The following is a 56,988-nucleotide window of genomic DNA, read 5'->3' as shown; positions in this document are numbered from 1 at the left end:
TCCCCAAGGCGCATGCCGCAGTTCCATAAACCCATCGGCTATCACCCAGGCCTTGGCCACCGCTGCCAACACCACCAGCCACCACCAGCCCGCCGCACCGGACATGACGGTGCCCACGCTGAGCAGCACCAGCCCGGCCCAGCACGCCAGCAACTTCACAACACGTACACCAACGGAAACAGCACCACCCACACCAGATCCACCATATGCCAGTACAACACCCCGGACTCGAACCCCGACTGACGCCCCGGACCATAGGCCCGGCGCCAGCAGCGCAACGCCAACCACGCCAGGATCAGCATGCCCAACAGCACATGCAGAAAATGAAACCCGGTCAAAACCCAGTACAGGGTAAAGAACGTGCTGCGTTCCAGGCCCAGACCGGCCGCAGCCAGGTGCCCGTACTCGCCAAGTTTGATCCACACATAAACCGCCGCCACCGCCAGTCCCAACGCCAATAACCCACCTGCCCGCCGTGGGCGACCTGCAATGACCTGTTGCTGTGCCAACGCGGCGAGTAGGCCGGCCGTCAGCAGGCTGAGGGTCATCGCCAGGCCGGTGGAGGTATCCAACTGTGCGCGGCCCTCGGCAAAGACCTCGGGCCGCAGCGTCTGGGTCACGGCAAAGGCGAGGATCAGAATCGCAAACACCGAGAGTTCGGCGAGGATAAAGAACCACATCGCCAAATCACCCGGCAGCCGCCGCTCAACTGAAATGAACATCAACCACGTCCATCAGGGCCGCGACGGTTTGCGGGTCGTCGCTCAGCGCTTCCGCCAGGCAGGCCATGCAGGCTTCGCGCGGGTGCATGCCAGCGGCAATCAGGCGGGCGGTGAAGATCAGCAAGCGGGTGGACGCCACTTCTTCCAGGTCATGCTGGTCCAGCCGGCGCAAGGCCTGCCCCAGGCGCACCACCTGGGCTGCCAAGGCGCCGTCCACCTGAGCTTCGCGGGCGACGATGCGCTCTTCTTCGGCTGTCGCGGGATAACCAAAGCGCATCGCCACAAACCGCTGGCGGGTGCTGGGTTTCATTCCTTTGAGCAGGTTCTGGTAACCGGGGTTGTAGGACACCACCAACATGAACGACGGCGGCGCCTTGAGGACTTCGCCCGTGCGTTCCAGGAACAGCTCGCGACGGTCATCGGCCACCGGGTGCAGGACCACGGCGGTGTCTTGCCGTGCCTCGACCACTTCGTCCAGGTAGCAAATGCCCCCTTCACGCACTGCGCGGGTCAACGGGCCGTCCTGCCACCAGGTGCCCTGGGCGCCGATCAGGTGGCGGCCGATCAGGTCGGCGGCGCTGAGGTCGTCGTGACAGGCCACGGTATACAGCGGCAATTGCAGACGGTGGGCCATGTGCTGGACGAAGCGGGTCTTGCCGCAGCCGGTGGGGCCCTTGATCAGCACCGGCATGCGGTGACGCCAGGCGTGCTCGAACAACTCATGTTCGTTGTTGAGGGCTTGGTAGAAGGGTTCGGTCATAGCGCACCTTGCATGGACAGCGGGTTTGGCAGCCACGCTACGGGGGCCTGCGACAACCTGGCAAGCCGTACTCAGGGCAAACTTGATCGCCGTCAAGCGGTCATTCACCCGCCGCGACATAGTCTCTGCTGGCACTAAGAACCTGCGCTCTACCCAGATCGCAAAGGTCTTGCCTGAGGAGATATGGAATGCTGACTCGCAACAAAACACCCTTCGTACTGACGCTGGCCAGGCTCAGCTGCGCGCTGGCCCTGGCCCTCTCAACACAGGCCTTCGCCACGGCTCCCGCGCCGGCTGCAGCCATGGTCAAGAGCCCCGGCGCACCGGACTTGAGCCAAGCCGAGTTCGATGCCTCGAAGCAGATTTACTTCGAGCGCTGCGCCGGTTGCCATGGTGTGTTGCGCAAAGGCGCCACCGGCAAGCCGCTGACCCCGGACATCACCCAGGCCCGGGGCCAGGCGTATCTGGAAGCCCTGATCACCTACGGTTCCCCCGCCGGCATGCCGAACTGGGGTACCTCCAATGCGCTGACCAAGGCGCAGATCACCAGCATGGCGACCTTCATCCAGCACACCGCGCCCACCCCACCGGAATGGGGCATGGCCGAGACGCTCAAGACCTGGAAGCTGCTGGTCAAACCCGAAGACCGTCCGAAGAAGCAGCTCAACCAGCTGAACCTGGAAAACCTGTTCTCCGTGACCCTGCGTGACGACGGCAAAATCGCCCTGATCGACGGCGACAGCAAGAAAATCGTCAAGCTCATCGACACCGGCTACGCCGTGCACATCTCGCGGATTTCCGCTTCGGGCCGCTACCTGCTGGTGATCGGCCGTGACGCCAAGATCGACATGATCGACCTGTGGCCTGCCGAGCCGACCAAAGTCGCCGAGATCAAGGTGGGCATCGAGGCCCGTTCGGTGGAGACCTCCAAGTTCAAAGGCTATGAAGACAAGTACGCGATTGCCGGTTCCTACTGGCCGCCGCAGTTCACCATCATGGACGGCGAGACCCTGGAGCCCAAGCAGATCGTTTCGACCCGCGGCATGACCGTGGACAAGCAGGAATACCACCCGGAACCACGGGTGGCGGCGATCATCGCGTCCCACGAATGGCCCGAGTTCATCGTCAACGTCAAAGAAACCGGCAAGGTCATGCTGGTCAATTACCAAGACATCAAAAACCTCACCATCACCACCATCGACGCCGCGCCCTTCCTGCACGACGGCGGCTGGGACAGCACCCATCGCTACTTCATGACGGCGGCGAACAACTCCAACAAGGTTGCAGTGATTGACTCCAAGGAGCGCAAGCTCACCGCTCTGGTGGATGTCGGCAAGACCCCGCACCCCGGCCGTGGCGCCAACTTTGTACACCCGCAATACGGTCCGGTGTGGGCCACCAGTCACTTGGGTGACGGTGGGGTTTCGGTGATCGGCACCGACCCGGTCAAGCACCCGCAGTACGCCTGGAAGCAAGTGACCTCGCTCAACGGCCAGGGCGGTGGCTCGCTGTTTATCAAGACCCACCCCAACTCGCGGCACCTGTATGTCGACACCACGCTCAACCCCGACACCAAGCTCAGCCAGTCGGTCGCGGTGTTCAACATCGACAAGCTCGACGCTGGCTACACCGTACTGCCGATTGCCGAATGGTCGGGCATCAAGCAAGGCGCCCTGCGCGTGGTGCAGCCGGAATACAACAAGGCAGGCGATGAAGTGTGGTTCTCGGTGTGGAACGGCCAGGAAGAGGAGTCGGCGCTGGTGGTGGTCGATGACAAGACCCTCAAGCTCAAGAACGTGATCCGGGACAAGCGCCTGATTACCCCGACCGGCAAGTTCAACGTCTACAACACCCAATTCGACATTTATTGAGCTTCATCAACAAGAGGCAAACCAATGAAAAATATCCTGCTTGCACTGGCGACCCTGGGCGCGGCCCTGAGCCTGTCCACCGCAATGGCCGATGACGGCGCGGCGCTGTTCAAGAGCAAACCCTGTGCCGCCTGCCACACCATCGACAGCAAGATGGTGGGCCCGGCGCTCAAGGAAGTGGCGGCAAAAAATGCCGGCGTCAAGGACGCTGACAAAACCTTGGCCAGCCACATCAAGAACGGCACCCAGGGTAACTGGGGACCGATTCCGATGCCGGCCAACCCCGTCACGGATGCCGAAGCCCTGACCCTCGCCCAATGGGTGTTGAGTCTGAAATAAGCACAAGGAGCGCGCCATGCAAATCTCGATGATCGGTTCGGCCATGGCGCTGCTCTTTCTCATTCCTGCGCCGGTGCACGGAGCACCGGCGCCTGCGCGCCAGGTCCAACTGGAACACCTGTTGACCCAGGACTGTGGCGCCTGCCACGGCCTGCACCTGACCGGTGGCCTGGGCCCGGCCCTGACCCCGCAAGCCCTGTCCGGGCAAACCCGCGACAGCCTGATTGCCACCGTGACCTATGGCCGCCCTGCCCTGGCGATGCCCGGCTGGGCGCCGTTGCTCAATGCCGGCGATATTGCCTGGCTGGTGGATCGCCTCCTGCAAGGAACCCCCGCGCCATGATCCGTCCCCTGCTTGCCTGCATTGCCGGCCTGTTGCTCACCGCCTGCTCCCATCCACCGTTGCGCGGCAGCGGCGACCTGGGCCTGGTGGTGGAGCGCGCCAGCGGCAGCCTGCTGATTATCGACAGCAGCCACCAGGCCCGCCTGGCACGGGTCGCGGGGCTGGGCGACCTGTCCCACGCCTCGGCAGTGTTTTCCCGGGACCAGCGCTACGCCTACCTGTTTGGCCGTGACGGCGGGCTGACCAAGGTCGACCTGCTGACCCAGCGCATCGACAAACGCCTGATCCAGGGGGGCAACAGCATCGGTGGCGCGATCAGCCAGGACGGGCGTTTGATTGCCGTCTCCAACTACCAGCCCGGTGGCGTCAAGGTGTTCGACGCCGTGACCCTGCAACAGGTGGCCGATATCCCGGCCACGCCCCTGGCCGACGGCAAACGCTCGCGGGTGGTGGGCCTGGTGGATGCGCCGGGACAACGCTTTGTGTTCAGCCTGTTCGATACCGACGAGATCTGGAGCGCCGATTTCAGCCAGGGCAACACCCCGGCCATCACCCGCTTCACTGGCATTGGTCGCCAGCCCTATGACGCGCTGATCACCGCCGATGGCCGTTACTACATGGCCGGGTTGTTTGGCGAGGACGGCATGGCCCAGCTCGACCTGTGGCACCCCGAACATGGGGTCAAGCGTGTGCTCGCCGACTACGGTCGCGGCCAGCAAAAACTGCCGGTGTACAAGATGCCGCATCTGGAAGGCTGGGCCGTGGCCGATAACCAGGCCTTCGTGCCCGCCGTAGGCCGCCATCAGGTGCTGGTGATGGATGCGCGCACCTGGCAACAGACCGCCACCATTGCCGTGGCCGGCCAACCGATTTTTGTCACCGCACGGCCCGACGGGCGCCAGTTGTGGGTCAACTTCGCCTACCCGGACAACGACCGGGTACAGGTGCTCGACACTGAAACCCACCAGGTGGTCGCGGACCTGCGTCCCGGCCCTGGTGTGCTGCATATGGAATTCACCGGGCGCGGTGAGCAGCTGTGGCTGTCGGTTCGCGACGGCCAACAGGTGCAGGTCTGGGATCCTTATCGCTTGACCTTGCTCAAGACCCTGCCGGCCGAAAGCCCCAGCGGAATCTTCTTCAGCAGCCGCGCGCAAAAAATGGGGTATTGAGATGGAACTTGACGAGCTCACCACGCGCCTGATCGACCGCTATCAACATGGCATGCCGCTGTGCGCCGAGCCTTACATGGAAATGGCCAACACCCTCGGCTGCAGCGAGAAACAGTTGATGGCCTGCCTGCAACGCCTGGAACTGGCAGGCGCACTGTCACGGGTCGGGCCGGTGTTCGATCACAGCCGCGCCGGGGCCAGTACCCTGGCCGCCCTGGCGGTGCCCGCCGAACGCCTGGAGCAGGTGGCCGCGCGCATCAGTCGCTATCCCGAGGTCAATCACAACTACGCCCGCGAGCATCACTACAACCTATGGTTTGTGCTGACCGGGCCCAATCGCCGGCACCTGGAACAGATTCTCGACGAACTGGAAAAAGACACCGGCCTGATCCCTCTGGACCTGCCGATGCTCACCTCCTACCGCATCGACCTGGGCTTTGCCCTGGGAGGCCACCTGTGATCGCGCCGCTGAACCACGAGCAACTGCTCGACCTGCGCCAATGCCTGGAGCGCGGCCTGCCGAGGGTGTCGCGGCCCTATGAAGACCTGGCCGAGCAGATCGGCGCCCATCACCAGCAAGTGTTGCGGCAGATGCAGCAATGGCAGGAGCAGGGCCTGTTCCGCCGCGTCGGCCTGGTGCTCAACCACCGCGCCCTGGGCTTTGTGGCCAACGCGATGCTGGTGCTGGATGTGCCCGATGCGCTGATCGACGAAGTCGGCCAGCGCCTGGGTTGCGCGCCGGGCATCACCCTGTGCTATCAGCGGCCACGGCGCTTGCCGCACTGGCGCTACAACCTGTTCTGCATGGTCCACGGGCGTGAGCGCGCAGCGGTGCAGGCGCAGATCGAGGCACTGTTGCAACAGCACCTGCTCAGCGACCTGCCCCACCACCTGTTATTCAGCACACGCATGTTCAAGCAGTGCGGCGGGCGTTTTGCGCCACCGCCATCCCAGGTATGGGCCCATGGATGAACTTGACCGTCAGTTGATCAACCGCCTGCAACGGGGCCTGCCCCTGGTTCGTCACCCGTGGCAGTTACTGGCTGCAGAGCTGCACAGCACGCCCGACGAACTGCTCGACCGCCTGCACCTGCTGCTCGAAGACGGCGTGCTGACGCGCTTCGGGCCGATGTTTGATATTGAGCGCCTGGGCGGCGCCTTCACCCTGGCCGCCCTGGCGGTACCTGAAGCACGCTTTGAACAGGTCGCGGCGCAGCTCAACGAACTCCCGCAAGTGGCCCATAACTACCGGCGCGAGCATCACTGGAACATGTGGTTTGTGCTGGCCTGCGGCACCGCCGAAGACCTCGAGCAGACCCTCTCGCACATCCACACCATCACCGGGCTTGAGGTGCTTAACCTGCCCAAGGAGCAAACCTACCATGTCGGTCTGTACTTCCCGGTTTGACGAGAGCCTGGCCCAGCGCTTGATCCATTTGACCGACGCCGGCCTACCCCTGTTGGAAGACCCCTGGACCTGGCTCGCCGAGCAATTGGGGATCAGCGTCGAATCCACCCTGGATCTGCTCAAGCGCTTGCAGGGTGAAGGCGCGATCCGCCGGATCGCCGCCGTGCCCAATCACTATCGCTTGGGCTATCGCCACAACGGCATGACCGTGTGGGATGTGTGCGATGAACAAATGCCGCGCCTGGGCGAACTGATCGGCGCCCAAACCTTTGTCAGCCACTGCTATCGCCGGCCCCGGCGCGCGGACTGGCCCTACAACCTGTTCGCCATGGTCCATGGCCGCAGCCGCGAAGAGATCGACAGTTATCGTGAACACCTGCGCTTCTTGCTGGGCGATGCCAGCCGGGCGGGCGAGATGTTGGTGAGCAGTCGCATCCTGAAAAAAACCGGCCTGCGCCTGACCCAACGATCCACGGTGGAAGCTGCCCACACAGATGCTGGATGACCCACCGCCAACGCAGCCCCGCAGGGCGAGACAGCTCCCCCACACAAGGACCACTCCATGCTTAGGATCAGTCATTACCTGCGCACCCTGGCCGGCCAATGCCCACCACCGCGCAGCGCCAAACCGGGCAGCGACCGCGCGCCGGTGGTGATCTGGAACCTGCTGCGCCGCTGCAACCTGACCTGCAAGCACTGCTACGCCACCAGCGCCGACAGTGTGTTCCGCGATGAGCTGGATACCGAGGCCGCGCTGAAGGTGATCGACGACCTGCACGACGCAGGGGTCAAGGTGTTGATCCTCTCGGGCGGCGAGCCCTTGCTGCGCGATGACCTGTTCCAGCTCAGCGCCTATGCCCGCGCCAAGGGCTTTTTCGTGGCGCTGTCGAGCAATGGCACGTTGATTGACGAAGGCAATATCCAGCAGATCGCCGATGCGCGCTTTGACTATGTGGGCATCAGCATTGATGGATTGAAGGCCACCCACGATGCATTCCGCCAGTGCGAGGGCAGTTTCGAGCGCTCGATGCATGCCATCAGCCTGTGCCGCCAGGCTGGCATTCGTGTAGGCCTGCGCACCACCCTGACCCAGGAAAACCACGCGCAGTTGCCGCAACTGCTGGGGCTGATGCGCGAATACGATGTGCAGAAGTTCTACCTCTCGCACCTCAACTACAGCGGGCGCGGCAAGCGCAGCCGGCAACTGGACGCCCATCAGCAGATGAGCCGCGACGCCATGCTGATGATCTTCCAGCAGGCCTGGAACGACGTCCAGAACGGCGTGGCCAGCGATTTTGTGAGCGGCAACAACGACGCCGACGCCGTGCTGTTGCTGCAATGGGTGCATCAGCATTTGCCGGAACACTACCCGCAACTCGAACACCTGCTGCATGCCTGGGGCGGCAATGCCTCGGGCAGCGGTATCGCCAATATCGACAACACCGGCGAAGTGCACCCGGACACTTACTGGTGGCAACACTCGGTGGGCAATGTGCGCCGCACCTCGTTTCGCGAAATCTGGCTGGAACGCCCCGACCCGTTACTGCTGCGCCTGCGCCAATACCCGCGGGAGGTCGGTGGCCGTTGCACCGACTGCCGCTGGCTGAACATCTGCAACGGCAACACGCGCACCCGCGCCTGGGCCGACGGCGATCTCTGGGGCCCGGACCCCGGTTGCTACCTCAGCAACGCAGAAATCGCCCGCACCCCGCCCACCTTGATTCCTTGCTCGGCACGCTGAACCACCGGCCGCTCACCTGGTGAAACAACCGGGGAGCGCCAACCTGATGATGAACCAAGGAAGTCTCATGCACTCAACCTACGCCTTACCCTACGCGCTGCACAGCCCCTTCCACCCCGGCGAAGTCGCCCTGGTCGGCGCCGGTCCCGGCGACCCGCGCCTGTTGACCCTGCGCGCCTGGAGCCTGCTGATGCAGGCGGATGCAGTGGTGTTCGATCGCCTGATCAGTGCCGAGTTGCTGACCCTGATCCCGCTGACCTGCGCCCGCCATTACGTGGGCAAGGCCAGCGGTTATCACAGCCTGCCCCAGGAGCAGATCAATGAACTGCTGGCCGAACTGGCTCAGCAAGGACAGCGCGTGGTGCGGCTCAAGGGCGGCGATCCCTTCGTGTTTGGCCGCGGTGCCGAAGAGCTGGAATACCTGTTGGCGCAAGGGGTGTCGTGCCAGGTAGTGCCAGGCATCACCGCGGCATCCGGCTGCAGCGCCTATGCGGGCATCCCGTTGACGCACCGTGATCTGGTCAACTCGTGTCGCTTCGTCACCGGGCATTTGCAGCGCGACGGTGAGTTGAAATTGCCCTGGGACAGCCTTGCCGACGGCAGCCAGACCCTGGTGTTCTACATGGGCCTGTCGAACCTGGCGATGATCGCCGAACGCCTGATCGGCGCCGGGCTGTCCGCCGAGACGCCGGCGGCGCTGATCTGCAACGGGGCCCGCGTCGACCAGCAAGTGCATCGCGGCACCCTGCGCCAACTGCCGGCCCTGGCCCTGATGTGCGAGCCCGGCGTGCCGACCTTGACGGTGATCGGGCATGTGGTGGATCTGTTTGCCGATGCGCCCCTGCACTACCCCGCCAGCCTCGCGCCCGCTCACCTCGCGCGGCCCAGGGTGGCAGTATGAAGCGCCTGTGGCTGGTGCCGCTGCTCTGGGCCAGCGCCGCCCACGGTGCGCCGGATGCCGCCGCCGATTACCAGCAGCATTGCCAGAGCTGCCATGGCCTCAACCGGGTCGGCAGCACCGGCCCGGCGTTGTTGCCGGAGAGCCTGGGGCGGATCAAGCCGGCCGAGATTCGCCAGGTCATCGAACACGGTCGCCCGGCCAGCCAGATGGCGGCATTCGCCGGTCAACTCAGCGCGCAACAGATCGACGGCCTGGTGACGTTCCTGCAACAGCCGCCCGCCACGCCCGCGACCTGGAACGAGCAGGATATCCGCAGCAGCCACCGCCAACTGGCCGACCTCAGCCAACTGCCGAGCACCCCGCAGCATCACGCCGACCCGCTGAACCTGTTTGTGGTGGTGGAATCCGGTGACCATCACATCGACATTCTCGACGGTGACCGTTTTGAGGTGCTCGACCGTTTTGCCTCGCACTTTGCCGTGCACGGCGGGCCGAAGTTTTCCCCGGACGGGCGCTTTGTGTACTTTGCTTCGCGCGACGGCTGGATCAGCCTGTATGACCTGCATAACCTCAAGCTGATCGCCGAGGTTCGCGCCGGCCTCAATACCCGCAACCTGGCGGTGAGCAAGGACGGGCGCTGGGTGCTGGTGGGCAATTACCTGCCGGGCAATCTGGTGGTGCTGGATGCGCGCGACCTGTCGCTGGTCAAGACCCTGCCGACGAATTCGCGGGTCAGCGCGGTGTACACCGCGCCGCCGCGCAACAGTTTTATCGTCGCCCTCAAGGATGTGAATGAGGTCTGGGAGTTGTCCTACGCGGCCGCGACCCCGAGCTTCGAGCCCCGGCGTATCCAGGCCCAGGACGTGCTCGATGACTTTTCCTTTTCCCCTGACTACCGGCAACTGCTCGCCACTTCGCGCAAGGCCGGTGGCGGGCAAGTGATCGACCTCGACTCCGGGAAGGTGGTCACCGACATCGCGCTGTCGGGTATGCCGCACCTGGGCTCGGGGACCTACTGGCAACGCAATGGGCAGTGGGTGTTTGCCACGCCGAATATCAGCAAGGGGCAGATCTCGGTGCTGGACCTCAAGACCTGGAAACTGATCAAGGAAATTCCCACCCTCGGGCCGGGGTTCTTTATGCGCAGCCACAGCAACTCGCGCTATGTGTGGAGTGATGTGTTTTTCGCACCCGGCAACGATGCGATCCACTTGATCGACAAGCAGACCCTGGAAATCGCCCATACCCTGCGGCCCATGCCGGGCAAGACCGCAGCACATGTGGAGTTCACCAAGGATGGGCGCTACTTGCTGTTGAGCATCTGGGATCGCGAGGGCGCGTTGATCGTGTATGACAGCCAGACGTTGCAGGAGGTCAAGCGGATCCCCATGAACAAGCCTTCGGGCAAGTACAACGTGGGGAACAAGATTGAGTTTGCGGAGGGGACTTCGCATTGATGGGGGGGCTGGATGGCTGGCGACAGTGCCGTGCCAGCCAATAACGGCGGTGACTGAAGGGCCGCCATCGCGGGCAGGCCCGCTGCCACACGGGATCTGGATCAGAAGGCGTAGGTAGCCCCCAGGCTGAGCACTTCGCCCTTGAGCTGGGCCTTGCCGTCCAGCGACGCCGCGCCAAGGCGATCAACGTTCTTGGTCTTGAGCTTGACGGTTTCTACAAACTGCCGTGAATAGGCACCGTCGATACTCAAGCCCGGAACCGCCCGGATGTTGTAGCCAAACCCCAGGGACGCAAATATCCGATCGCCATCAGGAATCCGCGGGTCACGGGTGGAGTTGGGGGTCGGGGTCTGGTCAAAGGCCACGCCGCTGCGCAGGGTGACGTCATCGGTGAGTTGGTAGTCGCCGCCTAGGGCGTACATCCAGGTGTTCTTGTAGTTGTAGGGAATCGACACCAGGGTGCTGCCCTCCGACTTCAAGGTCAGGGCCTTGAACGATGACCATTGGGTCCAGGTGGCACTCACGCCCAGGGTCAGGCGGTCGGAGAACTGGTGTACCCAATCCAGGGAGGCATTGGCCGGGATGTCCAGTTGGGCCGAGGCATTGGCGCCACCGGGATACAGATGCAGGCCTGGATAGGCCAGTTCGACCAGGGTCTTGCCATCCAGCACAGGGGTGGTCATGACATCTCTGGAGAGTGCATCGGCGTAGATATTGTACTTGCCCTCCAGCTTGTTCTTGATCTTGGCGTGGTAGTTCAAGCCCAAGGTATCCCGGGAGGTCGGCTTCCAAGCCATACCGGCAAACCAGCCCAGGGAAGTGTTGTCGACTTTGACCCGCATCAATGCCAGGCCCTGGCCGGCGGGAAACGGCGTGTAGCCCAGGTCCGGCGACTGCGCGGCGGCGGCGTAGAGGTCAACGTTCTGGCTTACAAAGCCTGTGGTGTGCTGCAAAATCCCCCCGCCACCGATGGAGAACTGATCATTTACCTTGAACGACAGTGAACCGGTCAGGCCCACGGTTTCGATTTTGGTGTCTACCGCAAAGTCCCGGCCCTTCCAGTCCTCGTCCCACGTCGTGCGGGCCCCCATGGGCACCACCTGGCTCAGGCCAAAGGCAAAACGCTCGTTGATCGGGATAACCGTAAAGCCCGTCGGTGCCCAGGCTTCAAACCCACCCTGGCCACCGTCACCGGTGCGCGGCGTCGAGGTCGGCAGGCCGGTATCAGGATCAAGGACCGTAATGGATGCGGGATTGCCCGCGTAGTCATACGCCGAGCCTTTGTACTTGATGTCGATATTGGCGTAGTTGAGGGTGAACTGCGAAACGGGCCGGTCGATAAAGGCCATCGCCGCCGGGTTGTTGAAGGCCGCTGATGGGTCGTTCCTGAACAGCGAACCGCCACCGAACGCCCGGCCCCAGCCTGCGGTGTTGGCAGTCGGCGTCATGAACCCGCCGGCCTGGACCGGGCACGCCGCAACCGTCAGCCCACCCAACACTGCCAGGGCAAAGAATACCAGGACCTGCTGTTTGTTGTGTTTCATGCACCACTCCGTCGTATCGTTACCCACCCCAGCAGGTGCCTCGAATAAGGCACCTGCCTTTCACGGGTGATCAGCCCTTTGCACTAGCAAGCGCGATGGCTCAAGGCGCCACGCTAAGGCTCGGGACCTTGACGGTCAGGGACTGGACGGCGCAGTTGCCGGAAAGCGGCTGGTTTTTACCGGTCAACGTGCGAGTCGCCTGGTTCCACTCGCCATTGAGGGTACCCGGGCCGCAGTTGGAGGAAGGGAACGCCACGGTCCAACCCACGTTTGAGACGGTGCCGCTACCGATGCCGGTGCTCGCGTTATAGCTGGTCGCGGTCAATACCCAACCCGGAGACGGAACGTTTTTCATCTTCGGCAGATTGCACAGGCCACCGCCAGTGAGCGTTGCCGAAGTGATGGTGGCTACGCCTGCGGATACATTGCCGCCGAAAGTGACGCCGCAGGTAATGGGAGCCCCGAAGGAAGATGGCGACGTTACAACAATCGTGCCTGCCTCAGTGGTAAATGGACCTTCCGGAATAATCGACACGGCGCTGGCCATGGAAGCCGCCCCGAACAACAGAGCAAACGAACTTACACGAACGAGGGCTTTCAAACTTTTCATTATTTTTCCTCACATGGATGGCGAACTATTTCGCCGGGGTAATGGTCATGATCAAGAGCTCACACTAAAACTGCGACACCCCCTCTCCGACCAAATCTCAATTCAAATAACGGTATTAAATCGCTTATCAACCCGGGAGCCTTTTGAACTTACAAAACCCCGAACAGCTCCGCTTTATTACCACTTGATAGTTTCTGACTTGCCGGGCACTTACATAGGGCGCGCTGCATCTTTATTTAACGCCACACACACCCAATAACGTCCCTAACCCCAGGGCAGACAAATTTCTGGCAATAAGTGTTTGTGAGCCCCATCGACTCCGAAAAACCCACGGCATTCAGATCAAGCCAGACGATGCTGGTATTGCCACGCCCATTCCAGGAGCCCTGCCGGGTGGGCATTGGCGACAGGTCGATACTGCAAGACCTGATTAGCCCTTTGCCAACACCTTCCATAAAGAACATAGATACAGAGCAGTGCCGACATCAAACAAGGCCCCAAGCAAGTACGGAAACTTAAACTAGAAAATTGCGCCTAAAAACATTGCAGACAAGTCAATCGCCTCCACAAGAGCCTATATTTAGAAATTTCTTTTTAAAACTCGTATCAAATAATCTACCTGAAAAAATTACTTACGCCAGAGGGGCACCCTCCATTTACGAGAAGTCCTACGCAACAGCTTTATACTCGTAGGAAAGTCGAATAACTCGAACCACCGGCCAACTTCGGCGCAAGCGCCAGCGCACGGGAAGTCAAGGCTCAATATAGAGTGGAATTATTTGCAGGACTTATTTGTAGGATCAATGCAAGACGTGGCTATGCACCGGCCTCATCATTCATCTTGACTGCCCGCTCGCGAACAAATCGTTGCACCGCGTCGCCGGGCAACGCTTTGCTGAAATACCAGCCCTGGATAATCAACTCCGCCCCGGCGTGCCCCCTGCCCGACTGGAGGAAGGCCAACTGCTCAGCGGTTTCCACCCCTTCCACCACCACCCCCAGGTTCAGCGCCTCACAAAAGCGCAGCATGCCGGTCAAGACCTGCGCGCCCTTGGGGTCCTGCTGGGCCACCACAAAACTGCGGTCGATCTTGATGAAGTCCACCGGGAACTGGTGCAGGTAACTCAGCGCCGAAAACCCCGTGCCAAAGTCGTCGATATAGACCTTGGCACCAATGGCCTGCAGCTTCTGGATCATCTGCCGGGTCGCCTGGATATCGCCCACCAGCGCATCCTCGGTGATCTCCACCGACACATGGCCGTGGGCCAGGGAGAGGATGTCCACCAGTTGCCTGCCATAGGCGGGGTTCGTCAGGGTGGCGCTGGAGACATTAATGGTGATCGGTAGGGCAAAGCCGATTTTCTGCCACTTCTGGTACTGACGCACGGCCTGGGAGGCGACCCAGACGTCCACGTCCGGCATCAACCGGGCCTGGGCCAGCCACTGGAGGAACTCCCACGGCGAATGCACCTTGCCCTGGCCGTCCCGCGCGCGCATCAGCGCTTCACAGCCGGTGCACAAGCCCGTCAGGGAGGACACCTGGGGCTGGTACTCCAGGTAAAACTCGTAGTCGCTGATCTGCTGGATCCTGCTCAATGCACTGGCCTGGCGTGCCAGCGCCCGGTGCGCGGTCAGCACTGGGTCCAGTTCCAGCAGACGCCCTTTTTCTTCGAGCCCGCGAAAGGTCATGTCGAAAGACTTGAGGTAAACCGTACCGCCCTCCACCGCCTGCCGATGAATCGCGCGGACATAGGGCGCATAGACCAGTATCCCGACTCCCAGCAGCACCAGTTGCAGCGCCACCGCAGCCAGATCGCCCTGGGTACTCAGGTAGGCGTTGAGCAGCACCGGCGCGGTGAACGGCACGCTGGCCACCGCTGGCGATACCCAGCCGGCCTGCACCACCAGCAATGCCAGCACCGTATTGATCACCGGCACGGCTAAAAAAGGGATAAACAGGCGCGGGTTGAGAATGATCGGCAAGCCAAACAGCAGCACTTCGCTGACGTTGAACAGCGACAGCGGCAGGCTGGCCACCGCCAGCAACCGCATGGACTGGCTCTTGGAAAACAGCAGAATCGCCAGCAACAGGCACAGGGAACCGCCAGCCCCGCCAATAAAGGCAAAGCACCCCAGCAGACCGCCATTCAACGCATACAGGACGGGCTCCCCCGCCGCCAATGCCGCACCATTGAGTATCACGGCCTGGTCCAGGGCATCAAACAGCGGCTGGATCGCGTACACGCCATGGATGCCAAAAAACCACAGCAGCGAATTGATCGCCGTGACAAACATACCGGTGCCATAAGGCGACTGCAGCGTATCGAGCATCACCGGGCCCTGTAACTGCGCCACATGAGCAACCTGCAACAGCAACGACAATGTCACCACCAGTAGCAACGCGGTGATTGCTCCCGGTACCACCATGTTGATCGTACCCCTGAGGTTGTGTCCCACCAGGTCTGCGTTGACCAAGCGGGTCCAGCGGTAGCGATGCAACCAGGCAATCACCGGGACATTGATCAACGGCGAGGCGATGGCAATAAACAGGACAAAGGTTGCCGACGCACGTGGATAGTCCCGCAGGACAAAGGAGGCAATGACCACGTGTGCCAGGCACAAAAACGCTACTGGCAACTGCGCTAAGCGGTGCTGGATTGCCAGCATATAGCCGATGGAAGCGGCCACCAGCAGCGGGATCACGGAACTGATCTTGGCATGCAGGCCGGCCAGGAATGCCACGACCGGCGATGGGAAGTCGAGAATGCGGGCGCATTCGGACAACAGCAGAAAACCCGCCGAGACCAGCAAGCATGGCAAGATCCATAACAGGCCTTCCCGGATGGCTCGCAGCGACTCCGTGCTTGCCAGGGCTGCCAGGCGTTGGGTGAAGAACAGCTTGAACAGCGTCTGCGCCATGACTATCTCCCTGCCCTCGGGCCATCACACCGGTCTTCAACGAGGGCTTAACGCTACACGGCCGGGCCCCGAAAATGAAAGGATTTTGCCGCGTTTGGCATCGATGCGTCGTCCTGGGATACCAGCAGACGTGCAGACAAGGGTGTAATTTCCTACGCTTTTTGAAACAATACCGTGCGTGAGGGCCTTGCTGCCCACGCGGGTACCGCAGGTTTTCGGAACCAACTGCCACCCGCTCATGTCATGAGCTGTACGGGTCTGTCGACCCGCAGGCCGGCATCGAATGACTCGATCCGCAGGCCACGTTTACACCCGCAGGCATCGGTACGCCGACTGACCCAGCGTTCTCAGGGAGATGTATTGAACATGCAACGCAGGCTTACAAATCGTGCGCGACCTCTGGTTTTCACCGTAGGGCTTTGGTTGTGTGGGGTCGCTGTACTGTTTTTGATCAAGGCCGCCGTTGAAGCCGTCGAAGGGCCTATCAGCAAAACCTGGATCGACTTGACCCTGGTGCTGACCGCCTACCTGTTTTTTTTCTTGTTGGATCCACTGCAACAGTGGACAGCCAATCGGCTGCGTAAACGTGCCCGACGCAAAAGCCGTTACGAACAAGCCTCGTCCTGAGGTCGCGCAACCTGTATTTGCGGAGTCCCCCCTTGTCTGAACCTGGCGAAAACCTTCAGCTTGCCCTGGATATATTCCTGAGCCAGCACCCCGATCTGCGCACCGAACTGGACACGCTGAACCCCTTGGCGGCCCAGGCCAAGCGGGAAACCATGGCGCAATACCGGGCCGAGCGCCTGCATGAGGCCTTTGAGGCCGAGGCAGAAGCCCGCAACCTGTTTGCCTGGGAACTGACACTGCAACTGATCAGCCAGTCGCCACAGGAGTTCGAGGCCAAGCGCCTTGAGGTTCACAAGGAAGTGGCCCAGATGGCGGGACTGGAGTGGGCTGAGTATTGTCAGCTGCATGGTCTGGCAGACAGTTCACCTTAACGGGCAGCGAACCAGCGGCCCACCACCGAATGTTCACACTGCATGGCCACTTGCAACTCGTCGAGGGTGATGGTTCGCCGCTGCGGGTCGCCATTGAGCGCTATTTTCAGTGCCGGCCAGCAACGCCGGGGCAGTTGTCGCGGAGGCGCCAGTCGCGCGCCTTGTGTACTACGCCTGCCCAGCGCCAGGTCATACACCAGACACGCTGCACCATAGACCTCGCTACTGGCTGACAGGGGTGCGCCGTCCAGCAGTTCCGGGGCGGCATAGGCCGGTGTCCAGGCAGTGAAGCGCTGTGGGTTCAAGGCCGGCAGCCCGGACAGCGGCGGCGCAAGCGCCTGGGCAAGGCCAAAGTCAAACAGGCGCACCCCGTCATCGCCCAACATGACATTGCTGGGCTTCACATCGCCGTGCAACACACCTTGTCGATGGATGTAACCCAGCGCGTCCAGCAGCCCCGTTGCAATACGCCGCAGTTCTTGCCAAGGCACCCCGCGCGGGCAGTCGAGCAACAACTGGTCCAGGGTCGCGCCACTCATCAGCTCCATGGTGAAGAACGCCACTTCGCTCGCCGTATCCACATCAAACGAAAACACCCGTACCACGCGCGCGTGCCCCAGGCTGCGGGTCAGGGAAAACTCCCTGTAGAGCAGCAGGTGCGCATCCTGTGACTGGGCAAGGCTTTCACCGAGAACCTTGAGTGCCACCAGGGGCCTTGGCTCACCGAATTGCTCGTGGAGCAAATCACGGGCGCGATAGACAATCCCCATGCCCCCTTCCCCGAGCACCCGTTCAAGGCGATAGCGGCCGCCCAGTAACATCGGCAGCGGGCTCGATATGAGCGGGGCACAGGCGCCAGGCTGGGGCTGGTTTTCCATCATGCTTGCATCACCAGGGCCGTCAGATTACCCCTGGCCTGACCACGCAATGCCCCGTCGAACCCGCGATCCAGCATCAATTCGGGGGTTCCGGGTTCAACGCCTCGCCCATTGCGTTGCGGCAGGTGTCTTGCCATGGGCTCATAGTTGCTCCGGTATGCGGAAGGTCCGCCACGTCGCCATCTCGAACGGGTTCGGCGTGCGCTGGCTGGTCAACAGATAATGGGCTCGCAGGCCGCCGATGTCCGCCTTGAGCAGGCGCGCATCGCGGCCATTCGAGGGTTCGCCTTGCAGCAAGTCAAACAGGCGGAACAGCGACCATGGTCCGCTGTTTTTCTCGATGCCCATTGGCCGTTGCGCCATACCTTCCAGCACCAGGCTGCTGCGCCCGTCCTCGGTATCGGTGGGCCACTGGAACAGCATCGGGACAATCGGCCCGTGGCGGTATTCCATCTGTTGGTCGCCGAACCGCAGAATCGCTCGACTGACCGTGGGATCCAGGCTGTATGGCGCCAGGGTAAAGCGCACCCCCGGCTCACTCGGGTCATCGGCGAAGAACGCCTGGCGTATGGTGCGCGCCTTTGCCAGTTGGTCCAGCAACGCCCGCGACATCGGCAGGCTGCGGCCATCCAGGCTGCGCAACCGATAGCGGTCGCCGTCCCCCATCACAAAAGGCCGCAGGTCGTCGTCAAGAAACCGCGCCATCACCCCTTGGGGCTTGAAGAACTCGCGAAAATCATTCAGGGCCACGTCGCTGCTGGCATGGGCGCTGAACGGGTAGCGTTGCTTGATCGCCGAAGCATAGAACCCATACACCTCACTCTGATAGCGTCGGTTCAGGTGGCGGTAGGCCTCGTCAAGCACCAGGCGCCAGGTGTCATCAGCGACACCCGCGAGCCAGCCGTTGAGGGGAGCCGGCAGGCGCGCCGTAGCATTGCGCAGGTTGCCCAGGGCGTCCTGTTGTCCCTGCATGCGCCGCTTGACCAGCTCAAAGGCGGCTCGTTCAGGCCGGTTCTCCCGCCCAAGGGCGGCCAACTGCAGATGCACCTGGTTGAGGGTTTGCAACACTTGGGACAATTCTGGCCCAGGGTTGTCCTGCTCATCGAGCAACTGATGCAGTGATTCAAAGCGCCGCTGCACTGCGCGCTGCGGGGTGTCGGGCAGCCGTTGCGCGACACTGTCCACGGCCGCCTGGGCCACCGGCGAACCCGACTGAAGCGCCTCAAGGCGTTCGACAGGGCTTGAAAAGCGGGTGTTTTCCCGGACCTGCTGCAGCAACTGCAACAACGGTGAACGGGCTGATGTCAGGCCCGCCAGCTGCTCGGCAATTTCGCGGGGGCTATCGTTTTCCTGCAAGCGCACCTGGGCCAGCGCCGCCCCCCAGGCCTGGGCATAGTCGCTGAAATACTGTTGCTCCAGCTCGACCATCAGTTGGCGCAGGCCCATGGCACTCAGTTCTGTACCCTCCCCCAGTACCCAGTTATCACGCACGATGGCCGCGACCATCCGAGTGCCCTGCACGGCAAAGAACTGACGGTAGCCCTGCTGGGTGAAGAAGCCAGGAATGGGTTGGTCAATGCCGGCGAACACTTGCTCCTGGGGGTCCAGGTGTTGGGCGAAACGATAGGGTTCAAGCTCGCTGCCCTGTTCACGCAGCAGACGGTAGATCACGCCAGCCAAAGGTTGCGCTTTCAAGACCTGGCGAGCCTGGGCCACCAGGGTTTCGTTGAGGGGTGCCACAAAAGGTTGCGCAAGCAATTGTGCAAAATGTGCATTCAAACGCTTCTGCAGGGCAGTGTCGCCAGGGTAGCGCAGCGACCATAGCTCGGCGACGCGATCCATCAACCATTGTGTGTCCCGCCGCTCAGGCAGATTGAGCATCAGATAGGCCCGCAGGCTGAGAAGCAACTGCTGACGGTCGTGCAAGTTGCTGCGCACCTGCTCCTCCAGCATGTCGCTGACCCGTGCCATCAGGTGCTGGAGCAATGCCTGGCGGTAGGCGGTGTCCAGCACCGGGCGGCTCCTGTCACCTTGGTACAAACCTGAAAACTGCAACCATCCCGCACCTTGCGGTGCCGGAAAAACCTGCGTGGCCGCCCATCGACGGTCCAATAGTGGAACTATCGCCACGCTCGGGTCTTCTGCCGCCTGCCGAGGAGCCGGAGACCGCGCCAACTCCCGCAGTTGTTCCAGGCGTTGATGATTCTGCGAATAGCTGTACATCCACAGCGAACCTGCGCCGCCGAGCACCAGCAAGGCAGCCAGGGCGAGGCCTCGCTGGCGCCGGCGGATCTGCGCGCGCTCCCGGTGGTCCAGGCCGGCCAGGTCGACCTCGCCGAACACCACCCGGCTGAACAGGCCCTGGATAAACCGTGGACGCTCACCGGCGCTGGTCAAGTAGAAACCGCGCAATGCGTTGACGCGCTGGTAACGATGGGCAGAAAACGCCAGTTCGGTAAACAGACACAGGCGCTCGCCGATCTGCGCCACCTGCCGAGGAAAATCCACCATACGCCCGCGGCGCTCGCCGCTGCGCTCCAGATGCAGGCGCTGTATCAGTTCCCCGCTCAAACGCTGCAGCACGGCTTCAAATGCCTGGCGCACCTGGGCGTTATCGGTTCCCGCCGTGCCGGGTACGATGGGCTCGCCCAACAGACCGTCGCTGCCCTGCCCCTCCGTTCGCTCGAAGAACTCGACAAAACCGGGCAAATGGTCCGCCTGAGTCAGCACCAGATAGACCGGTAACTCCACATGCAAGGTCTGCTGCAGATCGTGAAGACGGCTGTTGAACTGGCGCGCGGCAACGCTCAGGTCCTGCTCGCTGCCATTGAGTAGGGTATCCACCGACAGTGTCAGTAGCACGCCGCTGAGCGGGCGCGCACGGCGCCGGGCTTTCAACAGCGTCAACAAAGTCGCCCAGCCGCCACCATCGACCTCACTGTCGGCATGGGCCAGGTAGCGCGCCGGGGTGTCGATCAGGACCCCCTCATCGGCAAAATACCACTCGCAATGGGGTATTGCGCCGGCAGTGTGGGGGGCGCCGCAATCAGTCCGGTCCAATGGCAGCTGCATGCCACCCGCCTGCAACAGGCAGGTCTTGCCACTGGCGCTGGCGCCCATCACCAGGTGCCAGGGTAATTCGTTGCGCCAACGTTCGCTGCGTTTGCCATAACGCCGCGCTGCCTTGAGGGTGTGCAGCGCTTCCTTGAAGCGGCCACGCACGTTGTGCTGTTCGTGCTCCACAAGACCCTTGCGGGACTTAGGCAGCGCCTGGTCCGGGCCGCAAGCCTGTGCGGGGGATTGTGCGGGGGTGTGCCGCTGGGCAAAGACCATTGCCAACCCCCAGGCCAGGAACAAGCCGCTGATGGTCAATAAGCGAGATGTCGCACCGAGCCAGAAACGCTTGTCATCGACCGCCAGGAGCGGCCCGAACCGCCACACGGTCCACGCCAGCAACAGTACCAGCAGCAAGCTCCAGACCCAGGTCAGACCCAAGGCAGAGGCCAGCATTTTGAATAGATTTTTCATGGATCGCTCCCTGCGCTACTGCGGTGTCCGGATGATGTCGGTGGTGGTCGGCAGATAGGCTTTGAGCACGCTCTCGCGCTGTTCTCCAAGCACCCAGGCGAACCCTGAATACATGAGGGCCAGGCCCATTACGACGAAGACCCAGACCCAGGTTGCAGAAACAATGCGCATCGCCTGCCGGGGTTTGCGGCTGGACGGTGGCCGGGGCTCACTGGCCAGCGGCGCGTGGCCGCGCACATGGATGATCTGCCGGTATAAAGCGTCGCGAATGCCGTCCAATTGCAGCAGGCCACGCTCCATCACCCGATATTTGCCTTCAAAGCCCAGCGCCAGGCAGACGTACATCAACTCCAGCAGCGCCAGATGCTTGATCGGATCCCTGGACAATCGCTCAAGCAGCTCGAAGAATTTTTCGCCGCCAAAGGTTTCGTTATGAAAGCGGCTCAACAGGCTCATCTGCGACCAGTCGCTCTGACTGCCCCAGGCCGTGATCACCACCGCTTCGTCTATTACGCTACACAGCACGTAACGCGCCGCCGTGATCTGGCTGTCGAGGATTGCGGCGTGGCGGGCGCGGGTTTCAAACAACGTAATGCCCGATGACAACCGATCATTGAGCGCGTGCAGGCCTTCACGGGCCGTGCCGCCCTTGAGCCGGACCACCTCCGACAACAGGTCCCAGGCCGCTGTCACCAGCGGGTTGAGCCCCAGCCTGAAGTGTTCTGCGCCCTGCAAATGGGCGGCGTACATCATCCGGTCCTCAAGCTGTTCAAAGCGCGGTGGTGCCTCGAAATCCGTGATGGCGCCCTGCGCCGGGCCAAATCCATGACGATCCAGCAGGACCGTCTTGTCATCCTGCGGGTATGTCCTTTCCATCGTCATCGGTTCAGTTCCTGATAGCCCAGAATTTCAATTCAAGATCGGCAAACTCGCCGCTGACATGGAAGGCGAATCCACCTGAATGTGCCAACTGCTCCAGGTCGCGGGGGCTGAGCTCGAGCATGAAATAGGTTTTTTCGGCATGGAAAGGAATCTGCCGGGGCGCCACAGGCAACGGCTTGACGCTAATGCCAGCCAGGTGCAGGTTGACCAGCTCGCGGATCCGCTCCACCGGCCCGATTTTCAGGTGCGCCGGCAACCGCTGGCGCAACACCTCCGAATCACTGCGGGCACTGGCGACCACAATGAAGGTCGCAGCGCCCAGCAGGTTCAAGTCGTTGACCGGACACACCAACACCCCGTATTGACGGGGCTGCAGCACCAGCTCAATGGCGTGCTGCTCGAGTACCATCGACAACACCGCACGAATTGCCGTCATCAGTTCACGGAAGCTCGGTCCCTGCTCGCTATGTTGGTAGCGCCCATCAAAACCGGCGCGTTTGGTAGCGCTGGAAAACGTCGAAAGCTCCCCCAGCAACGCCAGTAGAGCCTGGTACAACACGTCGGGGCCCAAGCGGGTCTGGTCCAGATAGTGGCGCAGGATCAACTCCGTACGGTTGATCAACTGCAACATCAGGAAGTCCCCCATCTCGGCCCCGGCCGCCTGGCCAGCGTCCTGCAAACGCTCGGCAATCGCGTCCCCGCGGAACGCCAACAGGCTGACCACCTCCTTGAGGCAGGACAGTAAAAAGGGCGACCCATGAAGGTGCATGAACGTCGGCGAGAACAGGCTGTCGAGGGCTACAACGCCCTGGCCGTTACAGTCCAGGACCTGTGCGACTTTGAGCCTGACGTAGGTCTGGACGTCATGGTCGTCGCCAAGCAGCAGGCGAAAATCCGGGCGGGCGCAGGTTATGGCGCAGCGTGTGTCTTCGCCGGCATTGGCGTCTCCCACTTCCACTTCGTACGCGGTGTAGCGCGCCACTACATCAGCTTGCGCCGGGCGGCGAACCTCGACGGCATTGCCGGCAACCATCGGCAACGCCAGGTACACCGCCTGACTGCCGCTGTTTGGAGGAATTTCCAGCACCAGCGGCGCGCTCAGGTCACGCATATCGAACAGCGTCCCATCAGGCAGCACGCCACTGGCCTGGCTGACCACCACCTTGCCCATCTCGAGGTACTGCGGGTCGATTTCCAGGGTCAGGAAGCCCCAGGCATAGCCCTGTGACAACTGGCTGCGGCGGGCCAGTTGCTGGTGGTAGTAACGGTCGTTGTGCTGCAGATGCTGAGGGCGCAACAACATGCCCTCCTGCCAGGTGACTTTATCGAGCAGCATGTGAGTCACCTGCCTGGGTCGGCTGCCAATCGGCTGCGCGCACGCCCGCTTCATCGAACAACAGCTCTACACGGGTCCGCGAGCCAACGGCCAACGGCACGACATAGCGCCACCGTGCCTGGGGCAAATCCCGGTAGGCCGCCAACACCCCGATGTAGCGGCCGCCCGACGTTGCACTGAGCTTCAGCGGGACCTGCTCACCAGGGCGCAACTCCCATTCTTCGCTGCTTATCAGGTCCTTGGGCAAGGTGCTTTCGGCACGTCCATACAGGCTGAAAAAATCCGCGTTCTCGAAGGCCACCGGATTGCTGAGCTCCAGCAAACGCACCACGATAGGCGACGGCCGACCATTCAGATCCGGGTTGACCTGATCGCTGGCATTCAGCGTCAGGTCCAGCTTGGTCAGCTTCGAATAGGGGGACAGGTTGCTGCAGCCGGGCAACAGGCCCATCACAGCGAGTAACAGAACAAAGGTGAAGCGTGACATGGGGATCATCCAGAACAAGTACTGTGAAGGGTGGAAACCAGGCGCACCTGCTCCCGGTAGGCGTTGGCAAAGTCCTCGCTCAGTAAGCGCTCACTCCAGCCTTCGTCCTCGACCAGGCGCTGATAGTGGCGCAGGTAGGCGCGCCAATAGGCGCCGCTGGTGGGGAGCCGCGGCGTGTTGCCCTGCTGTTCGAAACGCACCAGCAACTGGCCCGGGGCAAACGCCGCCAGTGCGCCGCGCACGGCGGCACGACAACCCGCGAGCACCGCGACCTGATGCACCTGCAAATCGCGGTAAGCCTGGATAACCGCCAGTTCGGCTGGCAGCCCCTGCCGCTCACCGCCCAACATGGCCTCCAGGGAATCGGCACCGCCCATCAAGGGAGGCTGGTCGCTCGGACGCCCTAGCGAAGCGCTCAACTCACTTTTCAACTCTTCGTGGGTGTGCAGGTTCTGCTGCAACCCTTCGACGGCCTGCCTGAGCAAGCCCGCGACCTTGATTGCCAGCGCTTGCCGCCCTGGTTCGTCGAGCGGGTCCAGGCACACGCCCAGCGCCTTGGAAAACGCCCCCCAGAACAGCGCGTGGTCGTTACCTGCCGGGGGGCTTTCTGCCGCTGGTGCAATCTGCGGGGCAGGCTCTACCAGGGTCGGCACAGTCACATGCTGGCGCTCGACCGTGCTGGTGTCCGTCCAGCGCGTTTCCTCTGACTGATGGGCCTGGCCGGGCATGGCATACAGCGGATCCAGCTGCAGGAACGCGTCATCCGGAATCAGGTTGTCGCTGTGACTCACGGCGCCAGCCACCGCCACCAACTGCGTGCGAATATCAAACGGGCCCATCCGAAACACCATGCCTTGACCAATAGGCCGGGCCTGGCCCTTGCGCAAGCGCACGGCGCTGTCCCCCAGGCAAATGCCATTGCTGCTGATGTCCGTCAGAAAGTACTGATCGTCACGAAAGCTGATCAAGGCATGATGATTGGACAACTGACGGCTGGGATCGGGAATGACCCAATCACAATCGGCACCACGGCCAATCACCCCGCCGGCGCCGTCAAACACTTTGTTGCGGGTCGAGCCGGGCATGCCTTGCCAATTGCCACAGATCTCAAATATCAACTGCATACGGGGCCTCCGGGCTTATTGCGGGTACTGGTCGGGCCGCGGATCTCCCAGCGGCCGATATTCATCGTCGTCAAACACGTAATTTGCCGTACAACCACTCAGCACCAACATCAGCAGAACAAGGACTAATACCTGCCACCGAGAAACAATCATCACGCCTCTCCCATTGAAATAAATCCGTCCGAGCGCAACAGCCGGCGCCTGTCAGTCAGGGCTGGTGTCATTCAGCGCTCCCCCTTGATGCTTCACCGAAAGGGATATTCAGCCGCGCGAGGCGGTACAACAGGGTGCGCCTGGCGACTCCCAGCTCGCGGGCGGTGCGGGTGCGATTGCCGCGATTCTTGTGCAGGCAATCAATCAGCAAGCCACGTTCGACGCGCTCCAGGCGTTGGCGCAGCGTTGCGTCGCTGGCCTGTGTGGAGGACGCCAATGGCAACGACAAATGTTGCGGCAGGATCACCCCGTCGTCGCACAACAACACCGCGCGCTCCACCAGGCACTTGAGTTCGCGCACGTTGCCGGGGAAGCTGTGGCTGGACAGTTGATCCAGGGCCTGGTCCGACCAGGACACCGGTGCTCGCCCCTGGGTCGCGCAGGCCTGGCCCGCAAAATGGCGAGCCAATTGCCGTGCATCGCCTTCGCGATGGCGTAGGGCCGGCAGCTCGATTGGAAACTGCGCCAGCCGGTAGTAGAGGTCCTCGCGAAAGCTGCCCTGGGCCACCATTGCAGGCAGGTCGCGGTGGGTGGCGGCAATGATCCGTACATTCACTTTATGGGCGACGCGGGCGCCCAGCGGGCGTACTTCGCCCTCCTGCAATACCCGTAACAACTTGGCTTGCAGTGACATCGGCATGTCGCCGATTTCATCGAGCAGCAACGTGCCGCCGTCGGCGGTATCGAACAGCCCCGGTCGGTCCCGGTCGGCGCCTGTAAACGCGCCTTTGCGATAGCCAAACAGTTCGCTTTCCAGCAACCCTTCCGGGAATGCCGCGCAGTTCTGTACGACAAAGGCCCTGGACCGGCGCGGGCCCATGGCATGGATCGCCCGCGCGACCACCTCCTTGCCCGTGCCGGTCTCGCCGCGCAAAAGCACGGTATAGGTACTGTCCAGCACCTTGCCGATCAGGCGGCAGGTCTCATCCATCGCCGTACTGTTGCCGATCAGGCCGAGACTTACGGGATGCAGCACGTTTTCGAGTACCGAATGGGTCGGCGGCGGGCAAGGCTCCGGTAACAGCGACCGCTGGCGCAGCGCAAACACCGCCAACTGCCCCAGTGTCATGGCATACCCCTGCAGGTCGATGCTGCGCTCGGTTACGCATATCAACACGCCCTTCACAGCAAGGTGGCGATGGGTGATGGGGACGCACAGCAACGATTGCCAGGGCGCCGGGCCCGACGGAATAAAAGTCGTGTCATAAATGCTGTCTTGCAGGCCGCGGATGCTCAGGGGGCGCTTGTGCTCCAGGGCGAACTGCAGCAATTGCTGGTGCTGCTGATCAGCTGCTGCACGTGCGCCGATATCCCCAGGCCCTGCATCTCGCCGGTATTCGGCAGCCAGCACCAGACCACGGTCGCCCTCATCTGCCAGGTACACCTGGCTGAGCGAGCACTGGCTCAACTGCACGGCGGCATGGGCAAGTTGGCCAGGCATACTTGCCCGATCGCTGTCGATGCCCATGTGCAAGAGCCACTGCACCAGCTGTTCGGCAGGATCAAGCGCCTGTGACAACGGGTTCTCCCTCATCACGCAAACTCACAGATTACGTGACCGTCGCCATCCAGCGTCCCGTGGGCACGCTGCAGATGCTCGTCTCTGGCCATTGCCTCAAGCAGGCGATCGACGACCAGGGGCAATAGATTGGCGTCGATCCATTGATCGACATACCGCGCCCCGCTGTCGCTGTGGGTACAGCGCTCTGCCAGGTAATCGACCAGCCGCGGGCAATAGCTGAACGCCAACTGGCGCTGCAACAAACGCTGAGCCAGGCGCTGTAATTTGCTTTCTACCAATTCCCGCAGCACCGCTCCGTCGATCGGGTAGTACGGCACTACGCGCATACGGGCCAGCAGCGCCGGCTTGAAGTGCTGCTTGAGCAGCGGCGCAAGTGCTTCCTGCAACGCTTGTGGGGTGGGACGCGATGTAGCCCGGCACAGGTCGATGGTGCATTCGCTGCCCAGGTTGGAGGTCATCAGGATCAGGGTGTTGCGAAAATCGATCTCACGTCCCTCACCGTCATTGGCCCGCCCTTTGTCGAAGACCTGATAGAACAGGTTCATCACACCGGGGTGCGCCTTCTCGACTTCATCGAGCAGCAGCACCGAATAGGGCTTTTGCCTGACCGCTTCGGTGAGGACGCCGCCTTCGCCATAGCCGACATACCCGGGCGGAGCACCTATCAGGCGCGACAGTGAGTGTGGCTCCTGGTACTCGGACATGTTGATAGTGGTCAGGAACCGCTCACCGCCATACAACAGCTCGGCCAGGGCCAGTGCCGTTTCTGTCTTGCCGACGCCACTGGGGCCGACCAGCAGAAACACGCCCACGGGCGCATCGGGGGGGTTCAGGCCTGCCGCAACCGCACGCATCGAGCGATCCAGCGCCTGTACGGCGTGCGCCTGGCCAAGAATGCGCGCCCGCAGATCGGTGGCGAAATCGCGGACCTGGGTGCTGTGCTCGCAGGCCACCTGGCTCAGCGGAATTCCCGTCCACGCGCTGACTACTTCCGCCACCAGCCGTGGGCACACTTCGAAGCTGACCAGGCGCTGGTGAGATTGCTCGGCCAGCAGACTGCCGTGGGCCTCGCACAATTGCTGCTCAAGCACCTCGATTGCCTGCCCCGACTGACGGGCCTGGCTCACCTGTATGCGCAGGGCCAGTATCGCTTCGGCCCTCTCGCGCTGGCGCGTCCAGCACTGCTTGAGGTGCTCGTGTTCGCAACTGATGGTTTGCAGGCGTGCAGCCAGAACCTGCAGCGCGCCCGGATCTATAGGTAACCCAGCGTCCCTATCGCGGCAAAGCGCCTGGTGCTGGCCGGTGCTTTCAGCCAGTTGCGCCGCCACGGCCTGCAACGCCGGCGGGGCTGTCACCAGGCTGATGCGCACACGGGCGCAGGCCGTATCGAGCAGATCCACGGCCTTGTCGGGTAACTGTCGCCCCGCCAGGTAACGGGCAGACAACTGCGCGGCGGCAACCACGGCGTCATCGCGCACGTACACGCCATGGCTGGCTTCATACACCGCAGTCAGACCACGCAGGATGATCACTGCGTCATCGACACTGGGCTCCTGGACATGCACCGGCTGAAAGCGCCGGGCCAATGCGGGATCCTTTTCGAAGTATTTCTTGTACTCCGACCAGGTGGTGGCGGCGATGGTACGCAGCTCGCCACGGGCCAGCGCCGGCTTGAGCAGGTTCGCCGCATCGCCGCTGCCGGGCGCGCTGCCGGCACCGATCAAGGTGTGTGCCTCGTCAATAAACAGGATCACCGGCACCGGTGAGGCATTCACTTCGTCGATAACGCCCTTGAGCCGCCGCTCGAACTCGCCCTTGATGCTGGCACCGGCCTGCAGCAGCCCCATGTCGAGGACCAGCAGGCGCGTATCCTTGAGCACCGGCGGTACCTGCCCACAGGCGATCTGCCGGGCCAGCCCCTCGACCAGCGCAGTCTTGCCGACACCGGCCTCACCGACAATGATCGGATTGTTCTTGCGCCGACGCGCCAGGATATCGGTCAACTGACGGATTTCTGCGTCGCGGCACAATACCGGGTCAACCCGCCCCTCTAAGGCTTGCTGAGTCAGATCATGGGTGAAGCGCTGCAACAACGACTCATTGTTGGCGCCGGCTGTTCCACGGGAACCCTCAATCTCGGCGTTCAAGGCGAATTCAAGCAGGCGCTGCGCATCGAGGCGCGCCAGCAGCACCTGATAACGACTGCCTGCGTGAGACTGTGGGTTACGCAGCAAGGCGAGGATCAAGGCTGCGTCTCCGACCTGGGATTGCGCCAATTCCAGCTGGGCAACCACCAGCGCTTGCTGCAACCATTGCACCAGCAACGGCGCAAACACCGGATTGCGTGAAGTGCCCTGGCCCACCCTGGGCTGCAGGGTGGCTTGCAACTCGCCCTGTTCGACACCGGCATCTTGCAGCGCGCGCACCAGCAATCCTTGCGGGTGCTCCAGTAGCGCCAGCAACATGTCCTCCACCAGGACTTGCGTCCCGCCCCGGGTCACACAGCGTTCGGCGGCACGCTCCAGGTCTCGGCGAGTGTGTGTCGTCAACACGCGAATCAGTTGTTGCAAGTCCACATTCATCATCGTCATCCGTTTCTAGCGAGTTTATTGGCCAGGGTGAGCACGCCATCCGCGCGCGCCTGCCCCATCCAACTGGTCCATCCCAGCCGGCACACATTGCGCTGGCCTATATGCAGCGCCCGCACCTCCTCAGTACGCAGCACCAGACGCAGGTCATAGTCCAGCGGATCGCGCACGGCGAAACGCACCAGCGCGCCAAGCGGAGAATGGCTTGCGCCGGTGGGCAGAAAATCATGAAACCGCTGCCAGTCGAGGTTCTGGATATGCACCCTGAACTTGCCGGCACGGTCGACGACCTGCCGCCCCAGGACCAGGTTCTGGCCCAGAAGGCTGCTGGCCTGACCCAATTGGTTGCGTTGCCTGCGGGCAATCACCACCTTGCGCTTGACGCACTGTTCGATCAGCAACTGCGGGTGCTTGAAGTAGTAACGCAGCACCGTTTCGATAAGCGCCGCCGAATGGGCGCGCATACCCAGCAAGCCCAGGTAGGGCAGCAGGCGCTTCCAGTCCAGTTGCGTCGCGCCCCGAACGGCACGGCCGCCCAGGCCTATCAGGGCGAACATCTGCTCGGAAAACGGGTCGCTGGCTCCCGCCCGAAAGCACGCCCGGTAGCGGTACTTGCGCCACAAAGGCAGCATCAACCGATGCAGGCGGTGGTGAAACAGGTCGAGAAAGTCGCCGACAGGATTACCGCCCGCCCGTTCGGTCAATGCGTGTTCACCATAAAACGCCGGCAGTGGCGAATTCGCCCCCACCAGTCCCAATACGTTGAGGCGCAAACGTGCGCGCAGTTGCCCGCCCTCGACAAAGAACGTCACCCGGTCAATATCGTTGCCGGGAAACCCCAACCCCGGGTTGGCCTGGAACTCCAGGCGTTCATACAGCGCCTCATCGCCCAGGGACGGATGGGCGTCACGCAAACGCTCGATCACCTGCGAGATCGCCTGGAACAGCGAGTACTCGCGAATGGTCCGCGACAGTTCGGTTAAAGCAGAGCCTGCAGGCCCATCCGGGATGGCCATAGGTACACCTCTCCTTGTGTGCTGGTAACACGCAGTTCGTGATACGAGTTGAGGCTCGCATACAGGGCAAAAAACTCGTTGAGGACCGAGGCAAACACAAACAGGTCGCCCTCTCCGAGGAAGTGCTGGAGGTCGACGGTCAGGTCGATTGCCACACCTCGAATCGGCAAACCGCCGTGTAATCTGTCAATCGGCCGCTGGCTGATCGAGCGCAACCCGCCCAGCCTGCGGATGCTGACTTTTTCCGCCTGGCGATCGTGGTAGCGCGGCAGGTCATAGGTCTCGAGCACCACTTTCAGCGCATTGATATCGCTCAGGGACAGGTAGTTAAGCGACATGTTGCTGATCAGCTTCCAGAGAAAGTCGCTGTCCAGCGGGGGCGCAATGCCAGGGGTGGCTGCCGTGATATTGCTGAAGGACAGGAATTCGGGTGTTTGCTCGCACGCTTGATTGATGTCACCGATACGCAATGTGCGTGGCAAATCATGGTTGGTGCAGGTCATCTCGACAGACAGGGTTTCCTGATCACCGGACTGGCGACTGCCAAAGCTCAGGTAGGTATCCAGCCCGCTGTGTTGCACGGAGGGCCGCTGGCGGATGCTGTAGCACGCGGTCTGCTCATCGTGCTCGAACGACTCGAATGGCACGTACGTCTGGTAGCCCAGGCCACCCGGACGCCACCCCGTGACCTGGTCGACGGAGAACACCGCGCAATGGCCTGGCGCATAGTCAGCCCCCAGCAGCAGATACTCGTCCTGCCGGCCATCCAGTCGGATCGGCACTCCATCGTGCTTGAACAGGTTGACCACCGGCGTGCAAAACAGCTTCACGTTGTCCAGTGTGGGCTGCACCTGCTCGGGATTGCGCTGGCCAAGCTTGAAGCGCAACTCAACGCCCCGCACCTGTTTGAGCACGTCAACCGGCAAGGTTTGCAGAACATCCAGAGCACCGACGTCGACAAACAGATACTTCTCTGGAAACGCAAAATACTCCTGCAGATGCCGATACCCAGTGAACGCATTCGGCGGATAAGGCAGCAATGCCTCTGCTTCTGAAAAACCTGCTGGCTGAACCCCGCAGGCCGGCAGTTGCAGTGACCGCACCTGCCCGTCATGGGCCAGCAGCGGTTCGCCCTGGCCATCGAGTAGCAGCAGTTCGATACCGTGCAGGTGGCGCAGCAGACTCACGTACAGCATCTGGCTGACGTAGCGTTCCCCGGCAAAATGCAAGCGCAGGTGCTCAAGCACCAGTTCGCCCATATGCCCTTCGGCGGTCATCTCCAGGCGCAGGCTCAACAAGGCCCCCTCCCCCTGGGCCGAGTAATCCAGCGCGCTGATTTGCAGGGGCAGCACATCCGTTGCGTAACAGGTGCGAAAACGGCAACGCTCACCGTCAATCGCCAGACTTTCCACCGGCGTGTCCCGCTCGACCGTGACCGCCGGCCCGGCACGCAGCAGCGGTGCGAACTGCAACATGCTGAACGCGGGTAATGGGCGCATGTAGTTGGGCCACAACAGGTGCATCAGCGAATGGCTGAGCTCGGGCAACTGGTCGTCGAGCTTCTGTCGCAAGCGGCCCGTCAGGAACGCAAAGCCCTCAAGCAACCGCTCGACATCCGGATCCCGGCCACTGTCCCCGAGGAACGGGGCAAGCGCCGGATTGCGTTCGCAGAAGCGTCGCCCCAACTGCCGCAAGGCATTGAGTTCGCTCTGGTAATAGCGGTTAAAGGACACCTGGGGCGACCTCGACACGTCCGTTGCCCGTCAGGCTTGCGCAAAACACCACGGTTTGCACGACGCCGTCGATGGTCAACGCGCCCTGGATATCAAAGGCCAGGGCTAGCGGGTCGCGATCCCGTGGCAACGCAACGACCCGTACGTTGCTCAAGCGCGGTTCGTAGGCCGCGATAAACCGCTCGATCAGAAAGCGTGCCTGGCTGAGGGATTCGTGCAGGCTCAGACGCATGTCATTGAGGTCCGGCAGGCCATAGTCGGGCAGCGTCTGCACACTGCCCGCTCGGGTGCTGAGCATGTTGCCCAGGTGGGTGGCCACCGACGCGGCGACACAGGCGAGTGGCGTGCGCCCCGTCGACTGAGGCGCGGTGCCTGCAAGGCGCTCAAGGAAGCCGCTGTAGTGACTCATCTCAGGCCCCCGGCTCATTCTTTATCGAGCTTGCCAACCAGGAACAGGGTGAAATCCGCCCCCATGTATTTGAAATGCGGGCGTACGCTGAGGTTGATGCGATACCAGCCCGGCTCGCCATCGACGTCACTGACGACGACCCGTGCCGCCCGCAGCGGTCGTCGCCCCCGCACCTCGGCGCTGGGGTTCTCCTGGTCGGCCACGTACTGGCGGATCCACTTGTTGAGCTCCAACTCCAGGTCGGTGCGCTCCTTCCATGAACCCAACTGCTCGCGCTGCAGCACTTTCAAATAGTGCGCCAGGCGGTTGACGATCATCATGTACGGCAGTTGGGTGCCCAGCCTGTAGTTCAACTCGGCGGCCTTGCCCTCGGCGCTGATGCCGAAGCGCTTGGGTTTCTGCACGGAACTGGCGGAAAAGAACGCCGCGTTGTCGCTGCCCTTGCGCATCGTCAGGGCAATGAAGCCCTCCTCCGCCAGCTCGTACTCACGACGGTCGGAGACCAGCACCTCGGTGGGGATCTTGGTTTCGATTTCGCCCATGCTCTGGAAGTGATGCAGCGGCAGATCTTCCACCGTGCCCCCGCTTTGCGGGCCAATGATGTTGGGGCACCAACGGAAGCGGGCGAAGCTGTCAGTCAGGCGCGTGGCAAAGGCGTAGGCCGTATTGCCCCACAGATAATGCTCATGACTGCTGACCACATGCTCGTTATAGGCGAAGGTCTTGACCGGGCAGTCCACCGGGTCGTAGGGCGTTCGCAGGAGAAAGCGTGGCACCGTCAAGGCCACGTAACGGGCATCCTCGCTCTGGCGGAAGCTCTGCCATTTGGCAAACTGCGGCCCTTCGAAATGGTCTTTCAGATCCTTCAGGTCCGGCAGGCCGGTAAAGCTCTCCAGACCGAAGAAACCCGGCCCGGCGGCGGCAATGAACGGTGCATGAGCCATGCAGGCGACGCTGGATACGTATTGCATCAGCTTGACGTCAGGCGCGCTGGGCGACAGGAAATAGTTGGCGATGATGGCGCCGACAGGCTGACCACCAAACTGACCGTATTCGGCGCTGTAGGTATGTTTGTAGAGGCCCGACTGCACAACCTCCGGCGAGTCCTCGAAATCGTCCAGCAGGTCCTGCCGCGAGACGTTGAGCAGCTCGATCTTGATGTTTTCCCGGAAGTCGGTGCGATCCACCAGCAGTTGCAAACCCCGCCAGGCCGCTTCCAGTGCCTGGAAGTCGGGATGGTGGAGGATTTCGTCCATTTGCCGGCTGAGCTTGGCGTCGATCTCGGCAATCATGCGGTCCACCAGTTGTTTCTTGACCGGCTCGCCTCGGTTTTGTGGCTTGATCAATTCCTCGATAAAGGCCGCCACACCGCGCCTGGCGATGTCGTAGGTTCCATCATCGGCCGTCAGGCGGGTCTGGGCGATGATGTCGTCGATAATGCTGTATACGCTATCCAGGGGGGTGGCCTGGGCGCTAGGGCTAGTGGTCATAAGGTCAGTGTCCTTTTACTGAGAAAGTCATGGGTCGGGGCTGTTCAGCCCCAGTTCGGCCAATACCCGTGCACGGGCCTGGTCATCGGCCAAGGCGCTTTCTATGGCCTTGCGAAAGCTCGGTGTATTGCCCAGGGGGCCTTTGAGCGCGACCAGCGCCTCACGTAACTCCATCAGCTTTTTCAATTGCGGAACCTGCTCGACCAGTTGGGCCGGGTTGAAGTCCCGCATGGCGTTGATGCGGACCTGGATGGGCAACTCATCGGCTTCATCGGTTTCCTGCAGTCGATTGGGAACACCCAGCTGCAGACTCAAGGCTTGCTTGGCCAGCACCTCGTCGAACGTGTTTTTGTCGATACCGATGGGCTTGCGGTCTTCGACCTTGCGTGTGTCTTCGCGCTGGGTGAAGTCACCCAGGACCAGCAGCTTCAGGGGTAGCTCAACCTCTTCCTGGGCACCGCCTATGGCCGGCTTGAACGTGATGTTGATGCGTTCCTTGGGGGCGACCGAACCTTCTTTGGCCATGATGTTTCTCCTTTGCGTAATGACGGAAAACCTATTGGAGTACCGCTTCCAGATCGACCTGGCACAGCTTGCGATAGACATCGTCCTTGCGCTCGCGCAGACCATGGCCCTGGGGCAATACGTCGTAACAGGCGTACAACAGTTGCAACACCTCCAGGGTCAGGTCCGGCTCCCAGCGATGCAGGCTGCCGTGCTGCAACTCCTGCTCAAGCTGTTCAAGCTGGATCCTGGCCAAGTCATGCTTGGCGCCCTGGATACACAACCGAGCCAGGCCCAGGCGCCAATAAAACCGGGCACGGTCACCCCGCGCAGCCTGCATGGCGTTTTTGTAGGCCTGGACAGCGGCCTTCAGCCCCTCCTTGCGCAGCAACGGAGCGACCGTCTGCAAGGCCTCCTCCCATGGCGCCGGACCAACACTGGCAATATTCCTGGGTGGCACCCTTGCCTGCAGGTGGTGGCTGACCTGGCTGTCGATCCACCCGCGAGTGGTAGCGTCGGCAAAGGGTGTTCCATCGTGGAAGCGCAATTGAGCGACCCCCGGTAATCGTTGCAGCAACAGGGCGAACTGAATCTCTGTCTCGACCATCGCCAGTTCGGCCTGCAGCGCCTGGAGGCACTCCCAGAGCATGCGCACGCCGTCAAACCAGAAAGGCGCGCCCGCCAGGCTGGCCTCAAGCTCCAGCAACAGGTCGGCGTAATGCCCTTGGGCAAAGCGCTCCTGGTAGCGCTTGAGTTTGTCGGGCAGCAACCCACGCAACGGCGTTATCTGTTCGCTGTTGCTATCGGGAAGACCAGTGATACCCAGCCAGCCCAGCGTCCGGCTCAGGCGCAAGGCCCGCAGGTCAGTGGCGTTCTGGCGCAGCCACCAGGTACACAGCGGTCGAGCGCCGTCCTGCAGCGTACGCAGGAGCCTGTGAACGTCTTTTTCGTTGTTCACCACCGGCTCAGGCGCCAGCAGTTGGGTCGCGACCTGCTTGACCTGGGCAACCACCCCGCTCACCCCGGATGGCGGCGGATCGTTCTCCCGGGCCTGTTGCAGCTTGTCCGCCAGTTGCCTGCGCGCAGCCAGTAGCAACGGCGCATCGTCCCCCAGGTGCCTGACCCACAACTGGTCAAGGTCGGACAATTGCACGGCCAGGCACTGGAACAGGGAACGCTGGTGCTTGAGCGAAAAACTCTGCGCCAACACCGGTTCAATGCGCTGTACCAACCAGCCAAAGGCCGCAATGCGGGTACGCTGCTTGAGGGGGTGAACCGTCGCCCAATGGTGCTCACACAGGTCGCGCAACAGGCCGAGCCCGGCGAGCAGGCCGGAAAAGGACTCGCGTTGATACAGAGCCCATGTCAACCAGGCAACCACCCGCAAATCCTTGGATTCGTGACGCAACAAGGCTTCACTTTGGTCCACCACGGACTGCCAGTCCGGCTGGCTGTTGCCATGGATCGAGCGGGCTTTTTCCAGCTCACTTTCCAGCGCTTCGTATCCCGCCGAAAAACGCATATCCTCCCCTGCAAAACAGTCAACCGAAATCGGCGACCGGGCAAGTTTCAAGTAATAAGCAGAAAGTTTGTCTGAATAAACCATGATGGCCGCAGTGTGCTGATCAATGCTCAATTAAAGTAGGGCAAGCATCTATATAAACGCCAACACCTCACTTACTGAATTCCGTTTCCGTGTAGCGACAAGTACGAACCATAGCCAGCTGTATTTTATTGGGCAAGTCAGCCAGGCGCACTTAAGGAGATTCCTACAAAATCAAAGCAGCCCGCAATTTTGTAACTAAGCGTGCTCAACGACCCTCTTCCCACCCAATAAAACAGCCCATTTTATTGGGCGACATACCTGCCAGCACCCTTGCGCAAAAAGCTGCGCACACTTTCCAGGCAAGCTGCATTAAAACTATATATCCACCTATCAACACTGCGACGTACGCTGACCAGGCAATTAACTGCGCACTACTGCGCAAACAAACTCAACTTCAAAGACTAAAGCCCTTCTAACTCGGCGCCTATTAAGTCTCCACCACGAACAAGCGCCCTTATTTTATTAGGCCGACTGAAATCCGGCACACTTCTTGTTAGTAAGCAGCGCCCATCCGGCAACGGCGCCCCTCGGCGCAAACTTATCTGTCAGGCAAGGAAACCCGTCATGCCAACACCCGCATACCTCTCGATCACCGGCACCAAGCAAGGTTTGATCACGGCAGGCACGTTCACCCAGGATTCGGTAGGCAACATCTATCAGGAAGGCCACGAGGATCAGATCCTGGTCGAGGCATTCCAGCATCAGGTCATCATTCCCCGCGATCCGCAATCGGGCCAGCCAACCGGCCAGCGTGTCCATAAGCCGCTGATGATCAGCAAGGTATTCGATAAATCTTCGCCGCTGCTGTTCAGCGCGCTGACGTCCGGGGAAATGGTCAAGTGCCGCCTTGAGTGGTATCGCACATCATCCGCCGGTACCCAGGAGCACTACTTCACCATCGAGCTGGAGGACGCGATCATCGTCGACATCCAGTCACGGATGCCCAACTGCCAGGATCCGGGAAATGCGCATTTCACCCACCTGGAAGATGTGCACTTTACCTACCGCAAAATCGTCTGGACCCATGAGGTTTCGGGCACTTCAGGCTCTGACGACTGGCGCAGCCCGGTGGCCGGCTGAAGCCCGACCCGGCGGCAACGGCGTCGCAAGCTGCGATGCCGTAGCAGTCGGGTGTGTCACACCATCGCCAACGGATGCTTGCGGATTGGTGCGCCGAATACCCGGTCGATGGCATCCAGGTCATGCTCGTCAAGAACCAGCCTGGCCGCCGCCGCGTTGAGGCGCACGTGTTCAGGGCTCACGGCTTTGGGGATGGCGATAACGCGGTCCTGCCGCAGTACCCATGCCAGGGCCACTTGAGCCGGTGTGGCCTCGTGTCGACGGGCAATCTGCTTGAGGGTGGGGCTGCTCAGCAGGTCTCCTCCCTGGGCGATCGGGCAGTACGCCATCAACGGCAGGTTGTGTTGTTGCCACCAGGGCAGCAGGTCGAACTCAATGCCGCGCTGCTCGATGTTGTAGAGCACCTGATTGGTGGCGCAGGCGGGTGATGCCAGCTCCTGAAGATCCGATACGTCGAAGTTGGACACGCCCCAGCGCCCGATCTTGCCGGCATCGCGCAGCCGCTCAAAGGCGTCAACCGTTTCTGCAAGAGGGTATTGCCCGCGCCAGTGCAGCAGATACAAGTCGATGTGATCGGTGCCCAGGCGCTTGAGGCTGGCTTCGCAGGCCCGTGGGACCCCGGTTTTACTGGCGTTGTGCGGGTAGACCTTGCTGACCAGGAACACCTGGTCCCGGCGCCCCTGGATCGCCTCCCCGACCACTTCTTCCGCACCGCCTTCGCCGTACATCTCGGCGGTGTCGATCAGGGTCATGCCCTCGTCGATACCCAATTGCAGGGCAGCGACTTCCGCTGTTCGCCGTGCAGAATCTTCCCCCATACGCCAAGTGCCTTGGCCGATGACCGGAACCGGGGTACCCGCCAGATCAATGGTGCGCATGCCAACCTCCAGATAAGTGTGCGTTGCCATCATGTGGCACTGCCCGCGCCACAGGGTTCAATGCAAATCCACGGCCACGCGCCGGCCCTCAGCCCACGCTGCGAAACGCACTGGGACTGAGCCCCGTCCAGCGCTTGAACGCCCGGCGAAAGCTGCGTACGTCACTGTAGCCGACCTCTTGGGTAATACGCTCGATGGACAACCCGGGGTTGCCCAGCAAACCCATGGTCCGGGCACGACGCACCTGTTCCAGCAAGGCTTCGAACGTCAGCCCGTGGTCGGTCAGGCGCCGACGCAGGGTGCGCCCGCTCATGTTCAGGTCACTGGCGACCTTCTCCAATTGACTGCCCTGCAAGTCGCGGGAAATAGCGCGCTCCACCGCCTGGATCAGGTCCATTTTGCGGTGCAGCTGGGCACTTTCCAGTTCCAGCAGGCCAAGGGCCTGGCGCAATGCCAGGGCATGGTGATTGGGCAATTGCACGTCGAGCCAGCGGGCCTCAAGCACCATGCGGTTGTGCAGGCAGCCAAAACGCACATCATCACCGAACAAGCGCTGGTACTCGGCGGCATACACCGGCGGCGCATGCATGAACTCCATGCGCAACGGCTTGAATTCGCTGCCCACCAGGGTCCGACCGTAGACCATGAGGCTGGTAAAGAACTCTTCGGCGGCAAAAACCTGGACGTCGGCATAGGGCAGCAGGCATTCGACCTCGACCATGACCTCCAGCGCGCCTTCAAGGGTGCGCGAGGTGGCGATGCCGCCGGAGGTGTGCTGGTGCCGTTCGCCCACGGCAAAGGCATCGCGCAGGGTCTTGCACAACGAAATGACATGCCCCAGCAAACCCAGGGTGCCCAGCACATTCTGATTGCCGACACACAGGCCCAGACCCTGCTCAGGCATGACCTTGAGGGCCCGCTGGATCATCGCCACGGCCTGGCGGTAGGAAATGCGCAGCGCCGGGTCGTCCAGGTCCGCCAGGGTAAACCCCAGGCCACGGCAAAGATGCTCGGCATTGGCGCCCTTTTGCGCCACAACCTGCCCCAGGGTTTGCAGGAGAAAGGGCGAGACCAGGGCCAATTCGTAATGTGGATCAACGGTTTTGCTGTGCATGGATCTGCGATTCCCGACTGTATGCCCGGTTATTGTTTTAGAAACATCCTGACAATCATAGGTGCTTGCAAGGCTCGCCGCACTCTGAATGAACGCTGTCCGGCAAAGCCCCCTTATGTGGCCGCCAATACCCTGCCCACTAGGGCGCCAAGGGCTTATTTGTATGGGCCAGGCCCCGGTGAGGGCCGACCTTCCAACAATAATAATGAGCCCTGACATGAATCCGACCCGTGCGCTTGCCCCCCTGCCCTTTGCCCTGGCGCTTATCAGCATCAGCCTGCCGACCCTGGCCACCGAGGGCGGCGTAGACAATATCGGCCCTGGTACCGACGGCTTTTACATCCTGCCCCTGGATGTCGATCACCTGCCGGACCACATGTTCGCTTTCAACCTTTACTACAACCACTATGAAGCGACGAAACTGGACATCAGTTCCCTGGGGGGCAAAGTGCCGCAGGTGAAGATCCGCTCGGACGCGATCATCCCGCGCCTGGACTACCTGAGCCCGTTGCGGGTGTTTGGCGGGCGGTTGGGCGGCTACATCGCGCAGCCTTACCTCAAGCAACAAGTGGCGCTGTTCGGCATGTCTGACCAGCGCGAAAGCATGGGTGACACCACCATCGCACCGATAATCCTGTGGGACCTGGGCAAAAACCTGACCCTGGGTGCCGCCGTGGAAATCACCGTGCCTACCGGTGAGTACGATGCTTTCCGCCTGGCCAATACCAGCAACAATTTCTACACCTATAAGCCCCTGGTGTCGGTGACATGGCTGCCTGACGAGCGCACTGAGCTGTCGATCAAGACCACCTACAGTTTCAACAAGGAAAACCACGCCACGGACTACCGTTCCGGGCAGATTTTCCACTTCGACTACTCGGCCAGCTACAAGGTGACCGATAACCTGAGCCTGGGTATCAATGGCTACTATCTCAAGCAGACGACTGACGATAAGCAGTACGGGCGCACTGTCACCAATATCTACGGCGAAGATGTCGACGATGGGGTGCGGGGCCAGGTGTTTGCGGTGGGGCCGGCGGTGTACTTCACCTTTCTCAAGTACGCCAGTGCGGAGATTCGTTGGGCCAAGGAGTTTGATGTAGAGAACCGGCCGGAAGGCGATATGTTGTGGGCCAAGCTGACGATTCCGTTTGCGTTGTAGGATCCGCCTGAAGCGAGGGGGCTTGCCACAACAAGCCCCCCTTGCCACAGGCCAGTTCCTGCGCAGGAGTGCGTCATTTCAACCGCTGTAAACCGGCCAATTGTCGACAATTTTACCGCCGCGCACCGCCAGCAGATCGCCAAACTGCAAGAGCACCGATTCAGTCTGGGTCGGGCGCATGAACACCTGATCGTCGATGTTCAAGCCAACCCCCGGCGAGCCATTGACCATCTCCTGGTTGGAGCTGCGGCCATACAAGCCATTACTTTGCAGCCCCGAAGGCGACTCGAACTCGGCCATCCAGTTGCCACCATAGATAAAAAACGTCGCGCGCTGGTTGCGATCCCACCAGGACAACAATCGGGATTTATCATCCAGCGCCGGGATGTTGACCGCGCCGGTGCTTTTGAGCACTGGCGTGGCGATGTAGGCCGCCGGGACGTGCTCGCTGAGGGATGGCAAATCATAGTGCGTGGGCTTGAGCATGGCGGTGCCCACGGAAACTTCGCTGCTCAGTTGCTCCTGCTCATGCATCCCATAGCTGGGGCTGCCAGCGGTATTGAGTGTCAGGCCGGCATGCCACAGCCCTGCAAACTGCTGGCGGGTGAAGTCGACAAAGCCGTTGTAGCGCTGCATGACCTTGTCGAACAACGTCTGGGGCGAGCCAAGGATGCCCGGCACGCCCATGCCGACAAACGGGTCATAGCCCATGAAGCCGGCAAATTCCAGGTGCCTGGGGTGTGCACTGATCAACCCCAGCATCTGCCCCAGCACCGTGTTATCGCTGATACCGCCGCGGTGCAGGCCCACATCCAGTTCGATATTGATCCGTAGCCGTGTGCCCAGGCCCTGGGCCAGCGCCAGGTATTGTTGCAGGCGCTGTGGCGTATCCAGCAGCCACTGCAATTGCCGGGCGGGGTCGAAGGGCCCCTGATGGCCTTGATAGAACAGCTCGGCAGAACGCACCGGCAACGGCTTGCCCAGCAGGATATCGGCGTCGGGAAACACCTGGGCGTCATGGTTGAGAAAGGGTTGGTGAAACGACATCAGGCGCTGGGTGCCGGCGCGCTTGGCAATGTAGGCCAACAGGCCCGGCGCAGGCAGGGATTTTTCCACCAGCCGTAGGTGTTTACCTCCGCGCTGCACCGACTGCATGACGATGTCGATATTGTGATCCAGGCGATCCAGGTCAATCAGCAGCACCGGACGCATCGGCCCATGGGCTTTGAGCTGCTGGTTCAACTGGCGAAAGTATTCGCTGTAGGGCGAGCCCCGGTCAGCCGGACGCAGCAGCGCCGCGCCCGCCACCAGCAACGCACCGGCGCCGAGGGTGCCGACCATGAAGTGTCTGCGGTTCATCAGGCTACTCCCAGGATTGATGACAGGTGTGCATTAAGGAATTTGCCGCCGGGGTCCAGGGCCTGGCGCACCCGCGCGAACTCGTTCCAACGCGGATACAGGGCCTGCAGGGCGCGGGCATTGAGGGTGTGCAATTTGCCCCAGTGCGGCCGGCCGGCGTATTTCCAGAAGATGGGCTCGATCGCGGCAAAAAAGTTGTGATGGTCCATGGTGTAGTGCTGGTGCACCGAGATCGAACAGCTGTCGCGGCCTTCAAACATGCTCAAGGGAATATCGTCAGCCTTGACGTAGCGGTACTCGATGGGAAACCAGGTGCGCAGGTCTTTGTCGCGGATCAGCTTGAGGATTTCCCGCAGGCAGGCCGGACCGTGTTCGGCGGGCACCGAATACTCCATCTCGTTGAACCGCACATTGCGCACGTTGGCGTAGACCTCGAACGATTCAGCCACACGGTCCTGGAAACTGGCGAAATAGCGCAGGCTGTTCAGCAGCGTGCGGCGGGTTGCGGGGAAGTCGCTGGCATATTTGTCGAGGTTCTCGATAATCGACACAAACTCATTGCCGCCCGCCTCTGCCGGGTCGATTGGCGGGGTTGGCGCGTCGGTGGTTTCGTTGAGGGCGATGGACAGCGCGTAGTCGGAATGTGTCACCACCAGCATCTCCCAATGCTGGTTCTCGCGGGTGTTGTTCGCCACATCCTCCAACAGCTCTTCGGTCGGCGCTATCCATTGGCGCTCCCGCAGACGGTAAGGGGCGCGGTTTTGCATGCGCACGCGGGTGGTCACGCCGAGCGCGCCCAACGACACCCGGGCGGCGTTGAACAACTCGCGCTCACGCCCGGCGTCGCAGTCCAGCACCTCGCCCTCCGCCGTCACCAGTTGCAGGCCGGTGACACCGGCTGAGTACGAGGTAAACCCAACCCCGGTGCCATGGGTCGAGGTGGAAATGGCGCCGGCCAGGGTCTGGTAGTCGATGTCCGCCATGTTCGGCAGGGCCTGGCCGATAGCCTTGAGCGCCGGCCCCATGCGTGACATGGGCGTACCGGCGGCGAAGGTGGCTTGCAGGCTGCTGGCATCGTGCTCGAGCAAGCCATTGAAAAAACTCAGCGACAGTAACGTGCCATCTGTCGGTACCAGGGCACTGAATGAATGGCCCGAGCCCACCGGGCGGATCTTGCCCGGTGCCTGGCGAATGATCTGCACCAACTCCCCCAGGTCCTTGGGCGCCAGCCGCTCAAGGGGCAGGCAGCTTTGGGCGCCCGACCAATTGCGCCAGGGGATCAAGCGCGGCGCCCGGGCCAATTGGGCCAGCGCCGGGTTACTGCTGATTGCCAGAAATGCGCCGGCCACCGCCGAGCGCTGCAACAGTTGCCTGCGTGAAAGCACCATTACCTACCCCATTGTTGTTATTGGATATGAACACCGGCCATAAAACTGATCAGGCCCAGGAACTGGTCCTCGGAACACTGCATGCACAGGCCCATCGGCGGCATGCCGTTGTAGCCGTTGAGGGTGTGGTCCAGCAGGGTGTCCGCGCCCAGGGCAACACGCGGGCTCCAGGCCTGGCTGTCGCCGGTCAACGGCGCGCCGGAGGCAGGGTTGGCGTGACACAGTTTGCAACTGGTGTCGTAGAGCTGGGCCAGCGCCGGGTCGGCAGGCATGGCGTTGCTTGCCGTGGCAAGCTGCGGGGGATGTTGCGGTTTGTCGTCACAGGCGGCCAGCAGGCCAAGCAAGGCCAGCAGCAAACCCATGCGGCGGGAGGTCGTAGACCACATAGCCAGCCTCTCTTTTTTAGTATGAACAGCTGGGTTCACACTAAGTCAGGGACGGCGCGGCGTTGAGGGTATTGGGGGACACAAAGGGGGACTTGGGCGGACAGGGTCGGGCGACCGGCGCTCCATTACAGAACGCCGGCGCCCGCAACAGCCGACTTAGAAAGCCAGACCGACCTTGAAGCCGTACTCATCGCGCTTGAGCTTGGTGTTATCGGCCACTTCGGAGTCCGCGTCGAGCTTGTACTCGGTACGGGTGTAATACAGGCCCGCCATCACCGGCAGGTCGCCGTTCTGGTTCATCAGCAAGCTGACTTCGGCGTAGGGATTGGTGCGGTCCTTGAGGTCCACGGTGTCGCTGCCAATGCCGTCAACCTTGAGCTTGGCGCGGCCGTCAATGGTATGGCGGGCGCCCACTTCGACACGCATGGTCATGCTGTCGAACTGATGGTTGTAACCCACCGCCGCCTTGGCAAACGGCGACTTGTTGGTGAGTTTCATGTCGTAGTCGCCAGAGTCCGGCTCATAACGGGTCCAGCTGTAGCCACCGCCGACCAGCACGTCGACAAAGTTGCGCGCATCCAGCGCGGCGCGCCAGCCCAGGTCGAGGTCGGCCTGGCCTTCCTTGAGTTTGTTGTCGCTTTTCTTGCCAAACTTGGCGTCCACGCCGGCCTGATAGATAAAGCCGGATTCGGCAGTCAGCTTGTTGCCAAAGTTATAGAACAGGCCGGCTTCCGGCATATGGTCCTTGTCGCTTTCGCTACCGCCTTCAAGCTTGAAGTCGTTGTAGCTGCCGAGGATACCGAAGGTGGAAATCGGATCGGTGGACGGCGCAGCGAATACCATCGCCGGTGCGGCAACCAGGGCCAGGACCGAGGAGTTCTTGAGGATTTTTCCGAATAGTTTGGACATCGTTTTACATCTCCTTTTTTAGGTGGGCAAATTATTCAAGAAACGGTTCGAACCCCCTGTTTTGCAAAAGGTTCGATTTAATTTGCCTTGGAGTTGGAGGTAAAACGCTTCAGCGAAGGCTCTGGATCAGGCCTTCCAGAGTAGGCCTATCAGCTATCGGCCAATAGTTGCGCCAGTCGCGGGCGTAGCTGTGGGTGCTTGGGCACGCGTAAACCAAACGCTTCACGCAGCAGTTCCAGCAATTGGTCGACGTCGGTGATCGAGCGTTTTTCGCTGTCACCGCCCACGTGATGAACGGCGTAGTTGCCGTTGTTTAACGTACGCCGCAGGCCGGGCCCGATCAGCGCCACTTTCAACTGTTTGATGAACGGCGAATCGGGGTGGGTCGAGACATACCAGTTGCCCAGTTCATAGTCGAAGTGCGACTGCGGCTGCAGGTCGAACACGTACAGCCCTCGCCATTCCTCGCCAACCTGGGCCCACAGGGTGTAGCTGCCGTCCTTCAAGGTCAGGCGATAGGGTTCATGGGCCGTGGCCTGTGGCGCCAGATTGTCCAGCTGCAGCGGGCTGCTTGGCACCATGCCACCAAACGCGACATCGCTGATGTAGCGCACACCCGCCAGGGTCACCAGGCTCAGGCGATGGGTACGCGGGGTGTGGGCATCAGGCGGCCCGCCTATGACTACTCGACCGGTGATGCCCCGAGCATCGAAGCCCAGCTCTTGCAACAAGGCCAGGAACATCTGGTTCAGTTCGTAGCAATAACCTCCCCGCCCGTCGAACAGGACTTTTTGCTCGATGCTGGCCAGATCAAGGGGCACTGGCAGTTGCGCCAACACCGAGAGGTTTTCGAAGGCGAAGGTACAGACATGGCGCAATTGCAACTGCGCCAGGGTTTCCAAAGTGGGTGCTGGCGGGCTGTCATACCCCAGGCGTTGCAGGTACAGGCGGCTGTGGGTCAGGCTCGGTGAATCCTGGGACATGGCGCGATCCTTGGGCGCGGGCGAAGGTTTCACTAATACCCGTAACCGTTGCCGCTGCCAATACTGATCTGTGGCAATAGATCGTAGGAATGGGGCGCAAACTTTCTGAACCTTTCTGAACCTAATTGCATCAACTCCATATCAAAACAGGGAGGCAATATGGGCACGGCAACGATCTACACCATCCAATACAGGCTGCATGGCGAGCCCAAGTCTTTTGTAGTGCGTGCGGAGGTGATGAATAACGCCGAGGCATGGCATTGGGCCAGCTGTGACGCCGGGGTGGCCCACGTCGGGCGCATTGGCCGTCCTGGCCACGAGCGCACCAAGAAGACCACGCGGCCATGGGCGGAGAAATACGGCATCACCGACGTCACCTGGATCGCCCCCAAGCGCCTGTAGGGGCTGCGGCAGGAGCTGGTTTGCCAGCTCCTGCACTGATGGGCGTGAAGTTATGGTTTCAGATCGCCCAAGGGATCATAAGCCGGCTGCTTGCCGGCTTTGTGCTTCTTGTCCAACGGCGCAATGGCCGGGCCGACCGGGTCGACCTGCGGGTCGGCCACATCCGGTGAGTCTGGGTCAAACCCCAAATCGTGCTGATCACTGGCGTGTTCCGACGAATGCGGGCCATCGGGCTTGTTCGATTGTTCAGTCACAGTCATCTCCTTCGCTTTGCTGACGATGCATACATGCGTTAGAGAAAACCCCGGCTGCCATCGTTCAACTTTCTCACGCCCACCCACAAACCATGAGAAGATGCCGCGCCGCGCAATACCCCTACTTAGTTCATGGAGACTGCATCCCGCATGTTTGAGATCAAACCTGTCGATCCGCAAACCTATCGCCAGCAGACCCGCCGCAGCACGCTGATTGTCGCGGTGATCTTCATCGCCCTGGCCATGCTGCTGTCGAGCCTGGCCGTGATGCTGTTTGGCGAGCCCGGCGGCGACAACTTTCGTTTCAATATCGGGGGAGTGGCGGCCGGCGTAGTGCTGACTATCGCCCTGGTACGCGGTCCGCTCTGGTCACAGGCCTGGCTGGCGCCAGCGATCTATGGCTGGCAGCTCAAGCGCAGCCTGATGCGGGTGACCAATGTGATGCACAAGGTGACCGAGCGGGTCCAGGCCAACGACCCGACGGCGATGAAGCTGCTGCGGTTCTATCACCTGGGGCTGACGCAGATGCATGAACTGGACGCCAATTCCAGCGCCCAGGCGCAACTGGTCGGGGAAATCGAGAAACATAAGGCGCAGATGAAGGCGCTGGGAATCAAGGCTGAACAAACGCGCCTGGATCCAGCGTGGCTGGAAGCCATGCGCGGCGCCTGACCTCATAGGAGCCCGTTTGTGGGCTCCTACAAGCGTTTGGCTCAGGCCGCGAAGATCGCGCCCAGGTCCAGACGCCCATCCTTGAGCGGCGGGCACCAGTAGTAGCCACCGGTCAACGGTGTGCTGATGCGGTACAGGCCATCGACAATCCCGTCTTCCAGGCCGCTCATGCGGCGCAACTGAGCTTCAAAGGCGTCAAAGGAGTGGCCGAACGCGAGGAACATCAACCCGGCCTGGCCATTTTCGGCCCAGGGCATGGAACGGCGCACCACAAAGGCTTCGGGGGTGAAGCTCTCCTGGGCGGTGCGCTTGACGTGGGCGGACTCGGGGGCGTCGTCCAGCTCTTCGTTATCGCCATGGCGACGCCCGATGATGTGGTCGCGCTCCTGGGCCGGCAAGGCGGCGAAACCGTCCAGGTCGTGTTGCCATTGCTGGATTGCGGCAAAGCTGGCGCCACTGCCGGCAACGGCGGCTTCGACGGCGGCGTCGTCATGGGGGTTTTCGGTGCCGTCTTCGTAGTCGGTCAGGTCAAAGCCGGTCTTGTAGCGGAAACCTTCAGTCATCTGCACCAGGCGAAAGCCCGGCGCCAGGGCTTTTTCAAAGGCCCGGCTGCGCAACAGCAACTCACCACGGTCTTCGCCATGCAACCAGCACCACAGCGCCTGTTGGGTGGATGGGTTGTGGGCACCCGGCGCCGAGATGGGCGCAAAACTGCGCAGCCCTTCGATGTGCGCGCCCAGTGCCTTGACCAGCGGCTCACCCAAACCCACCACCACTGCCGAGTCAACCAACTGCACCAGCGCGTCGAGCGCTGCCGGCACGGCGTCGATGGACTCGATGGCGAAAAACAGATGGCGTGCCTGCAACGGCACCGGTGCGGCAAGAATGCCCGGCTGGTACTGACTCATATGAACTCCTTCAAGAAAGCCGCGTAGTTTACCCGCCGCGCCCCAGTGTGCGTAGGGAAATGCGTGTAAGCCTTGCAACAGAGCCCTCCGATGGGGGAATCTCTGACTCAAGCTGTGCAACCACTCCAGGGGTAGCGACATGACCACCACTCACCTGCTTGCCAATCTGTTCCCGACCGCCGAAGGTATTCCCGAACAATTTCGCCTCGCCGCCCCCATTGAGCAACGCGACTATCTGGTCGACGGCCAGTTACGCACCTGGAACGGCCCGTTGGCCCAGGTGCGCAGCCCTGTCCAGTTGGCCGGTGCCGACGGCGACACCCCCGTGATTATCGGCAGCACGCCGCTGCTGGATGCCGAGACCGCCCTGCTCGCCCTCGACGCCGCAGTTCGGGCCTACGACCGTGGCCAGGGCCAATGGCCTACGATGCGGGTGGTCGAGCGTATCCAGCATGTCGAGGCGTTTTTGCGGCGCATGCGCGAACAGCGCGATGCCGTGGTGAAACTGCTGATGTGGGAAATCGGCAAGAACCTCAAGGATTCCCAGAAGGAATTCGACCGCACCTGCGACTACATCACCGACACCATCAATGCCCTCAAGGAGCTGGACCGCCGCTCCAGCCGCTTCGAGCTGGAACAGGACACCCTCGGGCAGATCCGCCGCGTGCCCATGGGCGTCGCCCTGTGCATGGGCCCCTATAACTACCCGCTCAATGAAACCTTCACCACACTGATCCCGGCGCTGATCATGGGCAACACCGTGGTGTTCAAGCCGGCCAAGCTCGGCGTCCTGTTGATCCGGCCATTGCTGGAGGCCTTCCGCGACAGCTTCCCGGCCGGCGTCATCAATGTGATTTATGGCAGCGGCCGCGAGACCGTCAGTGCGCTGATGGCCAGCGGCAAGGTAGATATCTTTGCGTTTATCGGCACCAACAAGGCAGCCAGTGACTTGAAGAAGCTGCACCCGCGCCCACATCGCTTGCGAGCAGCCCTGGGGCTGGATGCGAAGAACCCCGGCATCGTATTGCCTGAGGTCGACCTGGATAACGCGGTCAACGAAGCGGTCACCGGCTCGCTGTCGTTCAACGGCCAGCGCTGTACCGCGTTGAAAATCCTGTTTGTGCATGAAGCCGTGGTCGAACGTTTTATCGAGAAGTTCAACCACAAACTCGCCAGCCTCAAACCGGGAATGCCCTGGGACGAAGGTGTGTCGCTGACGCCGCTGCCGGAAGCAGGCAAGGTGGACTACCTCAACGGTCTGGTAGCCGACGCGGCGCAACACGGGGCCAAGGTAGTGAACGCCAATGGCGGTGCCAGCCGTGGCTCGTTCTTCTACCCGGCGGTGCTGTACCCGGTGACCCCACAGATGCGGGTGTACCACGAGGAGCAGTTCGGCCCGGTGGTGCCGATCGTGCCCTACCGCGACCTGGACACGGTGATCGACTACGTCCTGGAGTCGGATTTCGGCCAACAGTTGAGTATCTTCGGCACCGACCCGGCGCAAGTCGGGCGCCTGGTGGACACCTTCGCCAACCAGGTGGGCCGGATCAATATCAACGCCCAGTGCCAGCGCGGCCCGGACACCTTCCCGTTCAATGGCCGCAAGAACTCGGCCGAAGGCACGTTGTCGGTGCATGACGCCCTGCGGGTGTTCTCGATCCGCACCCTGGTGGCAACCAAGTTCCAGGACAGCAACAAAGCACTGATCAGCGATATCATTCGGGACCGGGCGTCGAGCTTTTTGACCACCGACTATATTTTCTAAACTGCTCCCATGTAGGCGCGGGCTTGCCCGCGATGCAGGTGCCTCGGTGTGTCAGTGACTCCGAGGTGATGCGATCGCAGGCAAGCCAGCTCCCACATTGGACCTCATAACATCTAACGATGAGGCCTTCTTAATCCCGATGAATCTGCCGTCCTTCGCCCGCCGCCTGTTGCGGCCACTGCTCGACCCCTATCGCCGTTATCGTCATGCCAAACTGATCCACGCGGTACGGGTGTCCATCGGCCTGCTCGCGACCATCCTGCTGACCACCGGTATCAACCTGCCCCACGGTGAATGGGCCTCGGTGACCATGCTGGTGGTGATTGGCGGCCTGCAGCACCACGGCAATATCGGCAAGAAAGCGGTGGAGCGGGCCTATGGCACGCTGATCGGGGCCAGTGTCGGCCTGCTGCTGGTGGCGCAACAGGCTTATCTGGGCCAACCCTTGTTGACGTACCTGTTGATGTCGGTGGTGTGTGGCTTTTTTTCCTATCACGCCATCGGCAAGGGTGGATACACCGCGTTGCTGTCGGGGATCACCGTGTTTATCGTCGCCGGCCACGGGGACAACCCACTGTCCGATGGCCTGTGGCGCACCGTCGACATCCTGATCGGCATCGCCCTGGCCCTGGCGTTTTCCTTCGCCCTGCCGCTGTATGCCGTGTACTCCTGGCGCTACAACCTGGCCAGCGCGCTGCGCGACTGCGCCGCCATCTACAGCCGGATCATCAGTGGCCAGTCGGTCACCGATGACGAGCACCTCAAGCTGCTCAATCGCTTGAATGCGGCGATGTTGCAACTGCGTTCGTTGATGCCGTCGGTGTCCAAGGAAGTGCGGATTTCCATGACCGAGCTGGATGGGATCCAGCGCCATCTACGGATGTGCATCAGCACCCTGGAAATTCTCGGCAATACCCGCCCTGACCCACGGGATGAGCAGGCCATGGCGCGCTTGCAACTGGCGCTCAAGGCTGAGCATCGGCAGATTCGTGTGCAGTTGATCGGGATGGCGCGGGCCCTGCAATCCGGCGCCACGCAACGCTTGGAACGAACCAGCCTAGCTGCGCCTGATCCCCAAGCTGCCCTGGAGGCGCCAGTGCACAGTGCGTTGGATGGCTATCGGTTATTGACCGCGCAGCTGGCGGCAAATGTCGACGCGATGCACGCCCGATTGGCGAAAAGTGCCAAGGCGTGGAAAATCTGAAAAACGCTGCAACTTAATATTGGATCCACATTTTTTTCACGTTTTATTCACATCCGCAGACGTACTGTGAAGCCTCATCCGTTACAAACGTTGTACATCAAGCCCGCCGCCCCAGCGGGCTTTTTTTTGCGCGTGATTTGCTCAACGCGCAACTTTACCGGTTGCCGGCAGCGCCGACTGGCCGCGAATCGCACGCTGGGTATCGAGTACCCGCGCCAGCGCCGTTTCAGCTTCCGGGCTTTGCTGCGGCACACGAATGGCCGCCGAGACCAGGGTGATCAGCTTGGCCATGACTTCGGCGTCAGTGGCCGGGCGCCCTAGGCTCATGGAGTTCATCAGCAGGCGCAGTTCGGTCCCGGCCATCACCCCGGAAATCGCCTTGAGGGCAAATTGCAGGCGCACCCCCAGCTCATTGCGCGGCAGGTCGGGCAACGCCAGGGCGAAGGCTTCGAAGAAGCGCTGGAACACCGGCTGGTAATGCACCTTGAGGTATTCCTGGATAAACGGCGAGGTATCACTGTAGACCCGCCCGAGGAAACGAATAAAGGACCGCCCCTCGCCGCTGGCCGGATCACTGCGCTCCAGGCCCATGGCCGGGGCGAACAGCACACCCAGCAAGGTATCGCAGTCGAGCGGTCCGTCAGACTCGGCCTCGCACCGGGCGAGCAACTCCAGGCGCTGCTCGTTGAGCGGCTCCAGGCGTTGCATCAGTAATGTTTTCATCAGGGAGTCCTTGTCCCCGAAGTGATAATTTACTGCGGCGAGATTGACCTGAGCCTTCTCGGTGATTTGCCGCAACAGCACGGCGTCGTAGCCGTACTTGATGAAAAGAGCCTCTGTCGCATCCAGCAGTCGAGTCTTGGTTACATTTGGAGCGCTGAGTTTCTTCGCGACCATATAAGTTCCACGGGGGAAATATGTTTAAAAAAAAAATTTGATTTTTTATACCGGGGCGGATGCTTGAAAGCAAGTAGTGACACTGCACCATACTATCCAAGCGCGTTGCCGCTCGCCCTGTAAACGGCTTGCCCATGGCAGGACCAGGCGTTTTCCTGCCACCGGTATAGGCTCTGCCACCAGAACAACCGCTCTATTTCTGTGGCTGGCGAAGCTGTGGCATCACAGTTACTATTCAAACAATGTTTTTAAAAAAAGAATAAAAACCAGCTATTGGCAATCGTGACGCAGGCCCTGAAGATGTTACAACGATTTTCAGGAGCAAGCCGGATAGCCGCAGCGCAAGGCGTAGTCATGATGACAGATACTCCAACGCTCCCAGGCTTTATTTCTCTGCAAGGCATCGGCAAAAGCTACCAATTGGCCGGACAGCACCTGGCCATTCTCAATGACGTCAGCCTCTCTATCAACCGCGGAGAAAGCTGCGGCATTCTCGGAGCTTCGGGCTCCGGCAAAAGTACCCTGCTCAATATCCTCGGCCTGCTGGACCTGCCCGACTGCGGCGCCTATCACTTCGCCGGCCATGACATTTTCCACGCCACGCCGGATCAACTGGCCGCGATCCGCAACCAACAGATCGGCTTTGTGTTCCAGAATTTCAACCTGCTGCCGCGCCTCAGCGCCCTGGACAACGTTGCCCTGCCCCTGGGCTATCGCGGTGTGTCGCGCCAGGAGTCGGTGGCGCGGGCCCTGCATCTGCTGGAGCAAGTTGGGCTGGCCGAACGGGCCCATCATCGCCCCGCCGACCTGTCCGGTGGCCAGCGCCAGCGGGTGGCGATTGCCCGCGCGCTGGTGGGCGCGCCGGCAGTGATTCTGGCCGACGAACCCACCGGCAACCTCGACAGCCACACCGCCCAGGACATCATGGACCTGCTGCTGGCCCTGAACCACGATCAAGGCGTCACGCTGATCATCGTCACCCACGACCCGCATATCGCCGAACGCCTGGATCGCCAGATCCTGGTGCGCAACGGCGTGGTCCACGAGGCAGAGTGCGTATGAGCCTGCGGGTCGAACAGAGCCTGAGCCAGTTGTTGCATGAAGCCTTTGTCAGCCTGCGCACCCTGGGCAAGCGCTCGATCCTGGCCCTGCTGGGGATCGTCATTGGCAGTTCATCGGTAGTCGCACTGATCAATATCGGACATAACGCCGCCGAAGATGCCGCGATGATTTTCAAGGACATGGGCACCGACACCCTGGTGGCGCAGTTCCCGCCCAAAGGCAACAGCAATGCGCACATGCCCACCCACCTCGATCTACAAGCCGTACGCCAGGCCGTGCCGGGCATCGCCCACATCGGCGCGATTTCCTCATTCAGCGGGCCGGTGGTCTTTCATGGCCGCACCACCAACGCCGGCTTGATTGGCAGCACCCCTGGCCTCAAGGATGCGATGCGCCTGGCGCTGCGCGAAGGGCGCTTCCTGTCCGAGTTCGACAGCGGAGAAACCTACGCGGTGGTCGGCGACCAGATCGCCCAGGCGTTAAGCACGCCCGGTGACCCGCTGCGCCTGGGCGATCGGGTGCGGGTCAACGACTACCTGTACCTGGTCATCGGCATCCTGCAGAACCAGCCGCGGTCGATGCTGATTCCGGTGCAAACCAACGAGTCACTGTTCATCCCGGCAGCCGGTATGCGCCGTATCTATTCCTCGCCGCAGGTTGGCAGCGTGGTCCTGCGCGCAGCAGCCGGCCAGGACATGGAGCACATCGCCGTCGAGACCACCAAGGCCTTGGGCGCGCAACTTACCGAGCACACCGTCGAGATCCAGATCCCCCAGCAAATGATCGACGGCATGACCCGGCAAAGCCGCACCTTCGCCTATCTGTTGCTGGCCCTGGGCGCCATCTCCCTGGTGGGCGGTGGGGTCGGGGTGATGAATGTGATGCTGATGAACGTTTCGGAACGCCGCCGGGAAATCGGCATCCGCATGGCCCTCGGCGCTCGCCAGCGCGACATCCGCAACCTGTTCCTGCTCGAAGCCGTGACCCTCACCGCCGTCGGCGCCCTGTGCGGCGCGGTGCTGGGCATGGGGGCCGCCTATCTCTATGCCTGGCTGTCGGGCTGGCAGTTTTCCCTGGCGGTGTCGGCCCTGCCCCTGGGCGTGGGCAGCACCTTGCTGGTGGGATTGTTTTTCGGGATCTACCCGGCAGTCTCGGCGTCACGCTTGCAGCCGGTGGAGGCCCTGCGCGATGAATAAACCCCTGCTGTGGCTGATTGCCCTGGTGAGCCTGCCCTGCGTGGCCGCCGATATCGTGATCCGCCCTTCGGCGCCGACCACCACCCGCAGCGGCTATGAGCACAGTGTCTCGCTCAATGCCCAGCTCACCACCCTGACCCTGGGCGACGCGGTGTACCTGGGCCTGCGCAACAACCCGGCGATTCGCAGCGCCTACCTGCAACGAGTGGCGCAGAAGTTCGACTTGCGAGTGGCCGAAGATGCCTTCAACCCCAAGCTGGTGCTCAACAGTGCCTACCGCACCACCCAGGGCAGCGACGACCGCGCCCGCAATGCCAACCTGTCACCCACCACCAGCTTGCTCGGCGAGTACGGCACCCGCCTGAGCATGGGCTGGACCCAGCAACTGAACAACGCCAACCATGCCGGGCGCTACCGCAGCGACGGCCTGGACCTGGCCATCATCCAGCCACTGATGCGTGGCGCCGGCTGGGATGCCACCACCGCCCCGCTACGGCTGTCACGCCTGTCCGAGCAAGCCAACCGCCTGAACCTCAAGGCCAACGTCGCGCAGACCATCAGCCAGATCATCGCCACCTACCGCGACTTGCTGCGTGCCCAGGAGCAACTGAGCATCGCCCAGGAAGCCCTCAAGCGCTCCAATACCCTACTGGACGTGAATAAGGCCTTGATCAATGCCGGGCGCATGGCCGAGTTCGAAATCGTGCAGACCGAGGCCGACATCGCCTCCCAGCAACTGGGGGTCGAGGAAGCCCAGAACCAACTGGACATGAGCCGCCTGGCGTTGCTGCGCCTGCTGGCCCTGGACCTGGCGACCCCGATCCGTGCCACCGAAGCCCTGGAGGCCACGCGCATGGACATCGACAAGCGTGAGGCCTTTAACCTGGCGCAGAACCAGCAGCCCGAATACCTTTCGGCGCTGCTGGGCAGCCAACAGGCCGACCTCAACCTGGTGCTGGCCAAGGATTCCGGGCGCTGGCAGGTCGACCTGGTGGGCGGCGCCAATCAGATCCGCGCCAACACCGACAACGACGCGGGCAGTACCAGCAATCGGCGCTGGGACAGTTATGCCGGGGTCCAGGTGCGCATTCCCATCGGCGATATCAGTACCCGCCAGGCCGAAGTGCGCGCACGGGTCAATGTGGAGAACCAGGCCATCCTGATCACCGACGCGCGCCAGGAACTGGAGCGTAGCGTCAATAACGTGGTGCGCGACCTTGGCACCCGCTGGCGCCAGTATGAAATTGCCCAGCGGGCGGTGGAACTGTCCCGGCGCAAGATCGAGATCGAACGGGACAAGCTCGGCGCCGGGCGCTCCACCAACTTCCAGGTGCTGAGTTTCGAAGCGGACTTGCGCAACGCCGAAAACGCCCGCCTCAATGCCCTGATTGCTTACCTGAATGCCCAGACCCAGCTCGACCTGACGCTGGGCATGACCTTGGAAAGTTGGGAAATCGCCCTCAATGACTACTAAAAAAGCCCTGCTGGGCGTTGCACTGCTGATACTGCTGGGCGCTGGCGGATTCGCGCTGCTCAGTCGCCCAACGCCTGCCGCCGATCAGACCGGCACGGCCGAGCAATGGCTGGAGGTCAAGCGCGAAGCCCTGGTGCACCAGATCGGCCTGGTGGGCAAGATCGAACCGGACACCACCGTCACCCTGACAGCCCCCTTCGACGGCAATGTGCAGGCCAACCTGGTGGAACAGGGGCAACGGGTCGAAGCCGGCCAGGTTCTGTTACGCATGGACCCCGCCACCCTCGAAGTGCAACTGCGTGAAGCGCTCTCCGCCCAGCTCAAGGCCCGGCGGACCGTGCAGGAAATGCAGGACTGGGACAGCGGCCCCACCGTCAGCCGCGCACGACGCAGCCTGCGCACCTCGCAAATGAGCGCCGACAACACCCAGCGCAAACTGGTTGAAAGCGAGAACCTGTTCAAGCGCGGCATCATCCCACGCAACGAACTGGACGACCTCAAGCAACAGGCCCAGCAGCAACAGTTGGACCTGACCGCCGCCCGCAGTGAACTGCAACAGGCCCTTGATCAGGGCAAGGGTGAATACCGGCAGATTGCAGACATGGAATTGACCAACGCCACGGTCAAGTACGACGCCCTGCGCAAACTGCTCGAAGGCCAGGAGGTCAAGGCGCCGTTTTCCGGGATCGTCGTGCCGCCACCGGGCAGCGCCACCCCGCAAGGCAGCGGCAATAGCAACGCGCCGGTACAGGCGGGCAGCAAGGTCAGCCAGGGCCAGGTGTTGTTCGGGCTGGCCAATATCGAACGCCTGAAGATCGTCGCCAAAGTCTCGGAGCTGGATATCAACCAGCTGCATCAGGGCCAGCCGGTGGAAGTCATGGGCGACGGTTTCGATGGCGAACACCTGAGCGGTTCGGTCAGCGTCGTCAGCGGCCTGGCGATCGCCAATGACAGCCAGGGCAGCGCGCAATTTCCGGTGACCCTGTCGATTCCCAAACTGACCGAGAAACAACTGCAAAGGGTCCGCCTGGGCATGAGCGCACGCCTGACCGTCGTGACCTACAACAATGACCAGGCGATCATCGTGCCGGCCCAGGCGATCAGCCATGATGCCGGGACCATGAGCGTGGAGTACCGCGCGGCAATGGACCAGCCGGTGGAACGGATGACAGTCACCACGGGCCAGTCTACCGCCCAAGGCGTAGAGGTATTCGGGCTCAAGCCCGGGTTTGTCAGGCTGGATGCAGCCCCAAGATAAACGTAGATCCAAAATGTGGGAGTTGGCTTGCCTGCGATAGCGGTGGGTGAGCCGCCAGAAACGGTGACTGAACTGCCGCTATCGCGGGCAAGCCCGCTCCCACAGGGAATCTCACTCGGGCAGATAATTTTGGCCCCACCACAAATCAAAGGTGGGAGATTGCCTGCGATGGCGGTGGGTCAGCCGCCAGAAACAGTAACTGGACTACCGCTTTCGCGAGCAAGCCCGCTCCCACAGGGGATCTCACTGGAGCAGATAATTTTGGCCCCAGCACAAATCAAAGGTGGGAGCTGGCTTGCCTGCGATGGCGGTGGGTCAGCCGCCAGGAACAGTGACTGGACTGCCGCCATCGCGAGCAAGCCCGCTCCCACAGGGAATCTCACTCAGGCAGATAATTTTGGCCCCACCACAAATCAAATGTGGGAGCTGGCTTGCCTGCGATGGCGGTGGGTCAGCCGCCAGCAACAGTGACTGAACTGCCGCCATCGCGGGCAAGCCCGCTCCCACAGGGGATCTCACTGGAGCAGATGATTTTGGCC

54 protein-coding genes (1 of these 54 only partly in view) are annotated in these 56,988 nt (G+C 61.7%); 23 read left to right on the top strand and 31 right to left on the bottom strand.

Annotated features, from left to right (window positions below; translation table 11 throughout):
* The 3 genes in view from JFT44_RS24935 to JFT44_RS24925 are tightly spaced (each overlapping or abutting the next) and all read right to left on the bottom strand, a layout consistent with a single transcriptional unit that may run on beyond the window.
* Positions 1-159 carry the 5' portion of a cytochrome C oxidase subunit IV family protein gene (locus JFT44_RS24935; protein ID WP_057959367.1) on the bottom strand. The gene continues 63 nt to the left of window position 1, outside the view, so only the first 159 of its 222 coding nucleotides appear in the window; the start codon lies at positions 157-159; its stop codon lies beyond the left edge, outside the window.
* Entirely contained in the window at positions 156-722 is a 567-nt protein-coding gene (locus tag JFT44_RS24930; protein WP_057959366.1) for a cytochrome c oxidase subunit 3, read from the bottom strand. Before JFT44_RS24930 ends, JFT44_RS24935 begins: the two co-directional genes overlap by 4 nt.
* Entirely contained in the window at positions 706-1,482 is a 777-nt protein-coding gene (locus tag JFT44_RS24925; protein ID WP_169989813.1) for a CbbQ/NirQ/NorQ/GpvN family protein, read from the bottom strand. Before JFT44_RS24925 ends, JFT44_RS24930 begins: the two co-directional genes overlap by 17 nt.
* Positions 1,483-1,784: 302 nt before the next feature.
* On the opposite strand from JFT44_RS24925, the gene nirS reads away from it, so the two are divergent.
* The 11 genes from nirS (at position 1,785) to JFT44_RS24870 (ending at position 10,711) form a co-directional block, all read left to right on the top strand.
* Entirely contained in the window at positions 1,785-3,353 is a 1,569-nt protein-coding gene (nirS, locus tag JFT44_RS24920; protein ID WP_232544800.1) for a nitrite reductase, read from the top strand.
* A 24-nt stretch (positions 3,354-3,377) separates the two neighbouring features.
* A complete protein-coding gene (locus JFT44_RS24915) occupies positions 3,378-3,692 on the top strand; it encodes a c-type cytochrome (RefSeq protein ID WP_057436867.1) in 315 nt (104 codons plus the stop codon).
* 16 nt (positions 3,693-3,708) lie between these two features.
* Positions 3,709-4,035: a cytochrome c gene (locus JFT44_RS24910; RefSeq protein WP_169960664.1), complete on the top strand. Its 327-nt coding sequence runs from the start codon at positions 3,709-3,711 to the stop codon at positions 4,033-4,035.
* A complete protein-coding gene (locus tag JFT44_RS24905; RefSeq protein WP_057959365.1) occupies positions 4,032-5,204 on the top strand; it encodes a cytochrome D1 domain-containing protein in 1,173 nt (390 codons plus the stop codon). The genes JFT44_RS24910 and JFT44_RS24905 overlap by 4 nt, the downstream gene beginning before the upstream one ends.
* 1 nt (position 5,205) lies before the next feature.
* Positions 5,206-5,664, top strand: a complete 459-nt coding sequence (locus JFT44_RS24900) for an Lrp/AsnC family transcriptional regulator (protein ID WP_057959364.1) — start codon at positions 5,206-5,208, stop codon at positions 5,662-5,664.
* Positions 5,661-6,176: an Lrp/AsnC family transcriptional regulator gene (locus tag JFT44_RS24895; RefSeq protein WP_057436868.1), complete on the top strand. Its 516-nt coding sequence runs from the start codon at positions 5,661-5,663 to the stop codon at positions 6,174-6,176. Before JFT44_RS24900 ends, JFT44_RS24895 begins: the two co-directional genes overlap by 4 nt.
* Complete coding sequence (locus JFT44_RS24890) at positions 6,169-6,612, top strand: Lrp/AsnC family transcriptional regulator (RefSeq protein WP_057959363.1); 444 nt, start codon at positions 6,169-6,171, stop codon at positions 6,610-6,612. The genes JFT44_RS24895 and JFT44_RS24890 overlap by 8 nt, the downstream gene beginning before the upstream one ends.
* Positions 6,587-7,117: an Lrp/AsnC family transcriptional regulator gene (locus tag JFT44_RS24885; protein ID WP_057959362.1), complete on the top strand. Its 531-nt coding sequence runs from the start codon at positions 6,587-6,589 to the stop codon at positions 7,115-7,117. The genes JFT44_RS24890 and JFT44_RS24885 overlap by 26 nt, the downstream gene beginning before the upstream one ends.
* Positions 7,118-7,174: 57 nt before the next feature.
* Positions 7,175-8,353, top strand: coding sequence for a heme d1 biosynthesis radical SAM protein NirJ (nirJ, locus tag JFT44_RS24880; RefSeq protein WP_115128344.1), 1,179 nt, complete (start codon positions 7,175-7,177; stop codon positions 8,351-8,353).
* 67 nt (positions 8,354-8,420) lie between these two features.
* Positions 8,421-9,254 (top strand): uroporphyrinogen-III C-methyltransferase, encoded by an 834-nt coding sequence (gene cobA / locus JFT44_RS24875; protein ID WP_115128345.1) that lies wholly within the window; start codon positions 8,421-8,423, stop codon positions 9,252-9,254.
* On the top strand, positions 9,251-10,711 hold the full coding sequence (locus JFT44_RS24870; protein WP_057959359.1) for a cytochrome D1 domain-containing protein: 1,461 nt from the start codon (positions 9,251-9,253) through the stop codon (positions 10,709-10,711). The genes cobA and JFT44_RS24870 overlap by 4 nt, the downstream gene beginning before the upstream one ends.
* 101 nt (positions 10,712-10,812) lie before the next feature.
* Here JFT44_RS24870 and JFT44_RS24865 read toward each other — a convergent pair whose 3' ends face one another.
* The 3 genes from JFT44_RS24865 to JFT44_RS24855 all read right to left on the bottom strand — a co-directional run bounded on the left by JFT44_RS24865 (position 10,813) and on the right by JFT44_RS24855 (position 15,784).
* Positions 10,813-12,255 (bottom strand): outer membrane protein transport protein, encoded by a 1,443-nt coding sequence (locus JFT44_RS24865; protein ID WP_198831335.1) that lies wholly within the window; start codon positions 12,253-12,255, stop codon positions 10,813-10,815.
* Between the two features lie 100 nt (positions 12,256-12,355).
* Positions 12,356-12,865, bottom strand: coding sequence for an alkane oxidation protein activator PraB (gene praB / locus JFT44_RS24860; protein ID WP_057436883.1), 510 nt, complete (start codon positions 12,863-12,865; stop codon positions 12,356-12,358).
* Positions 12,866-13,681: 816 nt separating this feature from the next.
* A complete protein-coding gene (locus JFT44_RS24855; protein WP_198831334.1) occupies positions 13,682-15,784 on the bottom strand; it encodes an EAL domain-containing protein in 2,103 nt (700 codons plus the stop codon).
* A gap of 366 nt (positions 15,785-16,150) precedes the next feature.
* On the opposite strand from JFT44_RS24855, the gene JFT44_RS24850 reads away from it, so the two are divergent.
* Together JFT44_RS24850 and JFT44_RS24845 are read left to right on the top strand one after the other, a co-directional pair.
* Entirely contained in the window at positions 16,151-16,411 is a 261-nt protein-coding gene (locus JFT44_RS24850; protein WP_057436888.1) for a hypothetical protein, read from the top strand.
* A 32-nt stretch (positions 16,412-16,443) separates the two neighbouring features.
* Positions 16,444-16,782, top strand: a complete 339-nt coding sequence (locus JFT44_RS24845; protein WP_057959356.1) for a DUF6388 family protein — start codon at positions 16,444-16,446, stop codon at positions 16,780-16,782.
* On the opposite strand, the gene JFT44_RS24840 is transcribed toward JFT44_RS24845, so the two are convergent.
* From JFT44_RS24840 to tssA, 15 genes are all read right to left on the bottom strand, one after another.
* Positions 16,779-17,660, bottom strand: coding sequence for a serine/threonine-protein kinase (locus tag JFT44_RS24840; protein WP_225923882.1), 882 nt, complete (start codon positions 17,658-17,660; stop codon positions 16,779-16,781). The genes JFT44_RS24845 and JFT44_RS24840 overlap by 4 nt on opposite strands.
* Positions 17,661-17,801: 141 nt before the next feature.
* A complete protein-coding gene (gene tssM, locus JFT44_RS24835) occupies positions 17,802-21,188 on the bottom strand; it encodes a type VI secretion system membrane subunit TssM (RefSeq protein ID WP_198831333.1) in 3,387 nt (1,128 codons plus the stop codon).
* Positions 21,189-21,203: 15 nt separating this feature from the next.
* Complete coding sequence (gene icmH / locus JFT44_RS24830; RefSeq protein ID WP_164844811.1) at positions 21,204-22,070, bottom strand: type IVB secretion system protein IcmH/DotU; 867 nt, start codon at positions 22,068-22,070, stop codon at positions 21,204-21,206.
* Between the two features lie 4 nt (positions 22,071-22,074).
* Positions 22,075-23,406: a type VI secretion system baseplate subunit TssK gene (tssK, locus tag JFT44_RS24825; protein WP_128592974.1), complete on the bottom strand. Its 1,332-nt coding sequence runs from the start codon at positions 23,404-23,406 to the stop codon at positions 22,075-22,077.
* The gene (gene tssJ, locus JFT44_RS24820) at positions 23,393-23,893 is read right to left on the bottom strand and encodes a type VI secretion system lipoprotein TssJ (protein ID WP_128592973.1); all 501 of its coding nucleotides are present in this window, start codon (positions 23,891-23,893) and stop codon (positions 23,393-23,395) included. The genes tssK and tssJ overlap by 14 nt, the downstream gene beginning before the upstream one ends.
* A 5-nt stretch (positions 23,894-23,898) precedes the next feature.
* The gene (gene tagH / locus JFT44_RS24815) at positions 23,899-25,017 is read right to left on the bottom strand and encodes a type VI secretion system-associated FHA domain protein TagH (RefSeq protein WP_128592972.1); all 1,119 of its coding nucleotides are present in this window, start codon (positions 25,015-25,017) and stop codon (positions 23,899-23,901) included.
* Between the two features lie 15 nt (positions 25,018-25,032).
* Positions 25,033-25,170 (bottom strand): type VI secretion protein TagU, encoded by a 138-nt coding sequence (locus JFT44_RS28800; RefSeq protein WP_115128353.1) that lies wholly within the window; start codon positions 25,168-25,170, stop codon positions 25,033-25,035.
* Between the two features lie 67 nt (positions 25,171-25,237).
* A complete protein-coding gene (locus tag JFT44_RS24810) occupies positions 25,238-26,764 on the bottom strand; it encodes a sigma-54-dependent Fis family transcriptional regulator (protein WP_128592971.1) in 1,527 nt (508 codons plus the stop codon).
* Positions 26,764-29,337: a type VI secretion system ATPase TssH gene (tssH, locus tag JFT44_RS24805; RefSeq protein WP_198831339.1), complete on the bottom strand. Its 2,574-nt coding sequence runs from the start codon at positions 29,335-29,337 to the stop codon at positions 26,764-26,766. The genes JFT44_RS24810 and tssH overlap by 1 nt, the downstream gene beginning before the upstream one ends.
* Positions 29,338-29,339: 2 nt before the next feature.
* On the bottom strand, positions 29,340-30,356 hold the full coding sequence (gene tssG / locus JFT44_RS24800; RefSeq protein WP_198831332.1) for a type VI secretion system baseplate subunit TssG: 1,017 nt from the start codon (positions 30,354-30,356) through the stop codon (positions 29,340-29,342).
* Entirely contained in the window at positions 30,320-32,089 is a 1,770-nt protein-coding gene (tssF, locus tag JFT44_RS24795) for a type VI secretion system baseplate subunit TssF (RefSeq protein WP_198831331.1), read from the bottom strand. Before tssF ends, tssG begins: the two co-directional genes overlap by 37 nt.
* Positions 32,079-32,498: a type VI secretion system baseplate subunit TssE gene (gene tssE, locus JFT44_RS24790; protein WP_115128358.1), complete on the bottom strand. Its 420-nt coding sequence runs from the start codon at positions 32,496-32,498 to the stop codon at positions 32,079-32,081. Before tssE ends, tssF begins: the two co-directional genes overlap by 11 nt.
* Before the next feature lie 14 nt (positions 32,499-32,512).
* On the bottom strand, positions 32,513-33,988 hold the full coding sequence (gene tssC / locus JFT44_RS24785) for a type VI secretion system contractile sheath large subunit (protein WP_198831330.1): 1,476 nt from the start codon (positions 33,986-33,988) through the stop codon (positions 32,513-32,515).
* Between the two features lie 27 nt (positions 33,989-34,015).
* Complete coding sequence (tssB, locus tag JFT44_RS24780; protein WP_057959343.1) at positions 34,016-34,513, bottom strand: type VI secretion system contractile sheath small subunit; 498 nt, start codon at positions 34,511-34,513, stop codon at positions 34,016-34,018.
* A gap of 31 nt (positions 34,514-34,544) precedes the next feature.
* Positions 34,545-36,098: a type VI secretion system protein TssA gene (gene tssA / locus JFT44_RS24775; RefSeq protein WP_198831329.1), complete on the bottom strand. Its 1,554-nt coding sequence runs from the start codon at positions 36,096-36,098 to the stop codon at positions 34,545-34,547.
* A 564-nt stretch (positions 36,099-36,662) separates the two neighbouring features.
* On the opposite strand from tssA, the gene JFT44_RS24770 reads away from it, so the two are divergent.
* A complete protein-coding gene (locus tag JFT44_RS24770) occupies positions 36,663-37,178 on the top strand; it encodes an Hcp family type VI secretion system effector (protein ID WP_029291189.1) in 516 nt (171 codons plus the stop codon).
* A gap of 56 nt (positions 37,179-37,234) precedes the next feature.
* Here the strand turns inward: JFT44_RS24770 and JFT44_RS24765 are convergent, their stop codons facing one another.
* Both JFT44_RS24765 and JFT44_RS24760 read right to left on the bottom strand, forming a co-directional pair.
* Positions 37,235-38,056 carry an aldo/keto reductase gene (locus JFT44_RS24765; RefSeq protein ID WP_057436903.1) on the bottom strand — a complete coding sequence of 274 codons (822 nt, stop codon included), beginning with the start codon at positions 38,054-38,056 and terminating at the stop codon, positions 37,235-37,237.
* An 88-nt stretch (positions 38,057-38,144) separates the two neighbouring features.
* Complete coding sequence (locus JFT44_RS24760; protein ID WP_169989797.1) at positions 38,145-39,170, bottom strand: AraC family transcriptional regulator; 1,026 nt, start codon at positions 39,168-39,170, stop codon at positions 38,145-38,147.
* 217 nt (positions 39,171-39,387) lie between these two features.
* On the opposite strand from JFT44_RS24760, the gene JFT44_RS24755 reads away from it, so the two are divergent.
* A complete protein-coding gene (locus JFT44_RS24755; RefSeq protein ID WP_169960654.1) occupies positions 39,388-40,332 on the top strand; it encodes a transporter in 945 nt (314 codons plus the stop codon).
* Positions 40,333-40,410: 78 nt separating this feature from the next.
* On the opposite strand, the gene JFT44_RS24750 is transcribed toward JFT44_RS24755, so the two are convergent.
* From JFT44_RS24750 to JFT44_RS24730, 5 genes are all read right to left on the bottom strand, one after another.
* A complete protein-coding gene (locus tag JFT44_RS24750; RefSeq protein ID WP_169960699.1) occupies positions 40,411-41,622 on the bottom strand; it encodes a DSD1 family PLP-dependent enzyme in 1,212 nt (403 codons plus the stop codon).
* A gap of 68 nt (positions 41,623-41,690) precedes the next feature.
* The gene (locus tag JFT44_RS24745) at positions 41,691-43,019 is read right to left on the bottom strand and encodes a D-arabinono-1,4-lactone oxidase (RefSeq protein ID WP_198831338.1); all 1,329 of its coding nucleotides are present in this window, start codon (positions 43,017-43,019) and stop codon (positions 41,691-41,693) included.
* 77 nt (positions 43,020-43,096) lie between these two features.
* Complete coding sequence (locus JFT44_RS24740) at positions 43,097-43,465, bottom strand: cytochrome c5 family protein (RefSeq protein WP_169989796.1); 369 nt, start codon at positions 43,463-43,465, stop codon at positions 43,097-43,099.
* A 156-nt stretch (positions 43,466-43,621) separates the two neighbouring features.
* The gene (locus JFT44_RS24735) at positions 43,622-44,374 is read right to left on the bottom strand and encodes an outer membrane beta-barrel protein (RefSeq protein ID WP_057436922.1); all 753 of its coding nucleotides are present in this window, start codon (positions 44,372-44,374) and stop codon (positions 43,622-43,624) included.
* 149 nt (positions 44,375-44,523) lie between these two features.
* Entirely contained in the window at positions 44,524-45,357 is an 834-nt protein-coding gene (locus tag JFT44_RS24730; protein ID WP_198831328.1) for an arylamine N-acetyltransferase, read from the bottom strand.
* Positions 45,358-45,516: 159 nt separating this feature from the next.
* On the opposite strand from JFT44_RS24730, the gene JFT44_RS24725 reads away from it, so the two are divergent.
* A complete protein-coding gene (locus tag JFT44_RS24725) occupies positions 45,517-45,759 on the top strand; it encodes a DUF6555 family protein (RefSeq protein ID WP_057436926.1) in 243 nt (80 codons plus the stop codon).
* A gap of 50 nt (positions 45,760-45,809) precedes the next feature.
* Here the strand turns inward: JFT44_RS24725 and JFT44_RS24720 are convergent, their stop codons facing one another.
* Positions 45,810-46,013 (bottom strand): DUF6021 family protein, encoded by a 204-nt coding sequence (locus JFT44_RS24720; RefSeq protein WP_232544792.1) that lies wholly within the window; start codon positions 46,011-46,013, stop codon positions 45,810-45,812.
* Positions 46,014-46,163: 150 nt separating this feature from the next.
* Here JFT44_RS24720 and JFT44_RS24715 point away from each other — a divergent pair, with 150 nt between their 5' ends.
* On the top strand, positions 46,164-46,685 hold the full coding sequence (locus JFT44_RS24715; RefSeq protein WP_057959334.1) for a DUF3087 domain-containing protein: 522 nt from the start codon (positions 46,164-46,166) through the stop codon (positions 46,683-46,685).
* A gap of 41 nt (positions 46,686-46,726) precedes the next feature.
* Here JFT44_RS24715 and JFT44_RS24710 read toward each other — a convergent pair whose 3' ends face one another.
* Positions 46,727-47,593 (bottom strand): Dyp-type peroxidase, encoded by an 867-nt coding sequence (locus JFT44_RS24710; RefSeq protein WP_057959333.1) that lies wholly within the window; start codon positions 47,591-47,593, stop codon positions 46,727-46,729.
* Positions 47,594-47,732: 139 nt separating this feature from the next.
* On the opposite strand from JFT44_RS24710, the gene JFT44_RS24705 reads away from it, so the two are divergent.
* Together JFT44_RS24705 and JFT44_RS24700 are read left to right on the top strand one after the other, a co-directional pair.
* Complete coding sequence (locus JFT44_RS24705; protein WP_115128367.1) at positions 47,733-49,358, top strand: NADP-dependent glyceraldehyde-3-phosphate dehydrogenase; 1,626 nt, start codon at positions 47,733-47,735, stop codon at positions 49,356-49,358.
* A gap of 139 nt (positions 49,359-49,497) precedes the next feature.
* Positions 49,498-50,562: an FUSC family protein gene (locus JFT44_RS24700; protein ID WP_198831327.1), complete on the top strand. Its 1,065-nt coding sequence runs from the start codon at positions 49,498-49,500 to the stop codon at positions 50,560-50,562.
* Between the two features lie 141 nt (positions 50,563-50,703).
* On the opposite strand, the gene JFT44_RS24695 is transcribed toward JFT44_RS24700, so the two are convergent.
* Positions 50,704-51,459: a TetR/AcrR family transcriptional regulator gene (locus tag JFT44_RS24695; RefSeq protein WP_057445041.1), complete on the bottom strand. Its 756-nt coding sequence runs from the start codon at positions 51,457-51,459 to the stop codon at positions 50,704-50,706.
* A 354-nt stretch (positions 51,460-51,813) separates the two neighbouring features.
* On the opposite strand from JFT44_RS24695, the gene JFT44_RS24690 reads away from it, so the two are divergent.
* From JFT44_RS24690 to JFT44_RS24675, 4 genes are read left to right on the top strand one after another with little or no spacing between them, the layout of a single operon-like run.
* The gene (locus tag JFT44_RS24690) at positions 51,814-52,521 is read left to right on the top strand and encodes an ABC transporter ATP-binding protein (RefSeq protein ID WP_198831326.1); all 708 of its coding nucleotides are present in this window, start codon (positions 51,814-51,816) and stop codon (positions 52,519-52,521) included.
* A complete protein-coding gene (locus JFT44_RS24685; protein ID WP_120733315.1) occupies positions 52,518-53,717 on the top strand; it encodes an ABC transporter permease in 1,200 nt (399 codons plus the stop codon). The genes JFT44_RS24690 and JFT44_RS24685 overlap by 4 nt, the downstream gene beginning before the upstream one ends.
* Positions 53,710-55,191, top strand: a complete 1,482-nt coding sequence (locus tag JFT44_RS24680; protein ID WP_057959328.1) for a TolC family protein — start codon at positions 53,710-53,712, stop codon at positions 55,189-55,191. The genes JFT44_RS24685 and JFT44_RS24680 overlap by 8 nt, the downstream gene beginning before the upstream one ends.
* A complete protein-coding gene (locus JFT44_RS24675; RefSeq protein ID WP_057959327.1) occupies positions 55,181-56,449 on the top strand; it encodes an efflux RND transporter periplasmic adaptor subunit in 1,269 nt (422 codons plus the stop codon). Before JFT44_RS24680 ends, JFT44_RS24675 begins: the two co-directional genes overlap by 11 nt.
* The last annotated feature ends 539 nt before the right edge of the window (positions 56,450-56,988 follow it).

It is taken from the genome of Pseudomonas sp. MF5691 (genome assembly GCF_016405645.1).
Classification (GTDB): domain Bacteria; phylum Pseudomonadota; class Gammaproteobacteria; order Pseudomonadales; family Pseudomonadaceae; genus Aquipseudomonas; species Aquipseudomonas shahriarae.
This window is presented reverse-complemented; position numbering and strand designations above follow the sequence as displayed.

Coding starts and splice junctions, on each gene's coding strand:
- JFT44_RS24865 (WP_198831335.1), bottom strand. CDS start 12,255: ATGAAACACAACAAACAGCAGGTCCTGGTATTCTTTGCCCTGGCAGTG.
- JFT44_RS24765 (WP_057436903.1), bottom strand. CDS start 38,056: ATGCGCACCATTGATCTGGCGGGTACCCCGGTTCCGGTCATCGGCCAA.
- tssJ (WP_128592973.1), bottom strand. CDS start 23,893: ATGTCACGCTTCACCTTTGTTCTGTTACTCGCTGTGATGGGCCTGTTG.
- tssK (WP_128592974.1), bottom strand. CDS start 23,406: ATGCTGCTCGATAAAGTCACCTGGCAGGAGGGCATGTTGTTGCGCCCT.
- JFT44_RS24885 (WP_057959362.1), top strand. CDS start 6,587: ATGTCGGTCTGTACTTCCCGGTTTGACGAGAGCCTGGCCCAGCGCTTG.
- JFT44_RS24930 (WP_057959366.1), bottom strand. CDS start 722: ATGTTCATTTCAGTTGAGCGGCGGCTGCCGGGTGATTTGGCGATGTGG.
- tssM (WP_198831333.1), bottom strand. CDS start 21,188: ATGAAAAATCTATTCAAAATGCTGGCCTCTGCCTTGGGTCTGACCTGG.
- tssC (WP_198831330.1), bottom strand. CDS start 33,988: ATGACCACTAGCCCTAGCGCCCAGGCCACCCCCCTGGATAGCGTATAC.
- JFT44_RS24730 (WP_198831328.1), bottom strand. CDS start 45,357: ATGTCCCAGGATTCACCGAGCCTGACCCACAGCCGCCTGTACCTGCAA.
- JFT44_RS24870 (WP_057959359.1), top strand. CDS start 9,251: ATGAAGCGCCTGTGGCTGGTGCCGCTGCTCTGGGCCAGCGCCGCCCAC.
- tssB (WP_057959343.1), bottom strand. CDS start 34,513: ATGGCCAAAGAAGGTTCGGTCGCCCCCAAGGAACGCATCAACATCACG.
- JFT44_RS24905 (WP_057959365.1), top strand. CDS start 4,032: ATGATCCGTCCCCTGCTTGCCTGCATTGCCGGCCTGTTGCTCACCGCC.
- JFT44_RS24740 (WP_169989796.1), bottom strand. CDS start 43,465: ATGTGGTCTACGACCTCCCGCCGCATGGGTTTGCTGCTGGCCTTGCTT.
- JFT44_RS24810 (WP_128592971.1), bottom strand. CDS start 26,764: ATGAGGGAGAACCCGTTGTCACAGGCGCTTGATCCTGCCGAACAGCTG.
- tagH (WP_128592972.1), bottom strand. CDS start 25,017: ATGCAGTTGATATTTGAGATCTGTGGCAATTGGCAAGGCATGCCCGGC.
- nirJ (WP_115128344.1), top strand. CDS start 7,175: ATGCTTAGGATCAGTCATTACCTGCGCACCCTGGCCGGCCAATGCCCA.
- JFT44_RS24855 (WP_198831334.1), bottom strand. CDS start 15,784: ATGGCGCAGACGCTGTTCAAGCTGTTCTTCACCCAACGCCTGGCAGCC.
- JFT44_RS24760 (WP_169989797.1), bottom strand. CDS start 39,170: ATGCACAGCAAAACCGTTGATCCACATTACGAATTGGCCCTGGTCTCG.
- JFT44_RS24735 (WP_057436922.1), bottom strand. CDS start 44,374: ATGTCCAAACTATTCGGAAAAATCCTCAAGAACTCCTCGGTCCTGGCC.
- tssG (WP_198831332.1), bottom strand. CDS start 30,356: ATGGCCATCCCGGATGGGCCTGCAGGCTCTGCTTTAACCGAACTGTCG.
- JFT44_RS24850 (WP_057436888.1), top strand. CDS start 16,151: ATGCAACGCAGGCTTACAAATCGTGCGCGACCTCTGGTTTTCACCGTA.
- icmH (WP_164844811.1), bottom strand. CDS start 22,070: ATGACGATGGAAAGGACATACCCGCAGGATGACAAGACGGTCCTGCTG.
- nirS (WP_232544800.1), top strand. CDS start 1,785: ATGGTCAAGAGCCCCGGCGCACCGGACTTGAGCCAAGCCGAGTTCGAT.
- JFT44_RS24915 (WP_057436867.1), top strand. CDS start 3,378: ATGAAAAATATCCTGCTTGCACTGGCGACCCTGGGCGCGGCCCTGAGC.
- JFT44_RS24725 (WP_057436926.1), top strand. CDS start 45,517: ATGGGCACGGCAACGATCTACACCATCCAATACAGGCTGCATGGCGAG.
- tssE (WP_115128358.1), bottom strand. CDS start 32,498: ATGAGTCACTACAGCGGCTTCCTTGAGCGCCTTGCAGGCACCGCGCCT.
- JFT44_RS24700 (WP_198831327.1), top strand. CDS start 49,498: ATGAATCTGCCGTCCTTCGCCCGCCGCCTGTTGCGGCCACTGCTCGAC.
- JFT44_RS24705 (WP_115128367.1), top strand. CDS start 47,733: ATGACCACCACTCACCTGCTTGCCAATCTGTTCCCGACCGCCGAAGGT.
- praB (WP_057436883.1), bottom strand. CDS start 12,865: ATGAAAAGTTTGAAAGCCCTCGTTCGTGTAAGTTCGTTTGCTCTGTTG.
- JFT44_RS24675 (WP_057959327.1), top strand. CDS start 55,181: ATGACTACTAAAAAAGCCCTGCTGGGCGTTGCACTGCTGATACTGCTG.
- JFT44_RS24900 (WP_057959364.1), top strand. CDS start 5,206: ATGGAACTTGACGAGCTCACCACGCGCCTGATCGACCGCTATCAACAT.
- JFT44_RS24925 (WP_169989813.1), bottom strand. CDS start 1,482: ATGACCGAACCCTTCTACCAAGCCCTCAACAACGAACATGAGTTGTTC.
- JFT44_RS24840 (WP_225923882.1), bottom strand. CDS start 17,660: ATGGAAAACCAGCCCCAGCCTGGCGCCTGTGCCCCGCTCATATCGAGC.
- JFT44_RS24715 (WP_057959334.1), top strand. CDS start 46,164: ATGTTTGAGATCAAACCTGTCGATCCGCAAACCTATCGCCAGCAGACC.
- JFT44_RS24755 (WP_169960654.1), top strand. CDS start 39,388: ATGAATCCGACCCGTGCGCTTGCCCCCCTGCCCTTTGCCCTGGCGCTT.
- JFT44_RS24680 (WP_057959328.1), top strand. CDS start 53,710: ATGAATAAACCCCTGCTGTGGCTGATTGCCCTGGTGAGCCTGCCCTGC.
- JFT44_RS24695 (WP_057445041.1), bottom strand. CDS start 51,459: ATGGTCGCGAAGAAACTCAGCGCTCCAAATGTAACCAAGACTCGACTG.
- tssH (WP_198831339.1), bottom strand. CDS start 29,337: ATGATGAATGTGGACTTGCAACAACTGATTCGCGTGTTGACGACACAC.
- JFT44_RS28800 (WP_115128353.1), bottom strand. CDS start 25,170: ATGATTGTTTCTCGGTGGCAGGTATTAGTCCTTGTTCTGCTGATGTTG.
- JFT44_RS24710 (WP_057959333.1), bottom strand. CDS start 47,593: ATGAGTCAGTACCAGCCGGGCATTCTTGCCGCACCGGTGCCGTTGCAG.
- JFT44_RS24770 (WP_029291189.1), top strand. CDS start 36,663: ATGCCAACACCCGCATACCTCTCGATCACCGGCACCAAGCAAGGTTTG.
- JFT44_RS24690 (WP_198831326.1), top strand. CDS start 51,814: ATGATGACAGATACTCCAACGCTCCCAGGCTTTATTTCTCTGCAAGGC.
- JFT44_RS24890 (WP_057959363.1), top strand. CDS start 6,169: ATGGATGAACTTGACCGTCAGTTGATCAACCGCCTGCAACGGGGCCTG.
- JFT44_RS24685 (WP_120733315.1), top strand. CDS start 52,518: ATGAGCCTGCGGGTCGAACAGAGCCTGAGCCAGTTGTTGCATGAAGCC.
- JFT44_RS24910 (WP_169960664.1), top strand. CDS start 3,709: ATGCAAATCTCGATGATCGGTTCGGCCATGGCGCTGCTCTTTCTCATT.
- cobA (WP_115128345.1), top strand. CDS start 8,421: ATGCACTCAACCTACGCCTTACCCTACGCGCTGCACAGCCCCTTCCAC.
- tssA (WP_198831329.1), bottom strand. CDS start 36,098: ATGGTTTATTCAGACAAACTTTCTGCTTATTACTTGAAACTTGCCCGG.